This is a genomic window from Klebsiella sp. WP4-W18-ESBL-05 (assembly GCF_014169075.1).
In the GTDB taxonomy this organism is placed as follows: Bacteria; Pseudomonadota; Gammaproteobacteria; order Enterobacterales; family Enterobacteriaceae; genus Kluyvera; species Kluyvera ascorbata_B.
Map to the genome: position 1 here is coordinate 4,227,891 of NZ_AP022057.1, position 57,671 is coordinate 4,285,561.

48 protein-coding genes, 1 pseudogene and 1 other annotated feature (1 of these 50 only partly in view) are annotated in these 57,671 nt (G+C 52.2%); of the genes and pseudogenes, 15 read left to right on the plus strand and 34 right to left on the minus strand.

The features are described from left to right. The 4 genes from carB to H7R58_RS20290 all read right to left on the minus strand — a co-directional run. A protein-coding gene (gene carB / locus H7R58_RS20275; protein WP_182929488.1) for a carbamoyl-phosphate synthase large subunit crosses the window boundary here: on the minus strand, positions 1-2,068 show its 5' portion. The gene continues 1,157 nt to the left of window position 1, outside the view; only the first 2,068 of its 3,225 coding nucleotides appear in the window; it begins with the start codon at positions 2,066-2,068; its stop codon lies beyond the left edge, outside the window. Positions 2,069-2,086: 18 nt separating this feature from the next. Next, entirely contained in the window at positions 2,087-3,235 is a 1,149-nt protein-coding gene (gene carA / locus H7R58_RS20280) for a glutamine-hydrolyzing carbamoyl-phosphate synthase small subunit (RefSeq protein WP_182929489.1), read from the minus strand. A 455-nt stretch (positions 3,236-3,690) separates the two neighbouring features. Beyond that, positions 3,691-4,512, minus strand: coding sequence for a 4-hydroxy-tetrahydrodipicolinate reductase (dapB, locus tag H7R58_RS20285; protein WP_182929490.1), 822 nt, complete (start codon positions 4,510-4,512; stop codon positions 3,691-3,693). A gap of 255 nt (positions 4,513-4,767) precedes the next feature. Continuing rightward, positions 4,768-5,400 carry an alanyl-tRNA editing protein gene (locus tag H7R58_RS20290; RefSeq protein WP_106925306.1) on the minus strand — a complete coding sequence of 211 codons (633 nt, stop codon included), beginning with the start codon at positions 5,398-5,400 and terminating at the stop codon, positions 4,768-4,770. Positions 5,401-5,492: 92 nt separating this feature from the next. Between H7R58_RS20290 and H7R58_RS20295 the strand changes: the two genes are divergently transcribed. Further along, entirely contained in the window at positions 5,493-6,401 is a 909-nt protein-coding gene (locus H7R58_RS20295) for a LysR family transcriptional regulator (RefSeq protein ID WP_106925304.1), read from the plus strand. Here H7R58_RS20295 and rihC read toward each other — a convergent pair whose 3' ends face one another. The 6 genes from rihC to ribF form a co-directional block, all read right to left on the minus strand. Further along, a complete protein-coding gene (gene rihC / locus H7R58_RS20300; RefSeq protein ID WP_106925302.1) occupies positions 6,402-7,316 on the minus strand; it encodes a ribonucleoside hydrolase RihC in 915 nt (304 codons plus the stop codon). Between the two features lie 66 nt (positions 7,317-7,382). After that, positions 7,383-8,333: a 4-hydroxy-3-methylbut-2-enyl diphosphate reductase gene (gene ispH, locus H7R58_RS20305; RefSeq protein ID WP_106925300.1), complete on the minus strand. Its 951-nt coding sequence runs from the start codon at positions 8,331-8,333 to the stop codon at positions 7,383-7,385. Between the two features lies 1 nt (position 8,334). Beyond that, positions 8,335-8,784 (minus strand): FKBP-type peptidyl-prolyl cis-trans isomerase, encoded by a 450-nt coding sequence (gene fkpB / locus H7R58_RS20310; protein WP_182929492.1) that lies wholly within the window; start codon positions 8,782-8,784, stop codon positions 8,335-8,337. Between the two features lie 143 nt (positions 8,785-8,927). Continuing rightward, the gene (gene lspA, locus H7R58_RS20315; RefSeq protein ID WP_064547278.1) at positions 8,928-9,416 is read right to left on the minus strand and encodes a signal peptidase II; all 489 of its coding nucleotides are present in this window, start codon (positions 9,414-9,416) and stop codon (positions 8,928-8,930) included. After that, entirely contained in the window at positions 9,416-12,265 is a 2,850-nt protein-coding gene (gene ileS / locus H7R58_RS20320) for an isoleucine--tRNA ligase (protein WP_123650696.1), read from the minus strand. The genes lspA and ileS overlap by 1 nt, the downstream gene beginning before the upstream one ends. Before the next feature lie 33 nt (positions 12,266-12,298). After that, a complete protein-coding gene (ribF, locus tag H7R58_RS20325) occupies positions 12,299-13,237 on the minus strand; it encodes a bifunctional riboflavin kinase/FAD synthetase (RefSeq protein WP_106925294.1) in 939 nt (312 codons plus the stop codon). Between the two features lie 328 nt (positions 13,238-13,565). Between ribF and rpsT the strand changes: the two genes are divergently transcribed. Then, a complete protein-coding gene (gene rpsT / locus H7R58_RS20330) occupies positions 13,566-13,829 on the plus strand; it encodes a 30S ribosomal protein S20 (protein ID WP_003018940.1) in 264 nt (87 codons plus the stop codon). A gap of 143 nt (positions 13,830-13,972) precedes the next feature. Here rpsT and nhaR read toward each other — a convergent pair whose 3' ends face one another. The 4 genes from nhaR to dnaK form a co-directional block, all read right to left on the minus strand. Further along, positions 13,973-14,869, minus strand: coding sequence for a transcriptional activator NhaR (gene nhaR / locus H7R58_RS20335; RefSeq protein ID WP_106925290.1), 897 nt, complete (start codon positions 14,867-14,869; stop codon positions 13,973-13,975). Positions 14,870-14,907: 38 nt separating this feature from the next. Further along, positions 14,908-16,077, minus strand: a complete 1,170-nt coding sequence (gene nhaA / locus H7R58_RS20340) for a Na+/H+ antiporter NhaA (protein ID WP_106925288.1) — start codon at positions 16,075-16,077, stop codon at positions 14,908-14,910. Between the two features lie 171 nt (positions 16,078-16,248). Next, positions 16,249-17,385: a molecular chaperone DnaJ gene (dnaJ, locus tag H7R58_RS20345; RefSeq protein ID WP_106925286.1), complete on the minus strand. Its 1,137-nt coding sequence runs from the start codon at positions 17,383-17,385 to the stop codon at positions 16,249-16,251. Between the two features lie 87 nt (positions 17,386-17,472). Then, a complete protein-coding gene (gene dnaK, locus H7R58_RS20350) occupies positions 17,473-19,395 on the minus strand; it encodes a molecular chaperone DnaK (RefSeq protein WP_106925284.1) in 1,923 nt (640 codons plus the stop codon). Positions 19,396-20,003: 608 nt separating this feature from the next. Here dnaK and satP point away from each other — a divergent pair. Both satP and H7R58_RS20360 read left to right on the plus strand, forming a co-directional pair. After that, entirely contained in the window at positions 20,004-20,570 is a 567-nt protein-coding gene (gene satP / locus H7R58_RS20355) for an acetate uptake transporter (RefSeq protein WP_182929493.1), read from the plus strand. A 251-nt stretch (positions 20,571-20,821) separates the two neighbouring features. Further along, the gene (locus H7R58_RS20360; protein ID WP_182929494.1) at positions 20,822-22,138 is read left to right on the plus strand and encodes a hypothetical protein; all 1,317 of its coding nucleotides are present in this window, start codon (positions 20,822-20,824) and stop codon (positions 22,136-22,138) included. A 43-nt stretch (positions 22,139-22,181) separates the two neighbouring features. Here the strand turns inward: H7R58_RS20360 and H7R58_RS20365 are convergent, their stop codons facing one another. Next, positions 22,182-23,477 (minus strand): MFS transporter, encoded by a 1,296-nt coding sequence (locus H7R58_RS20365; RefSeq protein WP_106925278.1) that lies wholly within the window; start codon positions 23,475-23,477, stop codon positions 22,182-22,184. A gap of 125 nt (positions 23,478-23,602) precedes the next feature. Next, positions 23,603-24,190 (minus strand): molybdopterin adenylyltransferase, encoded by a 588-nt coding sequence (mog, locus tag H7R58_RS20370; protein ID WP_106925276.1) that lies wholly within the window; start codon positions 24,188-24,190, stop codon positions 23,603-23,605. Between the two features lie 193 nt (positions 24,191-24,383). On the opposite strand from mog, the gene H7R58_RS20375 reads away from it, so the two are divergent. Beyond that, positions 24,384-25,328, plus strand: coding sequence for an Rpn family recombination-promoting nuclease/putative transposase (locus H7R58_RS20375; protein WP_182934818.1), 945 nt, complete (start codon positions 24,384-24,386; stop codon positions 25,326-25,328). Between the two features lie 55 nt (positions 25,329-25,383). Here H7R58_RS20375 and tal read toward each other — a convergent pair whose 3' ends face one another. Then, complete coding sequence (gene tal, locus H7R58_RS20380) at positions 25,384-26,337, minus strand: transaldolase (RefSeq protein WP_106925274.1); 954 nt, start codon at positions 26,335-26,337, stop codon at positions 25,384-25,386. 252 nt (positions 26,338-26,589) lie between these two features. Between tal and H7R58_RS20385 the strand changes: the two genes are divergently transcribed. Continuing rightward, a complete protein-coding gene (locus H7R58_RS20385; RefSeq protein WP_182929495.1) occupies positions 26,590-28,020 on the plus strand; it encodes an alanine/glycine:cation symporter family protein in 1,431 nt (476 codons plus the stop codon). A 66-nt stretch (positions 28,021-28,086) separates the two neighbouring features. Next, positions 28,087-28,860 carry a peroxide stress protein YaaA gene (gene yaaA / locus H7R58_RS20390; RefSeq protein WP_182929496.1) on the plus strand — a complete coding sequence of 258 codons (774 nt, stop codon included), beginning with the start codon at positions 28,087-28,089 and terminating at the stop codon, positions 28,858-28,860. Positions 28,861-28,947: 87 nt separating this feature from the next. Here yaaA and H7R58_RS20395 read toward each other — a convergent pair whose 3' ends face one another. The 7 genes and pseudogenes from H7R58_RS20395 to yjjY all read right to left on the minus strand — a co-directional run bounded on the left by H7R58_RS20395 (position 28,948) and on the right by yjjY (position 35,735). Then, positions 28,948-29,268, minus strand: coding sequence for a DUF2502 domain-containing protein (locus H7R58_RS20395; RefSeq protein WP_106925268.1), 321 nt, complete (start codon positions 29,266-29,268; stop codon positions 28,948-28,950). A gap of 196 nt (positions 29,269-29,464) precedes the next feature. Then, a complete protein-coding gene (gene thrC / locus H7R58_RS20400) occupies positions 29,465-30,751 on the minus strand; it encodes a threonine synthase (RefSeq protein ID WP_182929497.1) in 1,287 nt (428 codons plus the stop codon). Positions 30,752-30,754: 3 nt separating this feature from the next. After that, positions 30,755-31,684, minus strand: coding sequence for a homoserine kinase (thrB, locus tag H7R58_RS20405; protein ID WP_106925264.1), 930 nt, complete (start codon positions 31,682-31,684; stop codon positions 30,755-30,757). Position 31,685: 1 nt separating this feature from the next. Further along, complete coding sequence (gene thrA, locus H7R58_RS20410; RefSeq protein ID WP_106925262.1) at positions 31,686-34,148, minus strand: bifunctional aspartate kinase/homoserine dehydrogenase I; 2,463 nt, start codon at positions 34,146-34,148, stop codon at positions 31,686-31,688. 25 nt (positions 34,149-34,173) lie between these two features. Next, positions 34,174-34,291 (minus strand) — a sequence feature (Thr leader region). Further along, positions 34,230-34,298 (minus strand): thr operon leader peptide, encoded by a 69-nt coding sequence (gene thrL, locus H7R58_RS25655; RefSeq protein ID WP_072129079.1) that lies wholly within the window; start codon positions 34,296-34,298, stop codon positions 34,230-34,232. (Overlaps the previous feature by 62 nt.) 208 nt (positions 34,299-34,506) lie before the next feature. After that, on the minus strand, positions 34,507-35,193 hold the full coding sequence (locus H7R58_RS20420) for a tRNA/rRNA methyltransferase (protein WP_106925260.1): 687 nt from the start codon (positions 35,191-35,193) through the stop codon (positions 34,507-34,509). A 400-nt stretch (positions 35,194-35,593) separates the two neighbouring features. Then, a pseudogene (gene yjjY / locus H7R58_RS20425) lies at positions 35,594-35,735 on the minus strand (protein YjjY). Positions 35,736-35,831: 96 nt separating this feature from the next. On the opposite strand from yjjY, the gene arcA reads away from it, so the two are divergent. Beyond that, on the plus strand, positions 35,832-36,548 hold the full coding sequence (arcA, locus tag H7R58_RS20430; RefSeq protein ID WP_015966004.1) for a two-component system response regulator ArcA: 717 nt from the start codon (positions 35,832-35,834) through the stop codon (positions 36,546-36,548). A 50-nt stretch (positions 36,549-36,598) separates the two neighbouring features. On the opposite strand, the gene creA is transcribed toward arcA, so the two are convergent. Beyond that, the gene (gene creA / locus H7R58_RS20435; protein WP_106925258.1) at positions 36,599-37,081 is read right to left on the minus strand and encodes a protein CreA; all 483 of its coding nucleotides are present in this window, start codon (positions 37,079-37,081) and stop codon (positions 36,599-36,601) included. Between the two features lie 211 nt (positions 37,082-37,292). Here creA and robA point away from each other — a divergent pair, with 211 nt between their 5' ends. Beyond that, positions 37,293-38,162 carry an MDR efflux pump AcrAB transcriptional activator RobA gene (gene robA / locus H7R58_RS20440; RefSeq protein WP_106925256.1) on the plus strand — a complete coding sequence of 290 codons (870 nt, stop codon included), beginning with the start codon at positions 37,293-37,295 and terminating at the stop codon, positions 38,160-38,162. Here robA and gpmB read toward each other — a convergent pair. Next, a complete protein-coding gene (gene gpmB / locus H7R58_RS20445; RefSeq protein WP_182929499.1) occupies positions 38,159-38,806 on the minus strand; it encodes a 2,3-diphosphoglycerate-dependent phosphoglycerate mutase GpmB in 648 nt (215 codons plus the stop codon). The genes robA and gpmB overlap by 4 nt on opposite strands. 53 nt (positions 38,807-38,859) lie before the next feature. Between gpmB and yjjX the strand changes: the two genes are divergently transcribed. Beyond that, positions 38,860-39,378, plus strand: a complete 519-nt coding sequence (yjjX, locus tag H7R58_RS20450) for an inosine/xanthosine triphosphatase (RefSeq protein WP_106925252.1) — start codon at positions 38,860-38,862, stop codon at positions 39,376-39,378. A gap of 129 nt (positions 39,379-39,507) precedes the next feature. Here the strand turns inward: yjjX and trpR are convergent, their stop codons facing one another. Together trpR and sltY are read right to left on the minus strand one after the other, a co-directional pair. Beyond that, positions 39,508-39,831, minus strand: a complete 324-nt coding sequence (gene trpR / locus H7R58_RS20455; protein ID WP_106925250.1) for a trp operon repressor — start codon at positions 39,829-39,831, stop codon at positions 39,508-39,510. A 63-nt stretch (positions 39,832-39,894) separates the two neighbouring features. Beyond that, positions 39,895-41,832 carry a murein transglycosylase gene (gene sltY / locus H7R58_RS20460; RefSeq protein WP_106925248.1) on the minus strand — a complete coding sequence of 646 codons (1,938 nt, stop codon included), beginning with the start codon at positions 41,830-41,832 and terminating at the stop codon, positions 39,895-39,897. Positions 41,833-42,053: 221 nt separating this feature from the next. Between sltY and ettA the strand changes: the two genes are divergently transcribed. From ettA to H7R58_RS20485, 5 genes are all read left to right on the plus strand, one after another. Next, complete coding sequence (ettA, locus tag H7R58_RS20465; RefSeq protein ID WP_182928394.1) at positions 42,054-43,721, plus strand: energy-dependent translational throttle protein EttA; 1,668 nt, start codon at positions 42,054-42,056, stop codon at positions 43,719-43,721. A gap of 445 nt (positions 43,722-44,166) precedes the next feature. Continuing rightward, a complete protein-coding gene (locus H7R58_RS20470; RefSeq protein WP_182929500.1) occupies positions 44,167-45,336 on the plus strand; it encodes a capsule biosynthesis protein in 1,170 nt (389 codons plus the stop codon). 31 nt (positions 45,337-45,367) lie between these two features. Further along, positions 45,368-47,038 (plus strand): polysaccharide biosynthesis/export family protein, encoded by a 1,671-nt coding sequence (locus H7R58_RS20475; RefSeq protein WP_182929501.1) that lies wholly within the window; start codon positions 45,368-45,370, stop codon positions 47,036-47,038. A 62-nt stretch (positions 47,039-47,100) separates the two neighbouring features. Continuing rightward, entirely contained in the window at positions 47,101-49,122 is a 2,022-nt protein-coding gene (locus H7R58_RS20480; protein WP_182929502.1) for a capsular polysaccharide biosynthesis protein, read from the plus strand. Positions 49,123-49,140: 18 nt separating this feature from the next. Then, on the plus strand, positions 49,141-50,388 hold the full coding sequence (locus tag H7R58_RS20485) for a capsule biosynthesis protein (protein ID WP_106925238.1): 1,248 nt from the start codon (positions 49,141-49,143) through the stop codon (positions 50,386-50,388). 151 nt (positions 50,389-50,539) lie between these two features. Here the strand turns inward: H7R58_RS20485 and H7R58_RS20490 are convergent, their stop codons facing one another. From H7R58_RS20490 to H7R58_RS20515, 6 genes are all read right to left on the minus strand, one after another. Then, a complete protein-coding gene (locus H7R58_RS20490) occupies positions 50,540-51,181 on the minus strand; it encodes an acyltransferase (RefSeq protein ID WP_182929503.1) in 642 nt (213 codons plus the stop codon). Positions 51,182-51,540: 359 nt separating this feature from the next. Then, positions 51,541-52,350: a capsule biosynthesis protein CapC gene (locus H7R58_RS20495; RefSeq protein ID WP_182934520.1), complete on the minus strand. Its 810-nt coding sequence runs from the start codon at positions 52,348-52,350 to the stop codon at positions 51,541-51,543. Positions 52,351-52,414: 64 nt separating this feature from the next. Beyond that, positions 52,415-53,233 (minus strand): hypothetical protein, encoded by an 819-nt coding sequence (locus H7R58_RS20500; RefSeq protein ID WP_182929505.1) that lies wholly within the window; start codon positions 53,231-53,233, stop codon positions 52,415-52,417. 92 nt (positions 53,234-53,325) lie between these two features. Beyond that, positions 53,326-55,722 (minus strand): glycosyltransferase, encoded by a 2,397-nt coding sequence (locus H7R58_RS20505; RefSeq protein WP_227674939.1) that lies wholly within the window; start codon positions 55,720-55,722, stop codon positions 53,326-53,328. 43 nt (positions 55,723-55,765) lie between these two features. Next, positions 55,766-56,428 carry an ABC transporter ATP-binding protein gene (locus H7R58_RS20510; protein WP_182929507.1) on the minus strand — a complete coding sequence of 221 codons (663 nt, stop codon included), beginning with the start codon at positions 56,426-56,428 and terminating at the stop codon, positions 55,766-55,768. Beyond that, positions 56,425-57,201, minus strand: a complete 777-nt coding sequence (locus H7R58_RS20515; protein WP_106925227.1) for an ABC transporter permease — start codon at positions 57,199-57,201, stop codon at positions 56,425-56,427. Before H7R58_RS20515 ends, H7R58_RS20510 begins: the two co-directional genes overlap by 4 nt. Positions 57,202-57,671: the final 470 nt, after the last annotated feature.

Below are 57,671 nucleotides of genomic sequence, written 5' to 3' on the forward strand. Positions count from 1 at the left end.
GCTGTTTCAGCTTCAGACGGTCAACCGCATGCTGGAAGCGCTCACGGTCTTCTGCGCGGTCGATAGCATCCGGGCTGGTGCCGATAACCGGTACGCCTGCGGCTTCCAGTTCACGCGCCAGCTTCAGCGGAGTCTGGCCGCCGTACTGTACGATAACGCCCTTCGGCTTCTCGATGCGCACGATTTCCAGCACGTCTTCCAGGGTTACCGGCTCGAAGTACAGGCGGTCGGAAGTGTCATAGTCGGTAGAGACGGTTTCCGGGTTACAGTTGACCATGATGGTCTCGTAACCGTCTTCGCGCAGCGCCAGCGAGGCGTGTACGCAGCAGTAGTCAAATTCGATACCCTGACCAATACGGTTCGGGCCGCCGCCGAGGACCATGATTTTATCGCGGTCAACGGAAGGATTGGACTCGCACTCTTCTTCATAGGTGGAGTACATGTAAGCGGTGTCGGTAGCGAATTCCGCCGCACAGGTGTCCACACGCTTGTAGACCGGGTGCAGGTTGTACTGGTCACGCAGCTTGCGGATTTCCGCTTCGCGTACGCCCGCCAGTTTTGCCAGACGCGCATCGGCAAAGCCTTTGCGTTTCAGGTGGAACAGGAAGTCAGCGTCGAGGCCGTTGATACCCACTTCCGCCACTTTCTCTTCCAGACGCACCAGCTCTTCAATCTGTACCAGGAACCAGCGGTCGATGTTGGTCAGGTTAAATACGCCATCGACGGAGAGGCCCGCGCGGAAGGCATCGGCGATGTACCAGATACGCTCAGCGCCCGCGTCTTTCAGCTCGCGGCGGATTTTGGTCAGCGCTTCAGGGTCGTCGAGGCTTACTTTCGGGTCGAAGCCGGTCGCGCCCACTTCCAGACCGCGCAGCGCTTTCTGCAGGGATTCCTGCTGCGTGCGGCCAATCGCCATCACTTCACCGACAGATTTCATCTGCGTGGTCAGACGGTCGTTAGCGCCAACGAATTTCTCGAAGTTGAAGCGTGGAATCTTCGTCACAACGTAGTCGATGGACGGCTCGAAGGAAGCCGGGGTACGGCCGCCGGTGATGTCGTTCATCAGTTCATCGAGGGTGTAACCCACTGCCAGCTTGGCAGCCACTTTAGCAATCGGGAAGCCGGTCGCTTTCGAGGCCAGCGCCGAGGAGCGGGATACGCGCGGGTTCATTTCGATAACAATCAGGCGACCGTCTTTCGGGTTCACCGAGAACTGCACGTTAGAACCGCCGGTTTCTACGCCGATTTCACGCAGTACCGCCATCGAGGCGTTACGCATGATTTGGTATTCTTTGTCGGTCAGGGTCTGCGCTGGCGCCACGGTGATGGAGTCACCGGTGTGGATGCCCATCGCATCGAAGTTTTCGATAGAGCAGACGATGATGCAGTTGTCGTTTTTATCACGCACCACTTCCATCTCGTACTCTTTCCAGCCGATCAGCGATTCATCAATCAGCAGCTCGTTGGTTGGCGAGAGATCCAGACCGCGTTCACAGATTTCTTCGAACTCTTCGCGGTTGTAGGCGATACCGCCACCGGTGCCGCCCATGGTGAAGCTTGGGCGGATGATGCATGGGAAGCCGACGTCAGCGGCAACCGCCAGCGCCTCTTCCATGGTGTGCGCGATACCGGAACGCGCGGTGTCGAGGCCGATTTTCTTCATCGCGACGTCGAAACGGCGACGGTCTTCTGCTTTATCAATCGCATCAGCGGTAGCACCAATCATGGTCACGCCGAACTCTTCCAGCACGCCCTGACGCTCCAGCTCCAGCGCACAGTTCAGCGCGGTCTGGCCGCCCATGGTCGGCAGCACCGCATCCGGGCGCTCTTTTTCGATGATTTTACGCACCACTTCCCAGTGAATCGGCTCGATGTAGGTGGCATCGGCCATTTCCGGGTCGGTCATGATGGTGGCCGGGTTGGAGTTCACCAGAATGACGCGGTAGCCCTCTTCGCGCAGCGCTTTACACGCCTGGGCACCGGAGTAGTCAAACTCACACGCCTGACCGATAACAATCGGGCCCGCGCCCAGAATCAGGATACTTTTTATGTCTGTACGTTTTGGCATGGCTCTTATTACTCCTGATTATTTCGCGGACTGACGGTATTGCTCAATAAGCTCGATAAAGTGGTCGAACAGCGGTGCCGCATCGTGCGGGCCTGGGCTCGCCTCTGGGTGGCCCTGGAAGCTGAACGCCGGTTTATCGGTACGGTGAATCCCTTGCAGGGTACCGTCGAACAGAGATTTGTGGGTCACGCGCAGGTTGGCTGGCAACGAGTCTTCATCAACCGCAAAGCCGTGGTTCTGCGCGGTGATCATCACCACGTTCTTGTCCATGTCTTTCACCGGGTGGTTACCACCGTGGTGACCAAACTTCATTTTGATGGTCTTCGCACCGCTCGCCAGCGCCAGCAGCTGATGGCCGAGGCAGATGCCAAACACCGGAACGTTGGTCTGGAGGAATTTTTCAATCGCGTCGATGGCGTAGTCGCACGGTGCCGGGTCGCCAGGGCCGTTAGACAGGAACACGCCGTCTGGATTCATCGCCAACACTTCTTCAGCGGAGGTTTTCGCCGGCACCACCGTCAGGCGGCAGCCGCGGTCAACCAGCATACGCAGGATGTTGCGCTTCGCGCCAAAATCGTAGGCAACGACGTGGAACGGCAGCTCTTCTTCGGACTTGGCTTCCGGCAGGTCACCCGCCAGCGTCCAGCTACCCTGCGTCCAGCTGTAGGATTCAGCCGTGGTCACTTCTTTTGCCAGGTCCATACCGTTGAGGCCCGGGAACGCTTTGGCGTTTTCCAGCGCCAGCGCGGCATCGAGGTGGTCACCCGCGATGATGCAGCCGTTCTGAGCGCCCTTCTCGCGCAGCAGTCGCGTCAGCTTACGCGTATCGATATCGGCAATCGCCACGATGTTATGGCGTTTGAGGTAAGAAGAGAGGTCTTCGGTGTTGCGATAGTTGCTGGCAATCAGCGGCAGGTCGCGAATAACCAGACCCTGAGCGTGAACCTGAGAGGACTCTTCATCGGCGGCGTTGGTGCCGACATTACCGATATGGGGATAAGTAAGGGTGACGATTTGGCGAGAATAGGAAGGATCAGTGAGGATTTCTTGATAACCGGTCATTGAAGTATTGAAAACGACTTCCCCAACCGCCGAACCCGTTGCCCCTATGGCCCGACCGTAAAACTGGGTTCCGTCTTCCAGAACCAATAGCGCTGACTTAATCAAAACACCCTCCAGAGAATATTTACTCGCTTTATTTGCATATTAATTCATAACAATGGCACAAATCAATGCAAATCTGCTTACCGATGAATTTCTGGCAAACGGCGGCATTCTAGTGACAGCCTCGGCAAATGTCTACCTTAAAGGACAATTTTTATTATTATTTTGCGCCACTGGATAACTAAGCCGCCTCCAGGCATCAAAATGATCAACTAACTAAGAGGAGAAAACGCTTGCGGAGCAGGAAGATTGTTAAATCATGAAGAAGAGCGCAAAAAAGTAGACCAGATGGTCAAAATTTACATTTAACCAACACATTTATGATAGATAACCTATAAAAACAGGTATCTCAATGTAAAATCATAAAATTAAAGATAAAATAAAGGGCAATAAAATATTGCCCTGTGTAATCAAGCAATTATGACTACAATAACCACATCACGATGGGTAATAAATACTTATAGTTCATTCAAATTCAACACATCACGCATATCAAAAAGACCATTTTTCTTTGATTTAAGCCAAAGAGCCGATCTTACCGCACCGTTAGCAAACGTCATGCGGCTGGAAGCCTTATGCGTAATCTCCACGCGTTCACCAATATCGGCGAACATCGCGGTATGTTCACCGACAATGTCACCCGCACGGACGGTAGCAAAACCAATCGTGCCCGGTACGCGTTCTCCGGTATAACCTTCACGCGAGTAGACCGCGCAGTCTTTCAGATCTTTATCCAGCGCCCCGGCGATCGCTTCACCCATCGCCAGTGCCGTACCTGATGGCGCATCCACTTTGTGGCGGTGGTGCGCTTCAATAATTTCGATATCGGTATAGTCGCCCATCACCTTCGCCGCTTTCTCCAGCAGCTTCAGCATCACGTTGACGCCAACGCTGAAGTTAGCGGCAAATACGATAGCAATGTCCTGAGAGGCATCACGAATGGCCTGTTTACCGGCATCATCAAACCCGGTGGTGCCAATCACCATCCCCTTCCCATGCTGGCGGCAGAAAGCCAGATGCGTCAACGTGCCTTCCGGACGGGTAAAGTCGATAAACACGTCAAAATCATCTTTTACCGCTTCCAGGCTGCTCTGAACGGTGACGCCTGCTTTCCCTGCCCCCGCCAGTTCACCGGCATCGCTGCCCAGTAAGCTGGAGCCTTCACGCTCCAGCGCCGCACCCAGTTGTACCCCTTCCATCGCCATCGCGGCCTGGATTAACTGCCGTCCCATGCGGCCACCGGCGCCGGCAATGGCGACGCGGATTTGTGCATCATGCATAGCTATTCTCTTTTGTTAAAATTGCGTAAATCGTTTTCAGAGTAACCAGCGCACAACAGGGTCGCCAGCCGAAAACGCCGATAATTAGAATTTAATGATAAACAGAGAGGAATATCAGTAAAAGACATGATTCATCCCACAGGATGAATCATTGCCGCGATGCAGGAAAGAAGTCAAACGCACTCAGAATGATGCGTAAGCCTGGGGAAATGACGCCAAAGCCATCGTAAACCAATCGATTAGCGTGATTACTTTTCAGGGCAGTAACGTGTAGTGAACGAGCATCTGCCCTTTTTTCATTTTCACATCGCTAATCTTTACCTCACCAATATCGGATAGCCGCGCAACGTGCGTCCCTCCGCAAGGATAGGCGGGAAGATCGCCAAAACCGACCCGGCGTAATTCTCCCTCTACGCTGACCTTGCGCGGGAGATCGGCCAACTGCCATGCGCTGATTATCGCCAGCAGCGCCTGGGCCTCAGGCAGCGCGCTTTGTGCCGCAGGCACAAACGTGATCCGTCCTTCACCAGGCCAGTGGTGTGCCTTCACCGGCTGCCAGCCGCAGCGCTCTCCGGCCAGGCCAATCAGATGTCCGGCGGAGTGCAGTCGCGCGTGCTGCTGGCGGACGGAGGCATCCACACGAAGAGTGACCGGCCCCAGCGGCAACGGCTGCGATACGATATGCGCCACGCTGTCGCCGCGTGCGACAACGCCTTCCACCGGCGTCTCATCAATCCAGCCTGCGTCCGCTGGCTGCCCGCCGCCCTGCGGATGGAACAGCGTACGGTCCAGCTCGACGGCGTAGCGGCCGTCGGCTTCTGGCATGCAGCGCAGCACGCATGCCGGCGCTTGAGTATCATCGCGGGTGTAATAAAGTCGTTCGGTCATGGTTGTTCTCCTCTTGATGAGCAGAGTATATTCACTTTACCAACGGTGATAATCCCGCTCTCATTCAATGCATCTTTGCCTGGTATGCACAAATGAATCCAAACCTGCTTCCCGATCTGGCCACCTTCGTGCTGATCGTTGACCACGGTAGCTTCTCTGCTGCCGCCAAAACGTCGGGCGCGACGCCTTCGGCTATTAGCCGCAGCGTTACCCGTCTTGAACGCGCGCTCGGCAGCAAACTGCTACACCGCACCACCCGCAAACTGGCGCTGAGTGAAACAGGAAAAATGGTGTATGAGCACGCACAGGAGATGCTGAACGCCGCACAATTGGCACTCGACTCCGGCAGCAGCCAGCAGCAGATCGCGCAGGGGAAACTCACGCTCAGCGTGCCCAAAGCGGTGGGGCGTTTTGTTATCCATCCGCTTATGGCCGAATTTTTTACGCGCTTTCCACAGGTGGACGTTTGTCTGCGGCTGGAAGACCGGTATATGGATTTGATTGACGATGGCGTCGACCTGGCGCTACGCATCAGCCAGTCGCCCTCTCCCGGCCTGTACGGCCGCCCGCTAATGCCGGTCAGCCACGTTATTTGCGCCACTCCGGAGTATCTGCGCCAGCACGGCATGCCGGAACACCCGCAGGCGCTGCGCGACCATTGCTGCATCAGCCTTGGCGAGACGCCCGCTGATTCACGCTGGAAGTTTCGGCGCGGCGAAACCATGGAGACGATTCAGACCCACGGGCGCTATGCCGCTAACCATACCGGCGTGCGGCTGGATGCGGTAAAGCATCATCTTGGTATCGGCAGCCTGCCGCTGTTCACCGCCCGCGAAGCGCTCGCCAGCGGAGAGATTGTGCAGGTTCTGCCGGATTGGGAATTTATCAGCGACTACAGCGGCGAGCTGTGGCTACTGTGGACGCGCAATAAGCATATGCCCGCCAGAATGCGGGCCATGATTGATTATCTGAGTGAAAAACTGCCGCAGTATGGCGAGTGATTACGGCGCACGGGCAAAAACTTCAGCCACCCACTGACGGAACCCCTCCACGTCCAGCGCCAGCGCCACCTGCGCGTTGGCCGGCTGTCCCAATCGCCCTTCGATATCCACCACCGTCGTGCCCGCCGTGTATTGCCCCTGAGTTTCTACCGCCACAAAGCAGCTTTGCAGCGTAAACAGTTCGGGGCGCACCAGCCAGGCAATCGCGCACAGGTCGTGCATGCGCAGGCCGCTCTGCATGCTGCCGCTGCGGTAGTGGCTGAACAGCGCGTGAAGCATGGCGCCGGTTTTATTCAGCGCGGGCAGAGAGGCGAGATATTCCGGCGAAAGCAGCGCCTGGTTGGTGACGTCCAGCCCGCACATCACAATCTCCAGGCCGCTGCGGAACACCAGCGCCGCGGCTTCCGGGTCAATGGCAATATTAAACTCGGCGTTGGGGGTAAAGTTACCGCGCCCGGCGGAACCGCCCATGATCACCAGTCGACGAATATTGAAGCGGCATTCCGGATACTGCGTCAGCAGTAGCGCAATATTGGTCAGCGGGCCAATCGCCACCAGCGTCACCGGCTGCGGCGCGTGCATCAGCGCATCGCGAATGGCCTGAAACGCCGGTTTTGCCAACGGCTGACGGTTATGCTCGACAAAGTCATAGCCCTCCATGCCGGATTCGCCGTGCACCGATGCAGCGTCGCGCAGCGGGCGAACCAACGGGGCAGCCGCCCCCTGCGCCAACGGAACGTCGGCACCCCAGAAGTGCAGGAGTTGCAGACCGTTACGAGTGGTTTTTTCGACCGAAACGTTGCCGGCTACGGTGGTCATTAACTGGAGATCCAGCTCGGGGGCAAAAAGCGCAGCGGCAATCGCTGCGGCGTCGTCGATACCGGGATCGGTATCCAGGAAAATAGGCAGGCGCATGATTTCTCCCTAAAAAAATGCCAGACGTTAAGCCTGGCATTTTTTCATATCTGCGGGAGGATTAATTTATTCGACTTCACGAACATCCACACGCAGCTCACGCGGCACTTCGAAAACAATGTTTTCTTCACGCCCTTCAAGGGTGATGGCTTCGCCGCCGCCCAGCCCTTGCAGGCGGGCAATCACGTTCTGCACCAGAATATCCGGCGCAGAAGCCCCGGCGGTAACGCCCACGCAGGCCACATCTTTCACCCACGCTTCCTGAATATCTGCGGCGTCATCAATCAGATAGGCGGCTTTGCCCATCCGCTGCGCCAGTTCAGCCAGACGGTTGGAGTTCGACGAGTTTTTCGACCCTACGACCAGCACGACGTCGGCCTGCTGAGCGAGCGATCGCACGGCCTCCTGACGGTTAGTGGTGGCGTAGCAAATGTCGTCTTTACGCGGGCCAACGATTTTCGGGAAACGGACACGCAGCGCGTCAATAACGTCGGAGGTATCGTCCACCGACAGCGTAGTCTGGGTCATGAACGACAGCTTGCTTTCGTCTTTCACCGTCAGCTTCAGTACATCTTCCGGCGACTCAACGAGGTACATGCCCCCTTTCGGGTTGCTGTACTGGCCCATGGTGCCTTCGACTTCCGGGTGACCGGCGTGACCGATAAGAATCGACTCTTCGCCGCGACGGCTGGCGCGCGCCACTTCCATATGTACTTTGGTGACCAGCGGACAGGTCGCGTCAAAGACCGTCAGGTCGCGACTTTTCGCTTCGTTACGCACGGCCTGAGAAACGCCGTGGGCAGAGAAAATCAGGATCGCGCCGTCCGGCACTTCGCTAATCTGCTCGATAAAGATAGCGCCGCGCGCGCGCAGGCTGTCCACCACGTAGCGGTTATGCACCACTTCATGGCGAACATAGATTGGCGCGCCATAGATGGCGAGCGCATTTTCAACAATGCTGATAGCGCGGTCAACGCCTGCACAAAAGCCGCGTGGGTTGGCCAACAGGATCTGCATGTTACGCCTCCAGTACCGGATCGACTTCCAGTACTTCAATATCAAAATGAACGGTATAGCCCGCCAGCGGGTGGTTGAAATCAACCGTGATGGAGTCACCGTTAATCTCGCGGATCACGCCTGGCATCTCGCTGCCGTCCATTGCGGTGAACAGCATGATAGCGCCGATTTCCGGTTCGCCCGCATCCATAAATTCGCGGCGGGAGAAATACTGGATAAGATCTGGCGTAGAGATACCAAACGCCGCATCCGGCTCCAGAGAGAAGGATTTTTTATCCCCGGCCTTCAGGCCGAGAAGATGCTGCTCCAGCCCTTCAGACAGGGAGGCATCGCCCAGACGAAACAGCGCCGGTTTGCCGTTGTTACGGGTCGACTCAGCGGTAGAGCCATCGTCCAGTTTCAGCGTGAAGTGCACCAGCACTGCGCTATTGCTTTGAATCGAATCAGACATGCAGGGACAGCCTTTTATCTTACGACATTGGAATGACGATTATTGTTATACGTTCAGCGCCGCCTGCGTGCCCGGTGGCGCTACGCTTACCGGGCCTACACAAAACGGTAGGCCGGATAAGCGCGGCGCCATCCGGCACCAGGCTACGCCTGTTTTTTCGGCAGGAAACCTTCCAGCACGATCAGCGCAGCACCGATACAGATTGCGGTATCGGCCAGGTTGAAGGTGGCAAAGTGCCAGTCGCCGACGTAGAAATCGATCATGTCGACAACGAAACCGTGCCACAAACGGTCGAACAGGTTACCCAGCGCGCCGCCAATAATCAGCGCGTAGGCAATGTTGTTCAGCTTTTGCGTGGCCTTAGAGCGATACATCAGCACCGCCAGCGCGACGCAGATACCGATAGCGATACCCGCAAAGAACCAGCGCTGCCAGCCGCCGCTGTCGGCCAGGAAGCTGAACGCGGCGCCATAGTTACGCGCATAATGCAGATTAAGCGACGGGAACAGCGACACCGTATCCCCCAGAGCAAAATTCTGGAGGATCAGGTATTTGCTGCCCAGATCGATAATCAGCACGGCGACAACCAGCCACAGCCAGCGTAACCCTGTTGAACAAATCGATTTACTCATCAGGCAAACTTACGTTTTTCGCCGTCACCGGCCACGTTGCTCACACAGCGTCCGCAAATTTCTGCGTGTTCCGCCACCTTACCGACGTCCTGAGTGTAGTGCCAGCAACGCGGGCACTTCTCACCTTCGGCTTTATTCAGCGCCACTTTCAGCCCTTTCAGCAGTTCGCTCTGCTGGGCATCTGCGGTTGCCGCTTCATAATCCGCAACGGTCGCCCCGGAGGTCAACAGGACAAATCGCAATTCGTCGCCGAGCGCGTTCAGCTTAGCCGCCAGTTCCGGCTGGGCGTACAGGGTCACTGCCGCTTCCAGAGAACCACCGACTTTCTTATCAGCACGCGCCTGCTCGATGACCTTGTTCACTTCGCCACGAACCTGCAGCAGTTCTTCCCAGAACGCATCGTTCATCGCTTCGCTGTCGGCCAGGCCAAACAGACCTTCATACCACTCGCCGGTGAAGACGTACTTCTCGCGGTTACCCGGCAGGTAGCCCCAGATTTCATCAGCGGTGAAGGACATGATAGGCGCCATCCAGCGAACCAGCGCTTCTGCGATATGGTACAGCGCAGTCTGGCAGCTACGACGCGCCACGCTGTCCGCTTTCGCGGTGTACTGGCGGTCTTTGATGATGTCGAGGTAGAACGAGCCCATTTCGACGGAGCAGAAGCGCATCAGGCGCTGTACCACTTCGTGGAAGTCATAGGATTCGTAGGCTTTCATGATGTCAGCCTGCGCTTCCTGTGCGCAACCTACGGCCCAACGATCCAGCACCACCATATCTTCCGGTTTCACCATGTCTTTCAGCGGATCGAAACCGTTCAGGTTCGCCAGCAGGAAGCGCGCGGTGTTACGGATACGACGATAGCTGTCGGCAGCACGTTTCAGAATTTCATCCGATACCGCCATTTCGCCGGTGTAGTCGGTTGATGCCACCCACAGACGCAGGATATCCGCGCCCAGTTTGTTCATCACGTCCTGCGGAGAAACGGTGTTACCGATAGATTTAGACATCTTACGGCCCTGACCATCGACGGTGAAGCCGTGGGTCAGTACCTGGCGATACGGCGCTTTGCCTTTCATGGCAACGCTGATCATCAGGGAGGACATGAACCAGCCACGGTGCTGGTCAGAACCTTCCAGATACATGTCCGCAGAATGACCGCCGAACTCAGGGCGCGCATCCACAACGGAGTAGCTGGTTGAACCGGAGTCGAACCACACGTCCAGGGTATCTGGCACTTTCACGTAGTTGTCTGCGTCGTCGCCGAGGATTTCACGCGGGTCGAGATCCCACCACGCCTGAATACCGTCTTTCTCAACGTACTTGGCTACCGCTTCCATCAGTTCAGTGGTGCGCGGGTGCAGCTCTTCGGTGTCTTTATGCACGAACAGCGCCATTGGCACGCCCCAGGTACGCTGACGGGAGATACACCAGTCAGGGCGGTTTGCGACCATGGATTCGATACGTGCTTTACCCCAGGCCGGGATCCAGCCGCTCAGATCTTCTTTCGCCAGGCCTTCCTGCTCGATGCGGTCGATCTCTTTGAGAGACTGAATACGCAGGCCTTTTTTATCCATGCTGACGAACCACTGCGGGGTCGCACGGAAGATGATCGGTGACTTGTGACGCCAGCAGCATGGGTAGCTGTGCTGCATTTTTTCGACGTGCAGCAGTGCGCCTTTTTCGGCCAGCAGCGCAACGATTTTGTCGTTAGCTTTGAAGACGTTCACGCCGTCCAGCTCTGGGTAGGTGCCCGCCAGGTATGCGCCATCAGGGCCAACCGGGTTAGCGATTTCCAGACCGTATTTCTGGCTGATCACGTAGTCGTCAGGGCCGTGGCCACCGGCGGTATGTACCGCACCGGTACCGGCATCCAGCGTCACGTGGTCGCCCAGAATCGCCGGAACGTCGAAGCCCATGAACGGGTGGGTGAAGCGCAGCAGTTCCAGCTCGGCGCCTTTGACGGTGCCCAGAATGGTGTAGTCGCTCACGCCGATGCGCTTCATTACGCTCTCAACGAGGTCGCTTGCCAGAATCAGCGCCTGGCCGTCTACCTGCACCAGCGCATAGTCGAAATCAGGCGCCAGAGAAATTGCGCGGTTCGCTGGCAAGGTCCACGGCGTGGTGGTCCAGATAACCAGCGAGATTGGGCCGGTCACGTTAGCGGCACCAAATTTCGCTTTTACCGCATCCTGGTCAGCGGCGTGGAACGCCACGTCGATAGACGGGGAGGTTTTGTCGTAATACTCAACTTCCGCTTCCGCCAGCGCAGAACGGCAGTCAACGCACCAGTGCACCGGCTTCGCGCCTTTGTGCAGGTGGCCGTTAGCCACGATTTTGCCCAGCGCACGAATGATGTTGGCTTCGGTTTTGAAGTCCATCGTCAGGTATGGCTTCTGCCAGTCGCCCAGCACGCCCAGACGGATAAAGTCGGTACGCTGACCGTCAACCTGGGTTGCGGCGTATTCGCGGCATTTGGCGCGGAACTCGGCGGCGGTAAATTTCTCGCCCGGCTTGCCAAACTCCTGCTCAACTTTCAGTTCAATAGGCAGGCCGTGGCAGTCCCAACCAGGCACGTACGGAGAGTCATAACCGGAGAGCCCTTTGGACTTCACGATAATGTCTTTCAGAATCTTGTTTACCGAGTGACCAATATGAATGTTGCCGTTCGCATAGGGAGGGCCATCATGCAGAATGAACGTTTTCTTGCCTTTTTTGGCTGCACGAATGATGCCGTACAGGTCATCATCAGTCCAACGCGCCAGCATTCCCGGTTCGCGCTTGGCGAGATCGCCGCGCATCGGGAACCCTGTTTCCGGCAAATTCAGGGTTGATTTATAGTCACTCATCAGATTCTCGGTTCCGTATATTTACGTAGGCATTTAAGCCGGGTTTGAAAGCCCAAAAAACTCGCGGGCCGTTAATTCATCACGCGCAATCTGCGCTTTTAGTTCATCCAGCGAAGCAAATCGCTGTTCATTGCGTATTTTTTTACGCAGCACTACATCTATATGGCGACCGTAAAGGTCCATTACAACGTCGAGCAAATGCACTTCCAGCTGCTGGCGAACGCCAGCAACGGTCGGGCGCGTACCAATGTTCGCCACGCCCGGCAGGGGCTTATCACCGAGCCCCGTCACTTCCACCGCATAAACCCCTTTTACCGGGGAAACCTGACGACGCAGCGGTAAATTCGCCGTCGGGAAACCAATAGTGCGGCCCAGTTCATCGCCATGCACGACGCGCCCGGAGATAATAAACGGGTGCCCCAGCAGGCTTTCGGCCTGTTCAAGGTTATCGTTGGCCAGCGCCTGGCGCACCGCGGTGCTGCTAATGCGCACGCCGCCGTGGCAGAAGGTTTGCGTACTGGTGACGTCAAAACCGAAATCAGCGCCCGCCTTCTGTAATAACAAGAAATCACCCTGACGACCAGCGCCAAAGCGGAAATCATCGCCGACCGCGAGGAACTGAACGCCAAGCCGCTTGACCAGCAGTTCGCTGATAAAGTCCTGCGCGGTCAGCGCGGCAAAGCGGCGGTCAAAGCGCAGACACAGAACGTAGTCCACCCCACTCTCGGCCAGATAGCGCAGCTTCTCACGCAGGCGCGTCAGGCGGGCCGGGGCTTTATCAGCCGCGAAAAGCTCCAGCGGCTGCGGTTCAAAAATCATCACCACCACAGGCAAACCGCGCGATCTGCCCTCGGCACGTAAGCCTTGCAGTAACGCCTGATGCCCACGATGCACACCGTCGAAATTACCAATGGTCAGAACGCACCCGTGTGGGGCCTGACTGAGATTATGTATGCCGCGTATCAGCTTCATGTCTGGCTCAAAAGAGTGAAAATCGTCAGAGTATACCTTGTACAGCAGTCAAGGTTAACCCGCGATTACACCTCATAACGGAAAGAGGGAATGATTTCATCAGCATCCGTTAAAAAGGCAAGAAAATATAGTCGAGCCGCGTGATTTTTGTGCCGGAAAGACTGTATTCGTCTGTCACAAGCTGGTAGAATCCTGCGCCATCAATACGTAATGCAGCGTTGTCAAATTAACGGCGCTTATTTGCACAAATCCATTGACAAAAGAAGGCTAAACGGGCATATTCCTCGGCCTTTGAATTGTCCATATAGAACACATTTGGGAGTTGGCCTTGGCTAATATCAAATCAGCTAAGAAGCGCGCCGTTCAGTCTGAAAAGGCTCGCAAACACAACGCTAGCCGTCGCTCTATGATGCGTACTTTCATCAAGAAAGTATACGCAGCTATCGAAGCTGGCGACAAAGCTACTGCACTGAAAGCATTTAACGAAATGCAACCGATCGTGGACCGTCAGGCTGCTAAAGGTCTGATCCACAAAAACAAAGCTGCACGTCATAAAGCAAACCTGACTGCACAGATCAACAAACTGGCTTAATCGCCTGCTTGTTATCAGCTTTGAAAAAAACCCGCTTAATGCGGGTTTTTTTATGCCTGCTATTCCGTCTGCAGGCAGGATAAAGCAAAGCCGCCATCCGGCATCGTGCACCGAATTGCCTGATGGCGCTTCGCTTATCAGACCTACGCCGGCTCAGCAAACAGCGCCGAATAATCGCGATGGCAAATTCGCTGCACCGCCGGATGCTGAATCATCCTTTCGGCAAAAATTGCGTGATACTCTTCCATGACGTTATCCATGCGGCCAATTTCCACAATGCTGTCGTCCGCATAGAAATCATGGGCATACAGCGTTGGCGCAACAAAGATAGCGTTGTGCGCGGCGCCGAATGCTTTCATCAGCGCGGCATCATCAAACTCGCCGAGGATTTCAACGTTAAGCCCCTGCACGTTAAACCAGTTCAGTAGCTTGCGCCCTAGCATGGAACGACGGCCGGGAATCAGCAGACGTCGCTCCTCAAGGCACGCAGGGAAGGGTTTTTCCGGCGGCGGATTCATACACCAGAAGCTCACGCTACACTCACCAATCTTCACCGAGAACAGCCCCTCCTGCTGCGTGGAATCAATCGGGCAGTCGGAGATAATCATATCCAGCTTGTGCTGGCTGAGCTGCTCCAGCAGCATCTCATGCGTCGATTCAAAGCAGCGCAGGTGAATCTGTTCATCCTCAACCACCGCCGCGTCAAGCACCCCGCTAACCAGCCGTTTCGAAAGCGCATCGGCCACGCCGACGTCGAACAGCAGGTTGGACTCCTTACGGTAGTTCACGATATCCAGCATCTCCTGACTGAGGGTGAACATTTTGTCCGCGTAGCGGAACACCAGCTCACCCAGTTCACTCGGCTCAATACCGCGGCCTTTGCGCTTGAATAACTTCCCCTGCAGACGTTCTTCCAGCGCTTTGATTTGCCCGGTAATGGTCTGCGGCGTAAGGTACAGCGCCTCCGCCGCGCCAACAATGGAGCCTTCCTTGTAGACATGCCAGAAGTAGTAAAGATGGTTGTAGTTAATATGCGACATGCCCTGTGCTCCCCTCTCCTTTGATCATCATTTTTCGCTTACGCCATCACCGGTTTTAAACGGGCGCGCAGCAAGCTGTATCCCACCACAGCCGACAGGACGGAACCTATCAGAATACCAAGCTTGGCCCAGTTAATCAGCGATGGATCGATATTGCCAAACGCCAGGCTGGCGATAAAGATAGACATGGTAAAGCCTATCCCGCACAACAGGCCAACGGCCATAATTTGTGTGAAACTGGCCCCTTCCGGCAGCTTCGCCAACTTCAGCTTAAGTGCCAGCCAGCAGAACAGGCTGATGCCCAGCGGCTTGCCGATAAACAAACCGGCAATAATGCCCAACGGCAGCAGCGAGGTCAGCCCCTCCAGGGTCACGCCCTGCAGCGAGACGCCCGCGTTAGCGAAGGCGAACAGCGGCAGAATCATAAAGGCCACCCACGGATGCAGCACATGCTCAAGCTGTTTCGCCGGCGATTTGCCGCCCTGCTCGCGCAGCGGAATAAAGAAGCCAACAATCACGCCAGCCAGCGTCGCGTGTACGCCGGACTTCAGTACCGCCGTCCACAGCACAACGCCAACCAGAATATAGAGCCCGGTACGGCGTACGCCGCTCAGGTTTAGCACTGCCAGCACCGCAATGGCAGCACCGGCTACGGCGAGCGACAGCAGGGACAGATCGCTGGTGTAGAACAGCGCGATAATCACAATGGCGCCCAGATCGTCGATAATCGCCAGCGCCATCAGGAAGATTTTCAGCGACGCCGGCACGCGGCTCCCCAGCAGGGCCAGGACGCCAAGCGCGAACGCAATATCCGTTGCCGCCGGAATGGCCCATCCGCTGCTTGCCACCGGGTCCTGCGCGTTAAACGCCAGATAGACCAGCGCCGGCACCACCATACCGCCAACGGCAGCAATCACCGGAAAAACCGCCTGACGGCGGGTTGCCAGCGAGCCTTGCATCAGTTCGCGCTTAACCTCCAGGCCAATCAGCAGGAAAAACACGGCCATCAGGGCATCGTTAATCCACAGCAGCATGTTTTTGTCGATGGCTAAGGCGCCAACGCGCAGCTGAACCGGCGTCTCAAGGAAGGCATGATACAGGCCGCTGGTTGCGCCCAGGTTCGCCAGCAGCATGGCCAACGCTGCGGCAATAATCAGGATGATACCCCCTGAGGCATCATTGCTAAAAAAACGCTGAAGATGCTTCACTTTTACTCTCTCTATTGTGTTTTATACATCGATAAAACCATAGTATCGCGTTTAAAGACTCGGAAAAATCAGGTTATTTCTGGATGATAATTCAGTTTAGCCGATGAAATAAAAAAACCCGAAGCGCAATGCCCCGGGTTTTTTATTCAGCCCTCGCCTTACGGCGAAAGATTAACGAGTCAAATCGTCAAAGAACTTTTTCACGCCGTCAAAGAAGCTTTTCGAACGCGGGCTGTTGTTTTCCCCGGTTGGGCCGCCGAAGCTTTCCTGCAGGTCTTTCAGCAGCTGTTTCTGCTTCTCGTTCAGGCCTACCGGCGTTTCAACGACCACGCGGCACAGCAGGTCGCCCTGCGCGCCGCCGCGCACGGACTTCACGCCCTTGCCGCGCATGCGGAACAGTTTGCCGGTCTGCGTTTCGCCCGGAATTTTCAGCTTCACGCGACCATCCAGCGTCGGCACTTCTATCTCGCCGCCCAGCGCAGCCATCGAGAAGTTGATCGGCACTTCGCAGTACAGGTTGTTACCTTCACGCTCAAAGATAGCGTGCTGTTTCACCTGCACCTGAACGTACAGATCGCCTGCCGGTGCGCCATGCTCACCCGCTTCGCCTTCACCGCTCAGACGAATACGATCGCCGGTGTCCACGCCTGCCGGAATCTTCACGGACAGGGTTTTGGTTTTCTCAACGCGACCGTGGCCGTGACATTTATTGCACGGATCTTTAATCAGCGTACCGCGACCCTGACAGTGCGGACAGGTCTGCTGTACGGCGAAGAAGCCCTGACGCATCTGCACCTGGCCTGAACCATGACAGGTTGGACAGGTCTGCGGCTGTGAGCCCGCCTTGGCACCGCTGCCGTGGCAGACGTCACACTCTTCCAGCGTCGGGATGCGGATCTCTTTGGTGACACCGCGCACCGCTTCTTCCAGCGTCAGATCCATGTTGTAGCGCAGATCTGCACCACGGGACGCGCGCTGACGACCGCGACCGCCGCCAAAGATATCGCCGAATACGTCACCAAAGATATCGCTGAAGTCTGCGCCGCCGCCGAAACCGCCGCCACCGCCGCCCATACCGCCCTGTTCAAAGGCCGCATGGCCGTACTGATCGTAGGCCGCACGCTTCTGCGCGTCGGTCAGGATCTCGTACGCTTCTTTGATCTCTTTAAACTTGGCTTCGGCCTCTTTATCACCCTGGTTACGGTCCGGGTGGTACTTCATGGCCAGGCGCTTGTACGCCTTTTTGATTTCACGCTCTTCCGCTGTTTTGGAAACGCCCAAAATCTCGTAATAGTCTTGCTTTGCCATTGGTTTTTTTCAGCCCCTTAACATGCGAGCACGGGCGGAGAGGAAACCTCTTCGCCCGTGCCGATTAATTACCCTGCATCAGGGCGATTATTTTTTGTCTTTCACTTCTTCGAACTCTGCGTCAACAACGTCGTCGTCTTTCGCATTGTTCGCGGAAGCGTCAGCGCCTGCGGCACCCGCCTGCTGCTGTGCGTGCTGCTGCTGAGCGATTTCCATCAGTTTCTGGGAAACCTGCGCCAGCGCCTGCATTTTCGCTTCGATGTCCGCTTTGTCTTCGCCTTTCAGAGACGCTTCCAGCGCGGTCAGCGCAGACTCGATAGCAGTTTTGTCGTCAGCCGGCAGCTGTTCGCCTGCTTCTTCAACCTGCTTACGAGTGCTGTGCAGCAGATGGTCGCCCTGGTTACGGGTCTGAACCAGCTCTTCAAACTTACGGTCAGCTTCGGCGTTAGCTTCGGCGTCACGAACCATTTTCTGAATTTCTTCTTCGTTCAGACCGGAAGAAGCCTTAATGGTGATCTTCTGCTCTTTACCGCTGTTTTTGTCTTTCGCGGAAACGTGCAGGATACCGTCAGCATCGATATCGAAGGTCACTTCGATCTGCGGCATGCCGCGCGGTGCCGGGCTGATACCGTCCAGGTTGAACTGACCCAGTGATTTGTTATCGGATGCACGTTTACGTTCACCCTGAATCACGTGGATAGTTACCGCAGACTGGTTGTCTTCAGCAGTAGAGAACACCTGGCTGTGCTTGGTCGGAATGGTGGTGTTTTTGTTGATGAGCGCAGTCATCACACCGCCCATGGTTTCGATACCCAGAGACAGCGGGGTAACGTCCAGCAGCAGCACGTCTTTAACTTCACCGGTCAGAACGCCGCCCTGAACCGCTGCACCGATAGCAACAGCTTCGTCCGGGTTAACGTCTTTACGCGGTTCTTTACCGAAGAACTCAGCAACTTTCTTCTGCACCATTGGCATACGAGTCTGCCCACCGACCAGGATAACGTCCTGGATATCGGATACGGACAGGCCAGCATCCTGCAGCGCAACTTTCAGCGGCTCGATGGAACGGTTAACCAGGTCTTCTACCAGGCTTTCCAGTTTCGCACGGGTCACTTTGATGTTCATGTGCTTAGGACCGGTCGCGTCTGCGGTGATGTACGGCAGGTTCACGTCGGTCTGCTGAGCGGAAGACAGTTCAATCTTCGCTTTCTCAGCGGCTTCTTTCAGGCGCTGCATCGCCAGCGGGTCATTGCGCAGGTCGATGCCCTGATCTTTCTTAAACTCGTCAACGAGGTAGTTGATCAGGCGGGTATCGAAGTCTTCACCACCCAGGTGGGTATCACCGTTGGTTGCCAGAACTTCAAAGGTTTTTTCGCCATCAACTTCGTCGATTTCGATAACGGAAATATCGAAGGTACCACCACCGAGGTCGTAGACCGCGATAGTACGGTTGCCGACTTCTTTATCCAGACCGTAAGCCAGTGCAGCTGCGGTTGGTTCGTTGATGATACGTTTGACTTCCAGACCTGCGATACGACCGGCGTCTTTAGTTGCCTGACGCTGAGCATCGTTGAAGTATGCAGGTACGGTGATAACCGCTTCAGTTACCGGTTCACCCAGGTAATCTTCAGCCGTTTTCTTCATTTTCTTCAGCACTTCAGCAGAGATCTGCGGCGGTGCAGTACGAGTACCTTTCACATCAAGCCATGCGTCACCATTATCTGCGGCAACAATTTTGTATGGCATGATAGAAACGTCACGCTGAACTTCTTCGTCCTGGAAGCGGCGACCGATCAGGCGTTTAATCGCAAACAGGGTGTTTTGCGGGTTTGTCACTGCCTGACGTTTAGCCGGCTGACCAACCAGAGTTTCACCATCCTGGGTATAGGCAATGATAGAAGGCGTGGTGCGATCGCCTTCGGCGTTCTCCAGCACGCGTGCAGTAGTGCCATCCATAATCGCTACACAAGAGTTGGTAGTACCCAGGTCGATACCAATAATTTTACCCATCTAAACGTCTCCACTAAAAATTCAGTCAACATGTGGTTGTGATTCTGTAATAAGGGCGAAACCTACGGTTTCAACAGCCCTGAATCGTTTTTTTTCAGACTCACTCACTGCGGTTGACTACAAGATGGGGTCGCAACGTCATCCATCAAGGGGCAGCGTTAAAAATTTTTCATTCAGTGCGATTTTATTTCTGCCGCCTTGACTGTACACACTCATCAACAGAACCTTAAAAAACTATTACATTCAGTATATTAAATCCATAAAGCGTTGTGATTCAGCGCTAAAAGTCTCGCTGCTATGGGAGCAAATCCCCCGGCAACATTTCACTCACTGAAATGAGTGCCCTGGTAATAAAAACAATGAAAACCCTTTTAAGCGTCACGATAAGCCCGGCGATCGGCATGATCCAGGCCGCTCCACCATCCCTGCCGTGCAGCATATTGCCCACCAGCGTCGTTTAATTGCCCGCACGGGGAATGAGTTAAAGGGGGAAAATAGTTCATTTTCCCCCGATGAGATCATAGACAGCCCGTTTACTCCTGATTATCATGCCGCGCCCCCCAGCACTGGGGAGATTATTTCACCATTCAATGATGATTTGAGGAATTATGGGCAACACTAAGTTGGCTAACCCGGCACCGCTGGGCCTGATGGGCTTCGGCATGACCACCATTCTGCTTAACCTGCATAACGCCGGTTTCTTCGCCTTTGACGGCATTATTCTCGCTATGGGTATTTTTTACGGCGGTATCGCGCAGATTTTCGCGGGCCTGCTGGAATACAAAAAAGGGAATACTTTCGGTCTGACCGCTTTTACCTCCTACGGCTCTTTCTGGCTGACCCTGGTGGCCATTCTGCTGCTGCCGAAGATGGGGATGAGCGAAGCGCCAAACGCACAGTTCCTCGGCGTGTATCTTGGCCTGTGGGGCGTGTTCACGCTGTTCATGTTCTTCGGCACGCTGAAAGCTGCACGCATGCTGCAGTTCGTGTTCCTCAGCCTGACCGTGCTGTTCGCTCTGCTGGCGGTTGGCAACGTTAACGGCAACGAAGCGATTATCCACGTGGCTGGCTGGGTAGGCCTGATCTGTGGCGCAAGCGCCATTTATCTGGCAATGGGTGAAGTGCTGAACGAACAGTTCGGCCGTACCGTACTGCCGATTGGTGAAAAGCACTAATCCTCGCCTCATCTGAAAAACGCCGGCCTTTCCGGCGTTTTTTTTTGCCTGAAAACTACCGTTCCTGGGATTATCACTTCCACGTTATCTGCGCTATTTTCAATAACTTCTCATGATGAAAAGGATGATTGATGATGCGCCTCACGTCTGTATATCCCCTGCTTCTGGCCTGCGGTGCCTTGCTACCCGCGAGCGCTCATGCGCTACCCACGCCCGAAGTCAGAAGCGTTGATTGGGATAAGGAAAACACCGTGCGCGTAGGGAACAGTATCAATACCGTTTACCACATTACGATGTCAGAGGGCTCGCAAAATAATCTGTGGCTAAACGTCGATTGCCAGACCCGGACAAAAACGCTGCTGTATATGAATCTGCAGACGCTGACGGGGAGTCATATCCGCGCCTACGGCGGTAATTCTTTCGCCCGCTACGTTCCCGGCGTGCCTTTCGAGCCCGACGCCGATAGCTTAATGAACACCGATCCCGCGCTGGATGTCTGTAAGCAAAACGTCGTACAGCCTCGCTGGGTAGGGCTGACCAACGCGGATAAGAACGGCGACCAGCCGTTTATCGATCTCAATAACAGCCATCGTCAGGGCAATCAGCTTAACCTGCGCATCGGTACGGATTACGCCCAGGTGCATCGCGAAAAACAGTATGACGCGCCCTACGACTTTAAAATCAGCCAGATACAGGTGAATTGCGATAACCAACAGGCGCGCATTGCGCGAACATTCTCGCTAAATGCCGCCTTCGTTACCGACAACGCCACCCCGGCGGAGACGGCCTTCACGTCGCTCCCCTCCTCGCTTATCGCACCGGTAGCAAAACTGTGCGCCTTACAGGATCTTAACCAGTTCACCGGCAGCGGCGCGTGGGTTGCCCGACCAAAAAATGAAGCGGATGCCCCATTGGTAATCCCCGATTTTGAACACAACGATCCGAACGCATTAGCCCGCTACCCGCAGCCAGAAGCGGTAAGCAAGAGCGTGATGACGATACTAAAGAATGGCCATGATGTACCGACCTTTACCCGCCTCACTTTTACGCCGGTGTGGCCTGGTGATGCGGACATCAGCGGTAAGACCCGCATCGACAGGCTGCCAGACGGCAGCACGTTAACGCTCGATACGCTGGTGCTTAAAGGCGTGACGTTCTATAGCCAGTACCAGCGATTATTCAATCTCGTCGACCTGAAGCAATGGGATTCGATGCAAAACAGCCCGCTTATCGCCCGAACGCTGGAAACCAACGTTAGCGCAGCGCCTGTGGTAGGCAAGCAGTATCACTGGCACGCGGTGCTGCAAAACGAGGGCAGCCAGGAGAAAAGCAAATCGAAGCGTCAGGATTGTCGTGCAGAGGGCCCGTGGCGCGATGCCGCGATGCTGAATGAGGCTTTCCCTGGCCGCTATATTGAGCTTATCTGCACCGACGACCGGGGCGATGGGAAAGCGATGAGCAGCGATTACGCCTGGCTGGAAGATTTGCGCGTCTTCATTCGTATCGGCTATCAGGAAGCGGGGGAGAAAAAACGGTTTACGTTTAAGGACGTCACCATTATTCATTAAGGCACATGACGCCGGGGTTGGCGTCACGTGCCCCCGCGTTGGCTTACGCCTCGGCCGGGCTACGGCTGGCTGCCTGTCGCTCTTTACGCAGCCAGATACCAAGCCCCAACCCCATCAACGACAGCGCCAGCACGTACCAGGCTGGCGCCATCGGCGATACGCCCATCAGCATGGTGACGGCAATGGGCGTCAGGCCGCCGAAAATGGCATAGGAGACGTTGTAAGAGAAAGAGATGCCGGTAAAGCGTACCTCCGCCGGGAAAGCGCGTACCATCACGTACGGCACCGCCCCTACCACGCCAACGCACAGCCCCACGAGCCCGTACAATAAGAACAGCTGCTCGGGGTGCGTTCCCGCAAGGTGATAGAAAAACCAGCTTGAGCAGGCGAGCAGAATGCTGCCAACGATAAACGTTTTACTGGCACCTATGCGGTCCACAATCAACCCCGCCAGCAGGCAGCCAATACAGAGCATAACCGTTGCGACGCTGTTCGCCTGTAAGGTCAGCGCGGGGGCAAAGCCGTACTGTTTTTGCAGCCACACTGGCGACATCAGAATCACCACTACAATGCCAGCTGAGAGCAGCCAGGTCAGCAGCATCGACACGACCACCGCCGGCTTATGCTTGAGCACCACCGACTTGATGGGCAACTCCTGCGCCAGCGCTTTACGCTGCTGCATTTCGAGAAAAATGGGGGTTTCCTGCAACCAACGGCGCAGGTACATCGCCACCAGGCCAAACGCGCCGCCCAGCAGGAACGGAATACGCCAGCCGCCGTCGTGGATTGCCTGCACGCTCAGTTGGGTATTAATCAGCGTCGCCACCACCGAGCCCAGCAGAATTCCCACCGTCAGCCCTGCCGTCAGCGTCCCGCAGGCAATGCCGATACGACGCGCCGGCACATGCTCGGCCACAAACACCCAGGCCCCCGGTACTTCACCGCCAATCGCTGCGCCCTGTAAAATACGCATGAACAGCAGCAGCAGCGGCGCGGCCAGCCCGGCGCTGGCATAAGTTGGCAGCAGGCCAATCGCTAACGTAGGCACCGCCATCAGCAGGATACTGAGGGTAAACATTTTTTTGCGCCCGACCAGATCGCCGAAGTGCGCCATGATGATGCCACCCAGCGGACGAGCAAGATAGCCTGCAGCGAAGATGCCGAAAGTCTGCACCTGACGCAGCCACTCAGGAATGTCCGCCGGGAAGAAGAGCTCCCCCACCACCGCGGCGAAGAAGACGAAGATGATGAAATCATAAAACTCCAGCGCGCCGCCTAGGGCCGCCAGCGTTAGGGTTTTATAGTCTTGTCGATTCAGAGGTCGGGTGTAATGTGACATAACAAACCATTCGCAAAGTGGAAGTGTTGATCTAAGTTTACGTTTTGTGTAAAGCAAAAATGACTATACCGTAAACCCGATCGCGCTCCAGCAGAATGATAGGTTATGTCAGAAAAGCATCACATTCAGGATAAAGTCTCGCGACGAGCGCTCTTAGGGCGGAAAGCTGCTACGACATCGCGGTTCGTTTCAATATAAGGCCCCTCCAGCAGCTGTACACAATACGGTACACTTGCAAAGATGCCGTTCACCAGCACGTTGCCCTCTGCGTCTTTCACCCCTTCCAGCGTTTCCTGAATCGCTTTCGGCTGGCCCGGCAGGTTAAGAATGAGGGCCTGTTTGCGAATAACGCCTACCTGGCGTGAGAGAATGGCCGTCGGGACAAAGTGCAAACTGACCTGGCGCATCTGCTCGCCAAAGCCCGGCATGACGCGGTCGGCAATCGCCAGCGTCGCATCCGGCGTCACATCGCGCCGCGCCGGCCCCGTACCACCGGTGGTCAGCACCAGATGGCAGCTCATCTCGTCCACCAGCTCACACAGAGTTTGCTCAATAATGGTTTGTTCATCCGGGATCAGGCGAGTTTCCACCTTAAAAGGGGTCGTCAGCGCCGATGCCAGCCACTCTTCCAGTGCCGGAATACCTTTGTCCTGATAAACGCCGCTGGAAGCGCGGTCAGAGATAGAAACTAAGCCAATGCGTAAAGTGTTCATGATTATTCCGTTAAAACCGTAGCGTTAAGCAGAATAATACACGCGAATGGGCAGCAATACTAAGACCCCTGACGGGTTATCCTCCGGGTTTCCCGAGGCGCGCCGCAAAATGAAAAAGCCAACGGATATTTCTCTGTCGCACGCAGATGCGCAGTGGCAGACTCCGCGAAAAGAATTCCATGGAGGGCTGGATATGCGTAAAAACAGGACGCCTACGCCGCATGATTTAGTGTTTAAAACGTTTCTCTCAACGATGGAAACCGCACGGGATTTTATTGCGATTCATCTTCCGCCTGCCCTGCTGCGGCTGTGCGATCTGTCAACGCTGAAACTGGAATCGGGTAGCTTTATCGAAGAGGATCTTCACCCCTATTACAGCGATATGCTCTATTCGCTAAAAACAGCCTGCGGCGACGGCTACATCCACGTGCTTATTGAACATCAAAGCTCACCGGATAAGCATATGGCCTTTCGCTTAATGCGTTACGCCATTGCCGCCATGCAGCGCCACCTTGAGGCCGGCCATAATAGGCTACCGCTGGTCATCCCTATTCTGTTTTATCAGGGGCGAAAAAGCCCTTATCCCCACTCAATGAACTGGCTGGATAATTTTACCGACCCGGCGCTTGCGAGACATATCTATAGCCAGAATTTTCCTTTGGTCGATATCACGGTGATTCCCGATGATGAAATTATGCGTCACCGCAGTATGGCTGCGCTGACGCTGATTCAAAAACATATCCGCCAGCGCGATCTCACCCGCTTTCTCGATAAACTTGCCGGGCTATTAACCCGCAACCACATCAGCGGACAGCAGGTCATTGCGCTGGTAAACTACATGCTCCAGGCGGGAGAGGCACACGATGCCCGTACATTGCTGTATGAAATGGCGCTACGCGCACCACAGTATGGAGACGAACTGATGACATTAGCAGAAGAGTTAAAGCAGGAAGGACGTATCGAAGGAATACAGCAGGGGATCCAGCAAGGAATTCAACAGGGTATGCAAGTCGGCGAACGCGAAGCCGCGCGGAAAATTGCCCGAGCCATGCTAGAAAAAGGTATCCCGGCCGCCGAGGTGGTTGAAATGACCGGCATCGCCGCAGACGAACTTCCCTCCCTGCACCACCATGAATAAAAAAACAGCCCGCTCTCTTTAGAGAAGCGGGCTGTTATCAGGCAAACAGGCTGAATTACAGCAGGTCGCCGATCATTTTTTCCAGTTTTTCCTGGTCAATAGCAAACTTACGGATACCTTCCGCCAGTTTATCAACCGCCATCGGATCCTGGTTGTGCTGCCACAGGAACTCAGACTCGGTGATGCGGCTCGGACGCGCTTTCACTTCACCGGTAAAGGTCAGCTTACGCTCCAGCGGGCCTTCGCTTTCTGCCAGTTCTTTCAGCAGCGCCGGGGCGATGGTCAGGCGGTCACAGCCTGCCAGCTCAAGGATTTCACCGATGTTACGGAAGCTTGCGCCCATCACCACGGTTTCATAACCGTGCTCTTTGTAGTACTGGTAGATTTCGCTAACCGAAACCACGCCCGGATCTTCCGCAGGCGCGTATTCTTTCTTATCGGTATTGGCTTTGTACCAATCCAGAATACGACCGACGAACGGGGAGATCAGGAACACGCCCGCTTCCGCACAAGCGCGCGCCTGCGCGAAGGAGAACAGCAGAGTCAGGTTACAGTTGATGCCGTCTTTTTCCAGCTGCTCCGCTGCGCGGATGCCCTGCCAGGTAGAGGCCAGTTTAATCAGAATGCGATCGTTGCTGATGCCAGCATCGTTGTACATTTTGATCAGGCGCTTCGCTTTCGCGATAGACGCTTCAGTGTCATAGGACAGGCGCGCATCAACTTCGGTAGAGATACGGCCCGGGACCAGTTTCAGAATTTCCAGACCGATATTTACGGCCAGTTTATCGGTGGCATCGACAACCTGCTGTGCGCGGTCGCTGCTCTGGCTACGCGCCCATGCTACCGCATCGTCGATCAGTTTACGGTACTCAGGGATCTGTGCTGCGCCCAGAATCAGGGAAGGGTTGGTTGTCGCATCCTGAGGCTGATACAGCTTCATTGCCGCGATGTCTCCGGTGTCAGCCACTACGGTTGTGTACTGACGCAGAGATGTCAATTTATCCGTCATGATAGTGTTTCTCTTTAAACAGCTGTTAGGGGGATGTAACCGGTCTGCCCCGATAATATCACGCCGCTCTCTCAGCGCAACCGCCGACGTCATGAGACCGCAGAGTATGATAAACTGAAGTATCTGACTTTCAGGACCCGGCTTTCTGCATCCTGATTGTGGTAACGCTTACATTGGCTGAATCGAATCGTGCGAAGCAACGTTGCTTCCTGGGTTCGGCCGCTCATTTCGGCATAGACAAGAGGACGTTTAATGCCTGATTTCCTGTCTTTTATCAGCGAAATTTTGTGGGGCTCGGTGATGATTTACCTGCTCCTGGGATGTGGTATCTGGTTTACATGGAGAACCGGCTACATCCAGTTTCGCTACATCCGTCAGTTTAGCAAAAGTCTGAAAAGAAGCCTGGCACCCTGCGAAGGCGGGTTAACCTCGTTCCAGGTTCTGTGTATTAGCCTGGCCGCGCGCGTTGGCAGCGGTAACCTTGCCGGCGTCGCGCTGGCGATCGCCGTCGGCGGCCCCGGTGCGGTCTTCTGGATGTGGGTAGCCGCAATTATCGGCATGGCCAGCAGCTTCGCCGAATGTTCGCTGGCCCAACTCTACAAAGAACGTGACGCCAACGGGCAGTTTCGCGGCGGTCCGGCATGGTATATGTCGCGCGGGCTCGGCATGCGCTGGATGGGCGTACTCTTTTCGCTGTTTCTGCTGCTGGCCTACGGGCTTATCTTTAACACCGTGCAGGCCAACTCCACCGCGCACGCGCTGAAATATGCCTTCGACGTCCCCAGAAGCGCGACCGGCATCGTAATGGCCTTCTTCGCCCTGCTGGTGATGGTCCGCGGCATCAAGGGCGTCGCGCGGCTGAGCCAGTGGCTGGTGCCGTTTATGGCGCTGTTGTGGGTATCGGTCTGTCTGCTGATTACCCTTTGGCACATTGTTGAAATGCCCGCCATCATCAGCATGATCGTGCGTAGCGCCTTTGGCTGGCAAGAAGCTGCTGCCGGTGCCGTGGGCTATAGCGTCAGCCAGGCCATTACCAGCGGCTTTCAGCGCAGCATGTTCTCTAATGAAGCCGGCATGGGCTCTACGCCTAACGCGGCGGCGGCGGCAGCCTCCTTCCCACCGCATCCGGCGGCCCAGGGTATTGTGCAGATGATCGGCGTGTTGCTTGATACCGTCGTTATCTGCAGCGCCAGTGCGATGATCGTGCTGCTGGCGGGTCACGGCACAAAAACCACCAGCTATGATGGAATCCAACTGGTGCAACACGCCATGAGCGTGCTGGTCGGTAGCTGGGGCGCTAGCTTTGTGGCGGCGGTGATGATTATGTTCGCCTTTAGCTCCATCGTGGCTAACTATATCTATGCCGAAAACAACCTGATCTTTCTGCGCTGGAATAAGCCATGGGCCATCTGGCTGCTGCGGCTGTGCACGCTGCTGATGGTATTCATCGGCAGCCAACTGAGCCTACCGGTGGTCTGGCAAATGGCGGATGTGATTATGGCGCTGATGGCCATTACCAACCTGTCGGCCATTCTGCTGCTCTCACCGGTGGTCAGAATTATCGCTCTGGATTATCTGCGCCAGCGAAAACTGGGCGTGACGCCGGTGTTCGACCCGGACTATTACCCCGAAATCGCCCGGCAGCTGGCGCCGGAAAGCTGGGATCAGCCGCCGCGCCAATAGCAGCAATCGATCACCTGTGGCCGTTTTTTTGTTAAAGTTGAGTGAAATTTTCTGCAAGGACTGGATATGCTGATTCTGATTTCGCCTGCTAAAACGCTCGATTACCAAAGCAAGCTTGCCACCACCCGCTATACCCAGCCCATGCTGCTGGAGCACTCTCAAACGCTGATACGAGAAGCGCGAAAGCTTTCTGCGCCGCAAATTAAAGCGCTGATGGGGATTAGCGACAAGCTAGCGGACCTAAACGCTACCCGCTTCCACGACTGGCATCCGGACTTCACGCCGGATAACGCCCGTCAGGCGATTCTGGCCTTCAAAGGCGACGTCTACACCGGGCTACAGGCAGAAACCTTTAGCGATGCTGATTTTGACTTCGCTCAGCAGCACCTGCGCATGCTTTCCGGCCTTTACGGCGTGCTGCGTCCGCTGGATCTGATGCAACCGTACCGTCTGGAAATGGGCATTCGCCTGGAGAACCCGCGCGGAAAGGATCTGTACCAGTTCTGGGGAGAGGAAATCACCCAGACGTTGAACGCCGCGCTGCGTGAACAGGGCGACGACATCGTCATCAACCTGGCGTCAGACGAGTATTTCCGTTCGGTAAAACCGAAAGCACTGAAGGGAAGCATCATTAAGCCCGTGTTCCTCGACGAGAAAAACGGCAAATTCAAGGTGATCAGCTTCTATGCCAAAAAAGCGCGCGGGCTGATGAGCCGCTATATCATTGAAAATCGCCTGTCGAAACCTGAACAGCTGACCGGATTTGATAGCGAAGGGTATTTCTTTGATGCGGAAAGTTCGAGCGCCGAAGAGCTGGTCTTCAAGCGCCACGAACAGTGATAACCCCGCGGGCCTGATAAGCAAAGCGCCATCTGGCAGATCGATAGCGATTGCCGGATGGCGGCGTTGCCTTAGTCGGCCGACAAGTTAGTGATGGTCATTGGGCGGTGGCAGGCGACGATCGTCGCCATGTCCACGCTCGTTATGACCCCGATCGTCATGGCGATCGTCGCGATCGCGTTTATCATGATGCGGCGGCGTATGAGGATTCCAGCGGTTGTCGCGCCATTCATAATGATCGTTCCACCAGCTATGGTCACGCCAGTGGCCGCCATCCCAGTAACGCCCGTCATTATCCTGGTCGCCAATTTGCAGCTTCACCGCCGGGACCAACGTGATCTCTGCGGCCTGAGTCATAACCGGAGCCGCCAGCATCATAGCCAGTGCCAACATCGCAGGTTTTAACATGGGTAACTCCTTGATTCTTCGTTCGCCAGTATGGCCGATGAACAAAGCTTACCGCCGTAGAACCCGCGTTGTTATTCTCCGCAATCCTATAATCTAACGCCCCGCATTTATTGGGAATATCTCCTTTTTCCCTGCGGAATGTCTGCATAATTTCTCCCTATTTCCCCCTCCACAGGGAAGGAGGAAACGGAGAAGATTACGCGTTGCGCATCATCAGCTGGCGCAGTGCGGCATAGTCGGCCGGCAGGTTGTGAGACAGCAGCGGCAGGTCGGCGCGGTCTGCCAGCGCTTTAGGCAGCGGCAGGGTTTCGCCCAGGATCGCTTCCACGCTTTCCTTAAACTTCGCCGGATGCGCGGTGCCGAGGAACAGACCATATTCACCCGGCTGCAGCTGGTCACGCAGTGCACGGTAGGCAATCGCCGCGTGCGGTTCGGAGGTGTAGCCCAGCGACTGCAGTTCACGCATAGTGGCCTTTGTCGTTTCGTCATCCACCGCCGCATAACCCAGTTCGTTCAGGCGCCAGATTTTACGGCGGAACAGCTCTTCTACACGCGGCCAGTTGTTCGGCTGGCTCACGTCCATTGCGTTCGACAGCGTCGCCTGAGTGGCCTTCGGCGCCCACTTCCCATCCTGCAGGAAGCGCGGCACGGTGTCGTTGGCATTGGTGGCGGCGATAAAGCGTTTCACCGGCAGGCCCAGCGATTTAGCCAGCAGGCCCGCGGTCAGATCGCCGAAGTTACCGCTCGGCACGGAAATCACCAGCTGGTTACGCGCTTCCTGAGGCAGCTGCGCTACCGCTTCGAAGTAGTAGCAGATTTGCGCCAGCAGGCGGCTGATGTTGATGGAGTTTGCGGAGTTCAGACCCAGTGCAACCTTCAGTTCTTCATCATCGAAGGCCTGTTTCACCAGCGCCTGGCAGGCGTCGAAATCACCGTCAATGGCGACAGTTTCAATGTTGCCGCCCAGCGTACAGAACAGCTTCTCCTGCAGCGGGCTGATTTTGCCGCGCGGGTACAGAATCACCACGTTGACGTTCGGCAGGCCGTAGAACGCATGCGCCACGGCAGCACCGGTGTCGCCGGAGGTTGCCGTCAGGATGGTCACCGGCTTATCGCCTGCAATATGGGTCAGCATCTGCGCCATAAAGCGGCCGCCGAAGTCTTTAAACGCCAGGGTCGGACCGTGGAACAGCTCCAGGCAGCCAACGTCTTCCTGCACCTTGTTCACCGGCGCCGGGAAGGTAAATGCCGTCGCAATGCGCGCAGCGAGCTCATCCTGTGGGATCTCATCGCCGATAAACGCGGAGAGTATTTTCGCGCTGCGGGTGACGAAATCCTGCGTTAACAGGTCATCAATGTCGGTCAGGTTGAATTCCGGCAGATCGTGCGGGAAAAACAGCCCCTGTTGCTTGCCAAGGCCTTGCATAACGGCCTGCGCGAAGCTGACCTGTTCATTGTGATCTTTTAAGTTATAGAGTTTCATCGGTTATCCCACGACTCGTGCGCCGGCTGTATCCAGACGGCAAATATGAACAAAACCTTCTTGATTTTGCAGGTAATTCTGGCCAAGCCAATCGGCCACTCGCTGTGCGGTATCGGGTTTATCACACAGCGCAAACAGCGTTGGGCCGGAACCGGAGATCCCGCAGGCAACGGCGCCAATGCCCGCCACCGCCTGACGCGCCTCGCTGAAGCCCGGCAGCAGTTTGGTACGGTATGGCTCGGCAATCACGTCTTTCATCAGTTTTGCGGCCAACTGGGGCTGGCGTGAGTAGCAGGCGTGAATAAACCCAGCCAGATGGCGGCCATGCGCGATGCAGTCCTGACGGCGATACTGCGCAGGCAGAATCGCGCGCGCCTCCGCCGTTGAGACCTTGATCCCCGGATAGGCCAGCACCCACAGCCACTCATCAAAACAAGGAACCTGCTGGCTGATAATCCCGTTCTCTTCGATCATCAGCTGCATGCCGCCCAGATAGCACGGCGCAACGTTATCGTAGTGCACGCTGCCGGAGATGCGCCCTTCCAGCTCGCCCATCAGGGCCAGCATGCGGGTTTCGTCCAGCGGCTTACCGCAGTGTTCATTCATCGCTACCAGCGCAGCGACAACGGAACAGGCGCTGGAGCCCAGCCCTGAACCAATCGGCATATTTTTTTCCAGCGTCATCGCCACCGGGATTTCTTTGCCTATTTCCTGGCAGAAGCGCTCCCAGCATTGATAAACAATATTTTCCTGGGCCACGCTCGGCAGTTTATCCGCAAAGCGCCCCACATTTTGCAGGCTGAAACGGTCTGCCGCTTCAACCGAGACGTTATCGCCCAGCAGGCTGCCGTCAACCGGCGTGACGGCGGCACCCAGTACATCAAACCCGACGCTCATATTGGCACTGGAAGCCGGGGCATACACCTTAACCATTTTAAACTCCTAACTTCCATGACAATGTGCGCAGCAAATCGGCAAACACCCCTGCCGCCGTCACGTCGTTGCCTGCGCCATAGCCGCGCAGCACCAGCGGCAGCGGCTGGTAGTAGTGGCTGTAGAACGCCAGCGCGTTCTCGCCGTTTTTTACTTTGAACAGCGGATCGTTGCCGTCAACGGCGGCAATTTTCACCCGGCAGACGCCGTCTTCCTCGATGTTGCCCACGTAGCGCAGCACTTTGCCTTCATCACGCGCTTTAGCGACGCGCGCGGAGAATTCATCATCCAGCTGCGGCAGACGCGCCATAAAGCTGTCGGTATCGCCCGAGGCGTCGAAGCTCGACGGCAGCACCGATTCGACCACGATATCACTCAACTCAAGGCTGCGCCCGGTTTCTCGCGCCAGAATGAGCAGCTTACGCGCCACGTCCATACCGGACAGATCGTCACGCGGGTCCGGCTCGGTATAGCCCAGCTCGCGCGCGACGGCGGTCGCCGCGGACAGGCTCATGCCTTCATCAAGCTTGCCGAAAATAAACGACAGCGAGCCAGAAAGAATGCCGGAGAAATGCTGCAGCTCATCGCCCGCATTCAGCAGATTTTGCAGGTTCTCAATCACCGGCAGACCTGCGCCGACGTTAGTGTCGTAGAGGAATTTACGCCGCGATTGCCCTGCCGCATGACGCAGCTGATGGTAGTAATCCATCGACGATGTATTGGCCTTTTTGTTCGGCGTCACCACGTGGAACCCTTCGCGCAGGAAGTCGGCGTACTGATCGGCTACCGCCTGGCTGGAGGTGCAGTCAACGATCACCGGATTCAGCAGGTGATACTCTTTCACCAGGCGAATCAAGCGGCCCAGGTTGAACGGCTCTTTGGCTTCCGAAAGCTCCGACTGCCAGTTCTCAAGATTCAGCCCGTGCACGTTGGTCAGCAGCGCGCGCGAGTTGGCAACGCCGCAGACGCGCAGGTCAATGTGCTTCTTCTTCAGCCACGCCTGCTGACGTTTGATCTGCTCAAGCAGCGCACCGCCTACCCCGCCAACGCCCACCAGGAACACTTCAATGACCTGATCGGTGTTAAACAGCATCTGGTGTGTCACGCGCACGCCGGTCGTGGCGTCGTCGTTGTTCACCACTACGGAGATAGAACGCTCGGAAGATCCCTGAGCAATGGCCACAATGTTGATATTGGCGCGGGCAAGCGCCGCGAAAAACTTCGCTGAGATACCGCGCAGCGTGCGCATGCCGTCGCCAACAACGGAGATAATGGCCAGACGCTCCATGATAGACAGCGGCTCCAGCAGCTCTTCTTTCAGCTCCAGATAGAACTCATCCTCCATAGCCTTGCGCGCACGCGCGCAGTCGCTTTGCGGCACGCAGAAGCTGATGCTGTATTCGGAAGAGGACTGGGTAATCAATACCACCGAAATGCCCGCGCGGGACATGGTGGCAAACACGCGCGCCGCCATGCCGACCATGCCTTTCATGCCCGGGCCAGAGACGTTGAACATCGCCATGTTGTTGAGGTTAGAGATACCCTTCACCGGCAGCGAGTCATCGTCGCTGCTGGCGCCGATGAGCGTGCCCGGCGCCTGCGGGTTACCAGTATTTTTGATCAGGCAAGGAATCTGGAACTGAGCGATAGGGGCAATGGTACGCGGGTGAAGGACTTTCGCACCAAAGTAGGAAAGCTCCATTGCTTCCTGATAGGACATGCTTTTCAGCAGCACCGCATCCGGCACCTGGCGCGGGTCGCAGGTGTAGACGCCGTCGACATCGGTCCAGATTTCACAACAGTCTGCACGTAGACAGGCAGCCAGCACGGCGGCAGAGTAGTCAGAACCGTTACGCCCCAACACCACCAGCTCGCCTTTTTCATTGCCGGCGGTAAAGCCCGCCATCAGCACCATGTGATCCGCCGGGATCTGGCTGGCCGCAATGCGACGAGTTGATTCAGCAATATCGACTGTAGATTCAAGGTAATGGCCAACGGCCAGCAGTTTCTCAACCGGGTTAATCACCGTGACCTTGTGGCCACGTGCGCTCAGCAGCCCCGCCATGATGGCGATAGACAGCTTCTCGCCGCGGCAGATCAGGCCCGCGTTGACGCTGTCAGGGCACTGCCCGAGCAGGCTGATACCGTGGAGAATATGTTTGATCTGGGCAAATTCGAGCTCAACGGCCGCCTTCAGTTCCGCCAGCGGGAATCCCGGCTGAGCGGTAGCAAGCCCTTGAAGAAGTTCAGCAAAGATACGTTCGGCGTCGGCGATATTGGTCAGCGCGTCCTGGCCGCCAATGGTTTTTTCAATCATCGCCACCAGATGGTTGGTGATTTTTGCCGGGGCAGAGAGCACGGTTGCTACCTGCCCCTGCCTGGCGTTACTTTCCAGAATGTCGGCAACACGCAGAAACCGTTCCGCATTTGCCACTGATGTACCGCCGAACTTCAAGACTCGCATGGTTTTTACCCCTTGATCTTCAGTCGAAAAAAAAGCCCGCACTGTTTAGGTGCGGGCTTTTTTCTGTGTTTCCTGTACGCGTCAGCCCGCACCGTTACCTGTGGTAATAGTGGTGGTGGTAATGGTCATAATGCTGCTGATGCGAATCATGGATGTTGTGTGCTCTGTTATTTAGCTGTCTGTGCTATACCTATATTGGTTAAAGTATCTGGCCATCTAAGTCAATGTATTTTTAACTTCGTCACGTTTCGCAACCACTTCACATACGCCCATACAGCCCGCAACAAACCACCAATATAGCCATAAGACAGACACATTACCGGGTAATAACACCATAAAGAAATCAAATGACAGAACTTTACTCTGGAATATTTTTTTCAATATCATGCAGTAATCTGTGCAACATTGCCGTATCACGTTGCTCGAGTAAGCCAATACGTTGTTGCAGCCAGTCGGCCAGTTTTACATCTCCAGCCACCTCGAGTCGTTCAAGCAAACGCGTGATACGCGCTCTTAACGCAATCAGCTGATTTTCGTCACTCTCCGTGACTACCGGGTTTGCCGTTTGTAACAGTGACGAGAGCTGATAACAATAAACCATCACCGCCTGCCCGAGATTCAATGAAGGATAATCAGCCACCATCGGTACGCCGGTTAACACATCGGCTAACGCCAGCTCATCGTTGGTGAGCCCGGAATCTTCACGACCAAACACCAGCGCCGCATGGCCCATCCACTGCGCTTTTTCCGCCAGCATCGGCACCAGCTCCTGCGGCGTCGCGTAGTAGTGAAAGCGTGCGCGGCTGCGCGCCGTCGTGGCAACGGTGAAGTCCACATCGTGAAGCGCCTCTGCCAGCGTGGGATAGCAGGTAATGCCTTCGAGGATGTCAGAAGAGCCGTGAGCGACCCACCCGGCCGCCGGTTCCAGATGGGCAACGCTATCGACAATACGTAGGTCGTTAAATCCCATCGTTTTCATGGCCCGGGCAGCGGCGCCGATATTTTCGGCCCTTGCTGGCGAAACCAGCACAATAGATAAGCGCATTTAAAGTTCTCTTAATTTGCTGTCTTCAGGCAATAATGTGATGTACTTCAACATATTGCGCAGCGCGAATTTACAAAAATGCAACAAAAATCACTGAAATGATGTTTCACAATACATAAAAGACGCTAAACTATTTACGGCAATATATGGCGTATTTTATGTTAACAGATAGCAGATATCTTACTGTTTATATGAACTATTTCCATTCGCGCTGAACGATAGTAATTGGATTCACCACATTTATCAGTTAACCTGTGCAACTACTTGAGTTGTGGAAAAAATGTGATAGGCGTTATCATTCCGGAGTGATGATTTCACCAAACTGTTAACGTGCTACAATTGAACTTGATATATGTCAACGAAGCGTAGGTTTATTGGCGGTCTGGTGCCTCTTTACCTGTTATGTTGCTGTTAAAATGGTTAGGATGACAACCGTTTTTGACACTGTCGGGTCCAGAGGGAAGAGTACCCACGACCAAGCTAATGATGTTGTTGACGTTGATGGAAAGTGCATCAAGAACGCAATTACGTACTTTAGTCATGTTACGCCGATCATGTTAATTTTCGACATGCATCAGGCAGGTCAGGGACTATTGGTACTTCCTGTTTCGATTTAGTTGGCAATTTAGGTAGCAAACATGCAGACCCCGCACATTCTTATCGTTGAAGACGAGTTGGTAACACGCAACACGTTAAAAAGTATTTTCGAAGCAGAAGGCTACGATGTTTTCGAAGCGACCGATGGCGCGGAAATGCATCAGATCCTGTCTGAAAATGATATCAACCTGGTAATCATGGATATCAACCTGCCAGGGAAAAATGGCCTGCTGCTGGCGCGCGAACTGCGTGAGCAAGCGAATGTTGCCCTGATGTTCTTGACCGGCCGCGACAATGAAGTCGACAAAATCCTCGGTCTGGAAATTGGCGCAGATGATTACATCACCAAACCGTTCAACCCGCGTGAACTGACCATCCGTGCGCGCAACCTGCTGTCCCGTACCATGAACCTGGGTACCGTCAGCGAAGAACGCCGTAGCGTAGAAAGCTACAAGTTCAACGGCTGGGAGCTGGACATCAACAGCCGCTCTCTGGTGAGCCCGAACGGCGAGCAGTACAAGCTGCCGCGCAGTGAATTCCGCGCGATGCTGCACTTCTGTGAAAACCCGGGCAAGATTCAGTCTCGTGCTGAACTGCTGAAGAAAATGACCGGCCGTGAGCTGAAGCCGCACGACCGTACGGTTGACGTGACCATTCGTCGCATCCGTAAGCATTTTGAGTCTACGCCGGATACGCCGGAAATCATCGCCACCATTCACGGCGAAGGTTACCGCTTCTGCGGCGAGCTGCAGGAATAAAAAAACAAAACGGCGCGTTAAGCGCCGTTTTTATTTGCCTTAATCCTATCCTACTTCGCTTCGACGCCCCACGGCATAATAGGTACCGCGCTGATCGCATTCTTTGGCGAACCGTCAACGACTTTGTCTGAATAGGCTAAGTAGGCCAGCACGTTACGTTTCTTATCGTAGAACCGCACAACCTGTAGTGATTTAAACACCAGCGACGTGCGCTTTTTAAAGACCACGTCACCGTCCGCTTTGCCATTCTTAATTTTGTCGCTGAGGGTAACCGGCCCAATCTGCTGGCAGGAAATCGCCGCATCTGAGGTGTCTTCAGCCAGCCCCAGCCCCCCTTTAATACCGCCAGTCTTCGCTCGGCTCACGTAGCAGGTGACATTCTGCACGTCCGGATCGTCAAACGCTTCTACCACGATTTTATGATCGGGCCCGAACATTTTGAAAACCGTATCAACAGAACCAATCTGCTCCGCGTGGGCCGCCAGGCTGGAGACGCTGAGCAACAGGCCAGCCATTAATTTCTTGTATTTCATATTGTTACCATTTCCGTCGATTGAGTCGGGTGATTATTCGATATCTAATTAGAAAATGTTTAAAGATCACAGCTTTACAAAAAATAGGGCAATATCGAGTGTTAAAACGCATTTATGCATAAAAAAAACACCGAATGCTAAAACAGCAAAAGATGCTATTATCCGCTACTTTGGTAACAGGCACATAAGATTTTAAGGATGAGGGCATTTTATGGATCAAGCTGGAATTATTCGCGATCTCCTCGTTTGGCTGGAAGGCCATTTGGATCAGCCTCTATCGCTGGATAATGTGGCGGCAAAAGCGGGTTATTCTAAATGGCATCTGCAGCGTATGTTCAAAGATGTCACCGGCCATGCCATCGGTGCCTATATCCGCGCCCGCCGTCTGTCTAAATCTGCTGTTGCACTGCGCCTGACCGCTCGCCCGATCCTTGATATCGCGCTGCAGTATCGTTTTGACTCTCAGCAGACCTTTACACGGGCGTTCAAAAAGCAGTTTACGCTGACGCCGGCGCTGTATCGTCGTTCGCCGGACTGGAGCTCCTTTGGCATGCGGCCGCCTCTGCGCCTGGGCGAGTTTACGATGCCAAAATACGAGTTTATTACGCTGCCAACTACCCATCTGCTGGGCGTAACCCAGAGCTATACCTGCAAGCTGGAAGAGATCTCCGATTTCCGCCAGCAGATGCGCGTCCAGTTCTGGACCGATTTCCTCGCCAACTCGCCGTCCATCCCGCCGATTCTGTACGGGCTGCACGAGCCTCGCCCTAGCCTGGAGAAAGACGACGAGCAGGAAGTGTTCTATACCACCGCGCTGACGCCAGAGATGGCCAACGGCCACGTGGACGACGTGCATCCGGTTACCCTTGAAGGCGGCGAATACGTGATGTTTACCTACGAAGGATTGGGAACCGGGGTGCAGGAGTTTATTCTGACGCTGTACGGTACCTGTATGCCAATGCTTAACCTGACGCGTCGTAAAGGTCAGGACATCGAACGCTTCTTCCCGCAGGACGAAGCGCGGAATCAGGAGCCGCCGATTATGCTGCGCTGCGAGTACCTGATTCCAATTCGTCGTTAACGCTGTAGCTCATCCAACGCAGGGGTATCGAGATGTGAGATATCCCCTGCCGTTTCAACCACCCATCCCGGCGCCAACCACAGGCTTTCCTGATAATCCACCCGCGAGATAGAGCAGTTACGCAGACGCAAGCGGCGCTCCGCGTGCGCAGGCAGCCCCAGAATAGTGCTCACCAGACAGCCTAGCGCGATACCGTGGCTCACCAGCAGCGGGCGACTGCCGGTTGGCAGATCGAGACAGGCGGCCAGCGCCGCATGCATACGCTCGCTCAGCTCCTGCATAGATTCGCCCTGCGGAATACGCCCGTCCGGCGTGCCGTTAACCACCTGACGACGCCACAGCTCTTCCTCCGCGGTTAATGAATCGAGGTGGCGCTGCTCCAGCACCCCCATATCTAACTCGCGCAGGCGCGCATCCAGCGTGACACCACAGCCGCAGGCATCGGCAATGATCTCAGCGGTACGGCGCGTACGGCCCAGATCGCTGGCAATGACGTGGGTGATGCCGTAGGTGCGCACGCGCTCGCCTACCTGCATCGCCTGCTGCTCCCCTTTCTCCGTCAGGGGGCTATCGGACTGACCCTGAATACGCCGCTCGGCGTTCCAGTGGGTTTCGCCATGGCGAACAAGATATACCTGTAACATGTTTTTTATCCGTTATACTGCGATGACATTTTTTTATCTGAGTTGTGTAGATTATGCATCAAGTTGTCTCCGCTACCACCAATCCTGCCAAAATTCAGGCAATTCTTGCGGCATTTGACCAGATTTTTGGCGAAGGATCCTGCCAGGTCGATGCGATCTCCGTTGATACCGGCGTCCCGGAACAGCCGTTCGGCAGCGAACAAACGCGCGCAGGCGCACGTAACCGGGTCGCTAACGCGCGAGCAGCACGTCCGGACGCTGATTTTTGGGTGGCCATTGAAGCCGGAATTGATGAAGGTGCCACCTTTAGTTGGGTGGTTATTGAGAGCAGAGACCAACGCGGCGAGGCGCGTTCCGCCACCTTGCCTTTGCCGGAGACAATCCTCGAGCAGGTGCGCGCGGGGGAAGCGCTGGGGCCGGTGATGTCGAAGTACACCGGCATCGATAAGATTGGCAATAAAGAAGGCGCTATCGGCGTTTTCACCGCCGGCGTATTAACCCGCAGCAGCGTTTACCATCAGGCGGTGGTGCTGGCGCTTAGCCCGTTCCATAACGACCTGTATCACCGATAGATACTGATATCAGGCAAGCCATTGCGCACTGCCGGATGGCGGCTTCGCCTTATCCGGCCGACAACTGCAGGTAGGCCTGATAAGCGTAGCGCCATCAGGCAAGCCATCGCACACTACCAGATGACGGGCTTAGGTTTTAGGTAGGGTTTGTTCCAGCCACTGGCGCAGCTCTACTGGCGCCGATTTCAGGCTGTTCGATCCACGAGTGATCGTCGCGATCCCCGCGCCCAGCTCGTTTTTCAGCTCACGCTGGCTCATTTCGCCGCGCAGCAGTTCTTCGATAATACGCACGCGAGTACCCAATGCTTCGCGCTCGTCCGGGGTCATGATTAAATTAAGCAGCGGCTGTGCAAGATCGTCGGTATATGCCAGACGCAGAAGCTCCACAAAGCGAAGCCACTCCTGGTTACGCTGCTCAGCCATCGTCGCTGAATAAGGGGATTGTTGGGTCATGTCAGGCCACCATGTTATGCTTGTACTCTTAAACGAGTACAAGCATAACACAGGTCTTACCTATCAGTAACGTCGTTGCCACTCATTACTGCTGAGCACATCCTCTTTCTGGCCCATAAAGTGACGGTAATAGGCATCGTAGGCCAGCACGTTCTTCACGTAGCCGCGCGTTTCAGAGAACGGAATGCTCTCGATAAACGCGACCGCATCGATGCGCCCGGCGCTGTTGCCAAGCCAGGTGCGCACGCGACCCGGCCCGGCGTTATACGCCGCAGAAGCAAAAATACGGTTATTTTCAAACTGCTGGTAAACGTATTGCAGGTAGCTGGTGCCAATATTGATATTGGTTTCCGGATCGAGCAGTTGCGCAGGATTGCTGTAGCCCGGCAGATTAAACATTTTAACCGTATGGGTCGCAGTGCCCGGCATAATCTGCATCAGCCCGCTGGCACCTACCGGTGATTTCACCTTCGGGTTCCACGCGCTTTCCTGACGTGCAATCGCCATCGCGTAGCTTTGTGGCACGTCTTTACCTGCGGTGTAACGCACGAACAGGTCGTTATAGGCCAGCGGGAAACGTTCCTGCAAATTGTCCCACAGCTTACCGGCGATGGTTGCCTGTACGCTAAGATCCCACCATTGGCGATCGAAAGCATAGCGAGCCAGCTGCGCCTGCTCGGTTTGATTACGGCTGCTCACCAGGTTTGCCCACTCGCTACGCGCAGTGTTGTCCTGATTCCAGTACATCAGTTCGCGCACGCGCGCCATTTCTGCGCCGTCGGTCAGCGTTGCGGAGATAGCCCCCGGCGCTTTATCGATACGCAGCATATAAGGCTCGCCCAAACGCTGCGCCGCCACCATCGGGTAGAACCCGCGCTGCTGCATCAGCGACAGCAAAATGCCGCGCGCTTCGTCATCGCGCCCTCGCTCCATCAACAAATCGGCCTGCCAGTAGCGCCACTCGTCTTTCTCTTTGGCCTCCATCGGCAACCGTGCCAGCCAGGTGTTCAGCCCGGTACGGTCGCCGGTACCCAGAGCCATACGCACGCGGCGTTCAATGAGCGAGGTCGACTGCGAACGCATAATGGCGTCATCCCGCCAGCGCGCCTGTTCATCGGTCACGTCAGTGCCCATCAGCCGCCAGGCGACAATATCGCGCAGCTCCTGAGTTTGTTCTTCATTCAACTGCTGCGCCTGCACCAGCGTGGGAATCATCAGCCGTGCGTTTTCCACATCCTGGCGGGCAACGCTGCTAAACGCGACCGCCGCCAACTGACGGGTAAAGTCAGTCGCCCCGGTGGTACGGGCAAAAGTCAGCACGTTGTTGGGATTGTTATTCAGATCGGTAATAGCGCTGGCGATCGTTTGATATTCGGCCGGCATTTGCCCGGCCAGCACGTTCACCAGCCCCGTATTGCCAGCCTTCATCGCCAGACGAATGCGCTCCAGGTAAGCCAGCGGATCCTGAGTACCGGACGCGCGCCAGGCGCTAAACAGCGGATCGCAGGCATTGGGCCGACTTTGACCGGTAAGCCACAGGCTTTTTGCCCCCTCCCAGGCGCCCTGGGTATCGCCCACGTTATATTTGGCATAGTAATAGTTACACTGCGCCTCCGCAGTGCCGGGCTTATCGGGGCTAAACGCCAGCAGCCCGCGCCAGTCCTGGCGCCGGGCGAGCTCATTCACGAAGCGATTTTTTAACGTTCTGGCAGGCGGCAGCGTCGGGTTCGCCTGCACAAACTGGGTGACAGACAGCGCGGGCGTGTTCATCAGATCGCCGGAAAGCTGGCGGTATTCCAGGTACGGGTACAGCGGGTAGTCGCGCAGGGTCGGCATGAGCTGCGCCACCACCTCCATCTGGCCGTTGTCCCAGGCCTGTTTGATTTGCGCATAGCGGCTGCGCTGCTGGTCCAGCGAATCGGCGCGGGCAACGCTACTGACGGTCAGCAGGCAGATACCTGCTGCCAGCAGATGCCACGTAAATTGTTGGGCTTTTTGCACAAGCTCTTCCTCGTTGTCACGTTACGTCGGTGCAGCATCATGCCGCGTAATAAATTGATGCTAACGACTGATCGCGCAATGCGCCACGCCGTGAACACTTTTTTACGTTTTATCTGCGATGTCGCGCAGCTGAATTTGCCTGCTGGGATTGGACGGTGAAAACAGCTACACTTCGCCTTTGAAAAAACTCTATTCATCACGATAAAGAGGCGAAGTCCAACGTGGCTCAATTCGTTTATACCATGCATCGTGTCGGCAAAGTGGTTCCGCCGAAACGTCATATTCTTAAAAACATCTCGCTGAGCTTCTTCCCTGGCGCAAAAATCGGTGTTCTGGGTCTGAACGGCGCCGGTAAATCTACCCTACTGCGCATCATGGCCGGTATTGATACCGACATTGAAGGTGAAGCGCGCCCGCAGCCGGGCCTTAAAATTGGCTACCTGCCGCAGGAGCCGCAGCTGAATCCTGAACATACCGTTCGTGAATCCGTTGAAGAAGCCGTTGCCGAAGTGGTTAACGCGCTGAAAGGCCTGGACGAAGTGTACGCCAAGTACGCTGAACCGGACGCCGACTTCGACAAGCTGGCTGCCCAGCAGGGTAAGTTCGAAGAAATTATCCAGGCGCACGACGGCCACAACCTGAACGTGCAGCTTGAGCGCGCCGCTGATGCGCTGCGTCTGCCGGACTGGGACGCTAAAATCGAAAAACTCTCCGGTGGTGAACGCCGCCGCGTCGCGCTGTGCCGTCTGCTGCTGGAAAAACCAGACATGCTGCTGCTCGACGAACCCACTAACCACCTGGATGCGGAATCCGTCGCATGGCTGGAACGCTTCCTGCACGACTTCGAAGGCACCGTTGTGGCGATTACCCACGACCGTTACTTCCTCGATAACGTTGCCGGTTGGATCCTCGAACTTGACCGCGGTGAAGGTATTCCGTGGGAAGGTAACTACTCCTCCTGGCTGGAGCAGAAAGATCAGCGTCTGGCTCAGGAAGCCTCTCAGGAAGCGGCTCGCCGTAAATCCATCGAGAAAGAGCTGGAGTGGGTTCGTCAGGGCGCGAAAGGCCGTCAGTCTAAAGGCAAAGCACGTCTGGCGCGTTTTGAAGAGCTCAACAACGTTGAGTATCAGAAACGTAACGAAACCAACGAACTGTTCATTCCACCTGGCGCACGTCTGGGCGACAAAGTTGTGGAAGTCAGCAACCTGCGTAAGTCCTATGGCGACCGCGTGCTGATCGACGACCTGAGCTTCTCCGTGCCGAAAGGCGCGATTGTCGGGATCATCGGCCCGAACGGCGCGGGTAAATCGACCCTGTTCCGCATGATGTCTGGCCAGGAACAGCCTGACAGCGGCTCAATCACCCTGGGTGAAACCGTGAAGCTGGCTTCGGTTGACCAGTTCCGCGATGCGATGGATAACAGCAAAACCGTGTGGGAAGAAGTGTCCGGCGGGCTGGATATCATGAAGATCGGCAACACCGAGATGCCAAGCCGCGCCTACGTTGGCCGCTTTAACTTTAAAGGCGTCGACCAGGGCAAACGCGTTGGCGAGCTGTCCGGCGGTGAGCGCGGTCGTCTGCACCTGGCGAAGCTGCTGCAGGTGGGCGGCAACGTCCTGCTGCTCGATGAACCGACCAACGACCTGGATATCGAAACCCTGCGCGCGCTGGAAAACGCCCTGCTGGAGTTCCCGGGCTGCGCAATGGTTATCTCGCACGACCGTTGGTTCCTCGACCGTATCGCGACCCACATTCTGGACTATCAGGATGAAGGTAAAGTGGAGTTCTTTGAAGGTAACTTCACCGAATACGAAGAGTACAAGAAACGCACGCTGGGCGCGGATGCGCTGGAACCGAAGCGTATTAAGTACAAGCGTATTGCGAAGTAATGCGGTTCAAGCGGGTGGCGAAAGCCATCCGCTTTAATATTACTTAATACATAATAAAGAAATAATAAAAATATTCAGACGAATTTTAAATCATCTTTTTTAAATCAATAACGCTCACTATCTCTCCTTAAAATATAGCATCATCAAATACATCCTCCTTAAGAAAACCCTCTCATATATAATCACTATTGTTATGCCTTAACGACTGTGCTAAAAATGCCGCATGAATTTTGCTTTGCGATTATTCATAAAAACAATTTATGGATAGGAATCCATTTGAAATAAAAATACCATTTGATAATACACAAAGGAATGCAATGTCTTATCACATTATTTCCCATGCGTTATTCCGTTTGAACTCACGAAATAAAGGGTATGGATGAGAACTGGCTCACCACTGAAAATATATAAACCAACCCCATTAATTAAGTTCAATAAATAGCCCATGAATATGAATAAAGTGCTGTCTAGCCGTTTTATTGCCAGAAAAAAAAGGCTGGCTCGCTCGGTAATAAAAAAAATCCGACAAATCGATATTCAGCGCCATCTGTGGAAGGCCATTATCGCCGCCCCGATGTGCCTGTTGATTATCTATCTGGCGGTTTTCAGCCAGCCGCGCTACGTCAGTGAGTCTAAGGTCGCGGTTAAGCGGCCCAACGAACTCGACAGTTCCAACCTGAATTTCGGCCTGCTGCTGGGGGCCTCTAACCCGTCATCCGCCGAAGATTCGTTGTACCTGAAAGAGTACATTAACTCACCGGATATGCTGCAAACGCTGGATAAGAAACTCAATTTTCATCACGCGTTTAGCCAAAGCGGCTGGGATTTCTTGTTCCACCTCCCCGCCGATATCACCGCAGAGCGTTATCTGGATTACTACCGCTCGCGCCTGAGCGTAAATTACGATGAAAAAACCGGCCTGCTGTCTATTGAAACGCAGGGGTTTACCCCCGAATTCGCGCAGGCGTTTAACCAGGCGGTGCTGAAAGAGTCCGAGCGTTTTATTAACGAGCTATCGCACAAAATCTCGCGCGAGCAGATGCAGTTTGCCGAAGAGCAGCTGCAGGAAACAAAGGATCGTCTGAGCGCAAGCAAAACCCAGCTATTAGCCTACCAGAATAGCAACAATGTGCTCGACCCGGCGGCGTCGGCGGAAGCGGCCACCACGTTGGTCAATACGCTAATCGCAAAGCGAATCGATATGGAAGCAGAGCTGCGTAATCTGCTGACCTATTTACGCGAAGATGCACCGCAGGTGGTCAGCACCAAAAATGCGATTAAGTCTTTACAGGCCCAGATTGACGTTGAGCAAAACAAAATCACCGCACCGGACGGTAAGAAACTGAATAGCATGGCCGCTGATTTTGAAGATCTGAAAACCACGGTGAAATTCGATAACGATCTGTATGCGCTGGCGTTACAGGCTATTGAAAAAACGCGTCTAGAAAGCGCGCGTAAATTAAAAACGCTGTCGGTGATTAGCTCACCGCAGCTGCCGCAAGAATCCAGATTTCCCAATGTACTGTATCTCTTAGCCAGTTGGTTATTGGTGTGTTGTCTGCTTTTTGGCACGGCCAAATTATTGATCGCCATTATTGAAGATCACAAAGACTAATTAACCGCCAATATCATTAACAGAGTCTATTATGAAATTAGTTAAAACGATTCTTGTATTGAGTATCCTGCAATCCTGCCAGGCGCTGGCGGTTGGAATTACCGCCGATCCGCAGCTGACAGGCGCGGCCGGGCTGCCTCAACTGCTGGCGGCCAAAGCACAAAGTACCGATAGCAGCGGTTTCGATAACACCCCAATTGCCCTGCCCGCACCGCCGTTGAGCCGTATGTTCGGCGCACAGCTCTTCAATGGCTCCACGGCAGACAGCGGCACCAGTATTGGTTTCAACCCGGGTTATATCATCGGCTTAGGCGACACTATTCAGATTCGCCTGTGGGGCGCATTTAATTTCGACGGCGCGCTGCCCGTTGACCCGAAAGGCAATATTTTCGTGCCCAACGTCGGTCCGCTGAAGGTGAACGGCGTCAGTAACGGTCAGCTCAATAGCCTGGTCACGGCAAAAATCAAAGAAGTCTATCAGTCGAACGTGAACGTCTATGCCTCGCTGCTTCAGGCACAGCCGGTGAAAGTGTTCGTCACCGGCTACGTCAGAAACCCGGGGCTTTACGGCGGCGTGGCCTCCGACTCGCTGCTCTCCTATCTAAGCAAGGCGGGTGGTGTCGACAGCGAGCGCGGCAGCTATGTCGATATCACCGTGAAGCGTGGCAAAAGCGTGCGCTCGCACATCAACCTGTACGACTTCCTGCTCAACGGCTCGCTGAATCTGTCACAGTTTGCCGATGGCGATACCATCGTGGTCGGCCCGCGCCAGTATACCTTTAGCGTCGAAGGCGACGTGTATAACAGCTATGACTTCGAGTTTCACGATAGCAGCATCCCGGTAAACGAAGCGCTGCAATGGTCGCGGCCCAAGCCGGGCGCAACGCACTTTACCATTATCCGCCAGCAGGGTGCGATGAAGCGGACCGAGTACTACCCGCTTAGCAGCGCCTCCGGAAAAATGCTGCAAGACGGCGATAAACTGATCGTCAGCTCTGACCGCTATGCCGGAACAATCCAGGTCCGTATTGAAGGTGCCCACTCCGGCGAACACGCGGTGGTACTGCCGTATGGCTCGACCATGAAGCAGGTGCTGGCGCAGATAAAAACTAACAGCATGTCACAGCTCAGCAGCATACAGCTCTACCGCCACTCGGTGGCCGTACGCCAGAAAGAGATGCTCAATACTTCGCTGCAGAAGCTGGAGGAAGCCTCGCTTTCATCGCAGTCAGCGACTCAGGAAGAGGCTCGGCTGCGCGTGCAGGAAGCGCAGCTCGTCAGCCGCTTCGTCGCCAAAGCGCGCAACGTGGTGCCTAAGGGCCAGGTAGTGCTTAACGAGAGCAACCTCGACAGCGTCATTCTGGAAGACGGCGACGTTATCACCATTCCGGAAAAAACCTCGCTGGTCATGATCCACGGTTCGGTGCTGTTCCCCAACGCAATCTCCTGGGATAAGAAGTTCGATGTGGATGACTACATTGAGAAGTGCGGCGGCCTGACGCAGAAATCGGGGCAGTCGAAAATTATCGTTATTCATCAGGATGGTTCCGCAGTCGATGCCGACGATGTCGATGACGTGAAGCCCGGCGACGAAATTATGGTCCTGCCGAAGTACGAAACGAAGAATCTGGAAGTGACGCGCGGTATCTCCACCATCCTTTACCAGATGGCGGTGGCGGCGAAGGTTATTTTGGATCTGTAACACATAGGGCGTGGCGGAGAGACTCCGCCACCGAAAGATCACCCATATGGAAGCCGTTCAGGATGATAGGCATCTACTCTTCAGGTATCTGGCAACTCCCGCATCTTCAGCGCTTTTTAGGCGAAGCATGCTGCAAACTGACCCCGCTATCTTCTCTCCCGGGCAACGTGGATGCCATTGCCGTTTGGGGCGAACGCCCTTCTGCCCTGCGCCCAATTGAACGGGCGCAAAAAGCCGGGTTGTCCGTACTGCGCCTGGAGGATGGATTCACCCGTTCGTTAGAACTTGGGGTAAACGGCGCACCGCCGTTGGGCATCGTGGTGGACGATCTCGGTATCTATTACGACGCCCGTCGCCCCAGCCGTCTGGAAATACTGATCAAACAAGAAGCCGAAACCCCAACGTTGAAAAACGAAGCGCTGCGTGTCACCGCGTTTATTGTTGAAAACGATCTTTCAAAGTACAACCATGCCCCACGCTTCAAAGAAACGCATCATGCCAACGTGACGCTGGTTGTCGATCAAACCTACGGCGACGTCTCCGTTACGCTCGGTGGAGCAACCGAGCGCCAGTTTGCGGCGATGCTTTCCTGTGCGAAGAAGGAGCACCCGCACGGTGAGATTTGGGTTAAAACCCATCCGGATGTGCTGACAGGAAAAAAGAAAGGCTATTTTGAAGCGCTGACCGCCGATCCCCGCATTCGGCTGATAACGAAAGATTTCAGCCCGCAGTCCCTGCTGCGCCAGGTTTCGCACGTTTATACCGTGACCTCGCAGTACGGAATTGAAGCATTAATGGCGGGTAAGAAAGTGACCTGTTTCGGCCTGCCGTGGTATGCCGGCTGGGGGTTAACCGATGACCGTCATCCTCAATCACAGGACATTGCCGCCCGCCGTGGCAACGCACCGCTCAGCGCCCTGGTTGCCGCCGCATGGCTGCAATACACCCGCTACGTTGACCCGCACACGGGTGAAGCTAGCACGCTACCCGATGTACTGGAGTACCTGCGTCTACAGCGTCAACATTTGCTGGCCCGTAGCGGCCAATTGTGGGCCCCCGGAATGACGCTGTGGAAGAGCAGTATCGTTCGACCCTTTCTAAAAACATCCGGCAACAGCGTTGATTTCTCGCATAAGGGAAAAGAAGCCAGCGCCTGCGTCGTCTGGGGAATTAAGGGTGAGCAGCGCTGGCGGCAGAAGGCTTCCCAGTACGATATCCCGGTATGGCGGATGGAAGATGGCTTTCTCCGCTCTTCAGGGCTGGGCTCAGATTTGCAGCCACCGCTATCTCTGGTGCTGGACAAAACCGGCATTTACTACGATGCCAGTCGTCCCAGTGACCTTGAAAATTTGCTCATACATTCTGACCTGGTGCCGGAACAGCAGCGGCGGGCAGAGTCTTTACGGCAGAAGCTTATCGCAAACAAACTGAGTAAATACAACCTTGGCGCCAGCTGGCAGATACCCGCCGGGGCCGCAGGTAAGCGTAGGCTGCTGGTGACGGGACAGGTGGAGAATGATGCCTCCATCGCGAGTGGAACCGCAACGATCAGAACAAACCTGTCGCTGCTGAGCACCGTACGAGCACGCCATCCCGATGCATTTATTATCTACAAGCCCCACCCGGACGTCCTGGTTGGCAACCGACCGGGCCATATTCCGGATGAGGAAATGCACCGCCTTGCCGACTGCGTCGCGCTGGACGCCGATATCATCGAATGTATTCAACAGGTTGATGAAGTGCACACCATGACTTCGCTATCAGGGTTTGAGGCCCTGATGCACGGCAAGGCTGTTTATTGTTACGGCATGCCCTTCTACGCAGGCTGGGGGCTAACCACCGACGAATACGCCTGCGAACGACGTCAGCGTTTACTGACCATTAGCGACTTGCTCTACCAAACGCTTATCGGCTACCCCGCCTACATTCATCCGGAATCTAAACAGTGCATCTCACCGGAGATGGCCATGGACTGGCTGCTTGCACAAAAGCGGCAGGCGATGGGGATAAAACGTGGCGCAGGTCAGTATTTGCAGCGGCAGGGTCGCAAGCTGCACATGCTGATGAAAACGATGAAGAACTAGCATCGAGAAGGATTCTCCATGAACAGTAATACGATTAATACGCTCCTCTCAGGAAAGCGCTACCTGCTTTTGCAGGGGCCAATGGGCCCGTTCTTCAACGATATGGCGGAATGGCTGGAGTCCCAGGGCCGCGAGGCTATGAATGTCGTCTTTAACGCCGGCGATCGTTTTTACTGCCGTACCAGGCAGTACTTAACGTACAAGCAAACGCCAGGAGAGTTTCCGCACTGGCTAAAAGAGACATGGCAAACCTATCCCTTCGATACCATCCTGTGTTTCGGTGACTGTCGCCACCTCCATCAGGCCGCTAAGCGCTGGGCGCAAGCCAAAGGCGTGCGCTTCCTGGCTTTCGAAGAGGGCTACCTACGGCCACACTTCATTACCCTGGAAAATGGGGGCGTAAACGCTTATTCATCCCTTCCCCGCGATCCTGAATTCTATCGCCAGCTCCCCGAGCAAGCAGAACTTGAGGTACACAGTTTGAAGCCCTCAACTAAGCTGCGTATCTGGCACGCCACATGGTATTACCTGGTCAGTTGGTATCATCGAGAGCAATTCCCCCAGTATCGCCATCACAAGGTGTTTTCACCCTGGTATGAAGGTAAATGCTGGATCCGTGCCGGCTGGAGAAAACAGTGGTATCGCTATAAAGAACGCCACGTGATGGGCATGCTAAAGAGCAAGCTGGATAAACGTTATTTTCTCGCCATTCTTCAGGTTTACAACGACAGCCAGATACGCAACCACAGTCCTTATAAGGATGTGCGTAACTACATCAACGACGTGATGTATTCGTTTTCGAAGAAGGCATTACCCACGGATTCCCTGGTGTTTAAGCACCATCCGATGGATCGTGGGCATCGACTGTATGGGCCGTTGATTAAAAAGCTGAGCAAACAGTATGGCGTGAGTAGCCGGGTTATTTATGTTCACGATCTGCCAATGCCCAAAATGCTGACGCATGCGAAGGCGGTTATCACGATTAACAGCACGGCAGGAATTTCTGCGCTGATCCACAACAAACCGTTGAAAGTAATGGGGCAGGCGCTGTATGACATTAAAGGGCTGACGTACCAGGGGCATTTAAACCAGTTCTGGACGGGACATTTTAATCCTGATATGAAATTGTTTAAGAAATTTAGCATTTATTTGCGGGCTAATACGCAGATTAATGCGGTGTTTTATGGACGGAAGTCACCTGAAATGGTGCAGTATCAGGTGACTCACGAAGAGAAGGTTATGGAGGGGAAGTGGTTTTTGCAGTGAAAGGGTGTTCGAGTATAACAATAGAATATTTGTTATTACCTTTTAAATAATAGACCAAATTTTATAACATAGAAACACCATTATATAAGATCAACCAATACAACATTGAAAAATATAAAATACAAATATTAGAAGAGAGAAAAATTATAATTCATAACACACGAACAGGAAGTGGCTCCATTGATATTAATTCTCTTTGCCATTTAACATTCTCTTTAATTACTTTCGCGGGAATCCCCACAGACAAGGTGTTCTTAGGTAGTGGTTTCGTCACAATAGATTTTGCGCCAATTATACTTCCGCTACCAATTGTTACGCCTTTCTGTACGATAACTCCTTCTCCAATCCATACTGAGTCATCAATTTTCACATCACGAGCCGGATTAATTCTCTCACCAGTCTCAATACTTATTATTGAATGCCAATCCGTTGTAGATATTGAGATATCAGAAAAAAGACACCCATCTCCAATCAGTATGTTAGCCTTTTCCATAGCCGTGAACAACGCATGTCTATTCATGACTGTTTTCTGACCAATAATAATCTTAGAGTCTGAGCCTATGTAGTAACGCCCACGAATATAGGTTGAAGAACCAATGTCTAAAAGACCGTTGCCTTGTTCTAGATTCAATGAAAAATTATTTAAAATACATCCATCACCAAATATAATTTTTGACCCGTTGCTTTTCCCATAAGTGAGAGAAAACACACCAGTAACTCTGGATGGCCGACCGACAACCTCATTTCCAGCCGCGATGAATCGTGCAATTTGTTGTTCTATATCTTCATTCATGTTACACCGCCAATAAGTTTATTTAAAAAATAAAAAAATCAAGTTTAGATTAAAAATCACACAATGCCTCTACCTATAAAAATCTTTTAAAAAATCTGACAATGCATTGCAGTAACTATTATCTGAAAATTCATTTGAACTAAAATCATTTGCACAAAAAGAGTGTGGCAAATTATTATTTTTTTTTGCACTTAGCAAATAGTTATAAAAACTTTTAGCCGATGGAGACCTTATATTAAAGTAAACACTAATATCAATATTAGGGGATGCATCTCCAAAATAATATTGCAGATACGGAACTAAGAAAGTAGCAAGATTCAAATCCTCCCCTGATCTAAAATTATTTTTAGAAAACGCGTTTATCCTATCACCAAATAGTTCAAATGCAAGGTTATAATATTTTTTTTGAGCGGAACATAAGTATGAGTTATTGCCCTATCATATTTAACGTTAAGTTTCCTTTTGAATAATTCATTAACATTATTGCATGCAGAGAGCGTCGCAGTCCTCCTCCCAATATCATTCATAGAAATTATACTTTTTGCACTCGCGAATAAACTGGCATGTCCATTAGATCTAAAGAAATGAGATGAATCCATCTCTCTAGCAACAAAAAAATCGTCATTAAAATAAATGAAATCATCAGACAGCCCAGGTATTTTATGTAAATAGGCTTCAATAACATGAGAATTAAATGTTGGGAGAAACTCAGTCGGAATAATTTCTTTGTGAACAATAATTTTTACTTTATTTAAGAAGAGAGCAGGAAGCTCCGGAATTTGCTCATCCGTTACAACATATATATTATTAACCCAAGGAAGATACTTATTTACACTAAGAATAGAGAAATAAAGTTCATTATGATCAGTATATCTTGAATCCTCCGTTGCATACAATTCAAAATCGCCTACATTTGATATATAGCTATTCTTTTTTTCTACCCACGATGAATCATTTAAAGAAACCCATGTATACACAACATCAATGTTACAACTGGGAGAAAAACCCTTATTAATATTAAATTCGGTATCGTAAATGATGTTTTCCGTTAATGATTGAACATCACATTGATTTAAGACAAGAGGAAATTTATTAATTAATGCATCTCTAACATACAGGCCTGGATGTGATATAAACTTCCTAACTTTCCTATTAATTTTTAAATTCATAAATCAATCACCAACAGAGTTCATTCTAATGAGGAGAGGTCCCCCTCCCCTCATATATCAAGGGTTAATTATCTAAAATAATTTCGTTCTCAGATATTGACTCATGGGGTACAATATCATTAAGGAAGGTATCGAAATCAGCTTTATCCTTGATTGCATGGTTAAATGTAATTGCCAATGGACAGCGCTTAGAACCATGTACTGATTTTATCCATACAAATTTCTCCATGTAACCATAACTAAGATTTGCATATTGTACAGGAGTAGCCTTTACAGTGTCCTTGCCAACCAAAGAATTAACAACTGGTAAAAAATCAAAAAGATAGAATGCATTGTTATCAATATCTTTAGCAATGTCGTTGTAATGGACCAATTGCATATTATCAATACAGCAATAGTTATTTATTGAGGAGAAATTAACTGAAGCCCCTGGCAATAATTGGCCAAGAACATCCATTAGCCTTTCATCTTTTTTAAATTGCTTTGTTATATAAGTAAATGGCACTCCTGCGTTACTTATAAAGTCAGAAACATTGACATTTCGTAAAAAAAAGAAATTCATATCAATGAATACGAAAATTTCTTTTTTTGGAGATATTCGCAACACAACCTTTTCAAAAAAATCCTGATACGTCTCATATATAACATAATTATTATTTAGAGTTTTTATGTTTTTTGAAATATAATATACCCGATTGAAATTGGTGTATTTTTCAATAGAGCGGCATTGATATTTCAATATATCAGACTTTGCAATATTATCAGAAATAACATCAACAACAACCAAATTAACTTTAACTGCCTCAAGGTTATATTTAAGTAAAGGTATATTTGCTTGCGCATCATTGTTCTTTTTACTTACTTCACTTGCTTTTCCGTTCATTACTATTTTCCTTTGAGTCTTATTAAATCGTTTTGATAACGCATCATTGAAAAACAACTTTGGATTGTGAACTAATTTTCTCATTTTTGACATTAATCACAGACCTCCAAGAACCTTTCTACAACTTTAGATATCTCATATCGTTCGATATAGGTTTTCCTTGCATTTACTCCCAGCCTATCTAATAAATCATTATCATTTATTAAGCGTTCCATTTGAGAAGCTAAATGATGAACATCAAAACAAGGAGAAACCAGAGAGTTAAACTCATGTTTGAGAAATTCCTTTGGCCCATACTCAATATCAAAACTGACGACTGGTTTACCCATGCTGAAACTTTCAATATAGACCATACCAAAACCTTCCCTAGAAGAGGTCAAGGCACAAAAATCGCTATTATATATTTCCTCATACACTAAAGAAGTTGGTGGGCAGATCCGTACTTGTGATTTCAAATTCAATTTTTCTATCATATCCATTAATAGTGGTTTTTGCTCACCATCACCATAAATATCTAATTTCCAATCAGGATACTTTACAGCAATAATAGAAAATGACTCAATTAACAAATCAAACTGTTTCATTTCGACCAATCGTCCAAATGAAACTATTCGATTGGTCTTTTTTCGCTCACCAACTAATGATAACAATGAGAGTTGATCTGCAATTCCATTGGGGATGTTTGTAATGTTTTTGACGCCATTACTTAAATAGTCTGATATTTGAAATTCAGTTAGAACAATTACTTTTGATGCATTGTTGTAATTTTTAATTATCGCTTTTTTAATTTCTTCACTATGCGAATTAAACTCTTTATGTTCCTGAACAACTATTTTATTTGTATTATTTGAGTTTTTTATAAGATTTATACAAACGCCAGGGAATGTACCTACAAGCACGCTATTATGTATACTCCTAATTATTTTAACTAGTTTAATGTCTGTTAGTAGTGATAACCCTGAATATAAATCTTCTGTCTGATAGAATAATCTAGAACGCATCTTTGATAATGCATTCTCTAATGGCGTTCGATATTTCCCTTTACTTCTTACATCATTTAAAAACTCCAACCTAACACTAGGATCTATATTTAATACAGGAGTGTCAGATGTCTTCCTCAACGAAATTATAGTTACCAAATAACCAATTGAAACTAAAAAATTCGCTTGATTTATTACAGTTTGTACAGTTCCGCCAACTCCATATGCGTTGTAGCAGAAAAAAATAATATTTTTTTGTTTTTTTTCAATAAGTAAGTCTACGAACTTATTAGTTTTACTAAACCCTTCATAATCATTTTTTACCTTGGTATAATTAACCGCCGCTAGCGCATTCAGTTTTTCATAAGAATTCTCTTTTGAAAGATAATTTTCAATTTCTTTGACAGTTCTAACAGTTACTCCCAGAAAATCATATGGCGATGACATAAAGTGTCCTCGCTCATATTTATATTGATCATAATCAAAATGAAGAAATATAACTGGGGTTTTTAACAAATTAAATTCAAAAGCAACAGATGAATAATCAGTGATACAGATTGCAGTATCTTCCAGAACACTGTTAAAGTCATTCTGCCCAGCAAAATCTATGTTCCCATCAAATATTTGATAAAGTTTATCCTTCAGTCCTAAAATTTTTTCATGAAGATAAAATCTAATCTGCAAATTATGTTCTTCTGCAAAATCCAAAATACCATGTGACGACTTTATAGCTCGAACAAGCTGGAGAAATGAATTGTCATCACTTTTCTTAGTCCATTCGTCTCGCCAAGTAAAGAAAAATAATAATGATTTATTTTTCTTAGTGATATTCTGCAGATTCTCATGTCTCGGCAGACCACAATTTGCAATCCGACAATCAAGAAAACCAATGCTAATAATCAGCTTTCTTAAAACTTTTAAATCAACTTCTTCAACATTTTTTTCTTGAGTATAATATGAATTAAGCAATTTAATGTAAAAGTCTTTTAAATCTTTTTTCTCAACATAGCCTTTTAAATGTGGTATCTTATATTTAGAAATTATCTTGTTAATTTGATGTATATCTGATTTTGACTGAAGTATATCGCTAACAATATATTTCTCATTTTTCAATGATGTACTAAAATACCTAACCCGTCCATTATAATGCCCCTTATAGAAATGAATCTTTTTATAAGAAATAATTCCATGCTGAAGATAGAAAATTGGAGCCCATCCTTTTGATAATGGTGTTTTTTTGAAAGAAGGGAATACATCCATATAACCATCATTAAGCATCAAATAGTCTGCCTTAAAAAACAATCTTCGATGCATTAAACTATTTTTTAATATTATATTTCTCTTAAATAGAGATAGCGACTCTATATCGATGTTATCCCGCTCATAAATATAAAAAGTATTTTTATATCCATGTTCGATTCTATGTTTGAAGTAAGCGAATCCATTATCCCTAGCCTGTAACCCGCCCTTTTCACTAATCAAAATTAGAAGATCATCTTTCTTAGACATATCCATAAAAGCACCAATCCATTTAGATATAAAAAGCAAAATATCAACTCTGAAATTTATTATATTCTTTCAAAGCATCATCTACAGAACTAAAAAAATGGCATTCTGACTTGGCATCAAAAAGAACTGCAACATCACAATAATCTTTTAATATTGTTGGACTATGTGCAACCATTAGAAATGATGATTCCTTATGCTTTTGAGAAAAAACCTCCTTACATTTACGCTTAAATCTTTCATCCCCAACGGCTATGACTTCATCTACAAGGTAATAATCGAATTTGAATGCCATGCTTAAACCAAACCCTAGCCGTGAACGCATCCCATTGGAATATGTTTTAATGGGCATATCAAAATAATGCCCCAACTCTGCAAACTCTTCGACATAATCGACTTTTTCTTTCAATTCACTCTTCTTAGAATAAAGACGAGAAACAAATTTCACATTTTCGCGCCCTGTAAGACTACCCTGGAACCCCCCGGCTAATCCGACAGGCCAAGAAATTGTTCTATCAGTTATTATTCGCCCACTATCGGGGCGATCTATACCACCAATCATCCGTAATAGAGTTGATTTCCCAGCACCATTCCGCCCAATAATTGCAACACTTTTTCCGGAAGGGATGGTTACATTTAAATTATTAAACACAAAATGTCTCCCTTTAGGCGTTTTATATGTTTTAGTTAAACCTTCTATTTTTATCATGAAGTTAACATTGCCTTCTCTCTAAAGTGATATACTGTCAAACCCAGTGTAATAATAGCCAAGGAAATAAAAGATAAATATTGAATACTAGCTCCCTCACTCAAATAGCCTACACAAACAGCCTCTCGGCTAAGTTCTACAACATGAACAATTGGATTCCATAAAATATAAGGCCAATATTCTTTTGGAATAGAGTGTAAAGGAAACATAATACATGAAATAAAATAAAGCGGTTTAACCACTATAGGCAGGAATTTTTCCGTTTCAGGAAATGCATTCCCAATAACCATGAATACCATACCAATTCCACATGAGAAAACAAACAACAGCATCCATGTCATAACCAAACTAACAATACCATTTATCTCCATATCTTCACCAAGGAAACCAAGAATAAACATGAGTATGGCGTAAACAAATATATAAATTGCAGTTTCTAGTATAGCCCTAGCTAAGATAGTATCTATAGGTTTTACAGGTCTGTAATTGAATAATCCTTGGTTTGCTTCAATAGAATTAACACAACGAGACGTAATATTACTAAAAATAAAATATGGAATTATTCCGTTTATAAGAAAAACAGGAAATGAAATATCAGGCATTGTACGATGCATCACAAAACCAAATATTCCAACAAGTACCATCAAATGCGCCGCAGGCTCCAGCACCGCCCACAGATACCCAAGCCGATACTTCCCAAAGCGGGTTTTGATTTCCCTCATAAACAGCGCTTTGATAACCGCCTGTTGTACTTCTAAGCCACTTCTCGCCATACAACCTCTGTCCATAACTTTATTTTTGGCACGCTACCGCCCATGGCTCATAGCTACCAGCTTGCTAATCGAGAACGACTTATATCCTGGGGAAATGTTTAATGGGGGGAGGCCACAAATATATTAAATACTTGCTTATTTATTTCAGCTATTGCAGAGGCCCGAAACATCACTCCATTGAACATTTCAGAAGGCACTTATGCCTTGCTATATTGTACTCAATATCAGATTGTTTCGTAGCCCATCAGGTTTAATTAAATTAAAAGTACATTTTAAAATAAATAATTTTTGATAGGATATTATCAGAATGGATATATAACCCATATTGAAGATGGTTGTTTCATTATTTATTAATATCAAAAATAGCTATAGATAATAAAACAAAAATAATTTATATAAATATGATATCAATAATAATAAAAATACAGATGTGAAATAGAAAGGGCTTATCAACTGATAAGCCCTATGCT

What these genes read in the sequence shown, in the direction of transcription:
- dapB (WP_182929490.1), bottom strand. Translation starts at nt 4,512, where the DNA reads ATGCATGATGCACAAATCCGCGTCGCCATTGCCGGCGCCGGTGGCCGC.
- H7R58_RS20290 (WP_106925306.1), bottom strand. Translation starts at nt 5,400, where the DNA reads ATGACCGAACGACTTTATTACACCCGCGATGATACTCAAGCGCCGGCA.
- H7R58_RS20295 (WP_106925304.1), top strand. Translation starts at nt 5,493, where the DNA reads ATGAATCCAAACCTGCTTCCCGATCTGGCCACCTTCGTGCTGATCGTT.
- rihC (WP_106925302.1), bottom strand. Translation starts at nt 7,316, where the DNA reads ATGCGCCTGCCTATTTTCCTGGATACCGATCCCGGTATCGACGACGCC.
- ispH (WP_106925300.1), bottom strand. Translation starts at nt 8,333, where the DNA reads ATGCAGATCCTGTTGGCCAACCCACGCGGCTTTTGTGCAGGCGTTGAC.
- fkpB (WP_182929492.1), bottom strand. Translation starts at nt 8,784, where the DNA reads ATGTCTGATTCGATTCAAAGCAATAGCGCAGTGCTGGTGCACTTCACG.
- lspA (WP_064547278.1), bottom strand. Translation starts at nt 9,416, where the DNA reads ATGAGTAAATCGATTTGTTCAACAGGGTTACGCTGGCTGTGGCTGGTT.
- ileS (WP_123650696.1), bottom strand. Translation starts at nt 12,265, where the DNA reads ATGAGTGACTATAAATCAACCCTGAATTTGCCGGAAACAGGGTTCCCG.
- ribF (WP_106925294.1), bottom strand. Translation starts at nt 13,237, where the DNA reads ATGAAGCTGATACGCGGCATACATAATCTCAGTCAGGCCCCACACGGG.
- nhaR (WP_106925290.1), bottom strand. Translation starts at nt 14,869, where the DNA reads ATGTCGCATATTAACTACAACCATCTTTACTACTTCTGGCATGTCTAC.
- dnaJ (WP_106925286.1), bottom strand. Translation starts at nt 17,385, where the DNA reads ATGGCAAAGCAAGACTATTACGAGATTTTGGGCGTTTCCAAAACAGCG.
- dnaK (WP_106925284.1), bottom strand. Translation starts at nt 19,395, where the DNA reads ATGGGTAAAATTATTGGTATCGACCTGGGTACTACCAACTCTTGTGTA.
- satP (WP_182929493.1), top strand. Translation starts at nt 20,004, where the DNA reads ATGGGCAACACTAAGTTGGCTAACCCGGCACCGCTGGGCCTGATGGGC.
- H7R58_RS20365 (WP_106925278.1), bottom strand. Translation starts at nt 23,477, where the DNA reads ATGTCACATTACACCCGACCTCTGAATCGACAAGACTATAAAACCCTA.
- mog (WP_106925276.1), bottom strand. Translation starts at nt 24,190, where the DNA reads ATGAACACTTTACGCATTGGCTTAGTTTCTATCTCTGACCGCGCTTCC.
- H7R58_RS20375 (WP_182934818.1), top strand. Translation starts at nt 24,384, where the DNA reads ATGCGTAAAAACAGGACGCCTACGCCGCATGATTTAGTGTTTAAAACG.
- tal (WP_106925274.1), bottom strand. Translation starts at nt 26,337, where the DNA reads ATGACGGATAAATTGACATCTCTGCGTCAGTACACAACCGTAGTGGCT.
- H7R58_RS20385 (WP_182929495.1), top strand. Translation starts at nt 26,590, where the DNA reads ATGCCTGATTTCCTGTCTTTTATCAGCGAAATTTTGTGGGGCTCGGTG.
- yaaA (WP_182929496.1), top strand. Translation starts at nt 28,087, where the DNA reads ATGCTGATTCTGATTTCGCCTGCTAAAACGCTCGATTACCAAAGCAAG.
- H7R58_RS20395 (WP_106925268.1), bottom strand. Translation starts at nt 29,268, where the DNA reads ATGTTAAAACCTGCGATGTTGGCACTGGCTATGATGCTGGCGGCTCCG.
- thrC (WP_182929497.1), bottom strand. Translation starts at nt 30,751, where the DNA reads ATGAAACTCTATAACTTAAAAGATCACAATGAACAGGTCAGCTTCGCG.
- thrB (WP_106925264.1), bottom strand. Translation starts at nt 31,684, where the DNA reads ATGGTTAAGGTGTATGCCCCGGCTTCCAGTGCCAATATGAGCGTCGGG.
- thrA (WP_106925262.1), bottom strand. Translation starts at nt 34,148, where the DNA reads ATGCGAGTCTTGAAGTTCGGCGGTACATCAGTGGCAAATGCGGAACGG.
- H7R58_RS20420 (WP_106925260.1), bottom strand. Translation starts at nt 35,193, where the DNA reads ATGCGCTTATCTATTGTGCTGGTTTCGCCAGCAAGGGCCGAAAATATC.
- arcA (WP_015966004.1), top strand. Translation starts at nt 35,832, where the DNA reads ATGCAGACCCCGCACATTCTTATCGTTGAAGACGAGTTGGTAACACGC.
- creA (WP_106925258.1), bottom strand. Translation starts at nt 37,081, where the DNA reads ATGAAATACAAGAAATTAATGGCTGGCCTGTTGCTCAGCGTCTCCAGC.
- robA (WP_106925256.1), top strand. Translation starts at nt 37,293, where the DNA reads ATGGATCAAGCTGGAATTATTCGCGATCTCCTCGTTTGGCTGGAAGGC.
- gpmB (WP_182929499.1), bottom strand. Translation starts at nt 38,806, where the DNA reads ATGTTACAGGTATATCTTGTTCGCCATGGCGAAACCCACTGGAACGCC.
- yjjX (WP_106925252.1), top strand. Translation starts at nt 38,860, where the DNA reads ATGCATCAAGTTGTCTCCGCTACCACCAATCCTGCCAAAATTCAGGCA.
- trpR (WP_106925250.1), bottom strand. Translation starts at nt 39,831, where the DNA reads ATGACCCAACAATCCCCTTATTCAGCGACGATGGCTGAGCAGCGTAAC.
- H7R58_RS20470 (WP_182929500.1), top strand. Translation starts at nt 44,167, where the DNA reads ATGAATATGAATAAAGTGCTGTCTAGCCGTTTTATTGCCAGAAAAAAA.
- H7R58_RS20475 (WP_182929501.1), top strand. Translation starts at nt 45,368, where the DNA reads ATGAAATTAGTTAAAACGATTCTTGTATTGAGTATCCTGCAATCCTGC.
- H7R58_RS20480 (WP_182929502.1), top strand. Translation starts at nt 47,101, where the DNA reads ATGATAGGCATCTACTCTTCAGGTATCTGGCAACTCCCGCATCTTCAG.
- H7R58_RS20485 (WP_106925238.1), top strand. Translation starts at nt 49,141, where the DNA reads ATGAACAGTAATACGATTAATACGCTCCTCTCAGGAAAGCGCTACCTG.
- H7R58_RS20490 (WP_182929503.1), bottom strand. Translation starts at nt 51,181, where the DNA reads ATGAATGAAGATATAGAACAACAAATTGCACGATTCATCGCGGCTGGA.
- H7R58_RS20495 (WP_182934520.1), bottom strand. Translation starts at nt 52,350, where the DNA reads ATGAATTTAAAAATTAATAGGAAAGTTAGGAAGTTTATATCACATCCA.
- H7R58_RS20500 (WP_182929505.1), bottom strand. Translation starts at nt 53,233, where the DNA reads ATGAACGGAAAAGCAAGTGAAGTAAGTAAAAAGAACAATGATGCGCAA.
- H7R58_RS20505 (WP_227674939.1), bottom strand. Translation starts at nt 55,722, where the DNA reads ATGTCTAAGAAAGATGATCTTCTAATTTTGATTAGTGAAAAGGGCGGG.
- H7R58_RS20510 (WP_182929507.1), bottom strand. Translation starts at nt 56,428, where the DNA reads ATGATAAAAATAGAAGGTTTAACTAAAACATATAAAACGCCTAAAGGG.
- H7R58_RS20515 (WP_106925227.1), bottom strand. Translation starts at nt 57,201, where the DNA reads ATGGCGAGAAGTGGCTTAGAAGTACAACAGGCGGTTATCAAAGCGCTG.